This window comes from Saccharothrix sp. NPDC042600, from assembly GCF_040647305.1.
Taxonomy (GTDB): Bacteria; Actinomycetota; Actinomycetes; order Mycobacteriales; family Pseudonocardiaceae; genus Actinosynnema; species Actinosynnema mutabilis.
The window spans coordinates 1-54273 of sequence record NZ_JBEZBW010000011.1 but is presented as its reverse complement, the minus strand read 5'-3'; the positions used below and the strand labels follow the sequence as shown (position 1 = coordinate 54273).

Here is a 54273-nt window from a genome sequence, read left to right as displayed (position 1 = left end):
CGCCCACCGGCCGAGCCGCCCGAACCCGAGCCGCTGCCGGAACCGCCGCGAGCCGCGCCGCCCGAACCCGAGCCGCTCCCGGAACCGCCGCGAGCCGCGCCGCCGGAAGCCGAGCGCCCGCCGGCACCAGCCGAGCCGCCGCGAGCCGCGCCGCCGCCGCCCGAAGTGCCGCCGGGCGTCGGGTCACCGCCGGTCGAGCCGCCGCGAGAGGGGCCTTGTTCGTCGCCCGCGCGCCGGTCGTCCACGCGCCCGGCCCGTCGTCAGGCGAGGCCGAGGGCGGCCGGGGCGGCCGGGTCGCTGTCGGTCAGGAACTTCTTGCAGCGCTCGTACTCCTCCGTCTCGCCGATCTCGTCGGCGGCCCGGGCCAGCGCCGCGAGCGCCCGCAGGAAGCCCTGGTTCGCGCGGTGCGACCACGGCACCGGGCCGAAGCCCTTCCAGCCGGCGCGGCGGAGTTGGTCGAGGCCGCGGTGGTAGCCGGTGCGGGCGAAGGCGTAGCCGGCGATCGGGTCGCCGGTCTGCAGCGCACGTTCGGCGAGCAGCGCCCACGCCTCGCTGAAGTCCGGGTACGCCCGGACGATCTTGGCCGGGTCGGTGCCCGCCTCGGCGGCGGCCTGCGCCTCGGGCCGGTCGGGGAGCAGCGTCGGGTCGGGACCGAGCAGGTTGTCCATGCGCTCAGGATAGGAATACGCGGGCCACGGCAGCGACCAGTGCCAGCACGAGCGCCGACACGACGACCCCGGCGACGACCTTCTTGCCCATCCACGACTCCTCGGGCTCTCAGCGAACTCTCAGGCCCGCACTGTTCCGTGCTACACCGAAAAGAGCAACGAAGCTCACCCGATAGCGGTAACGAAACCGCGAACGTGCTGGTCGCCACCACCCTTAGGGGACAAATCGGTAAAGACCAGGGTGGTCCCGGCTTCCCGACCGTCCTACCGAGACGCATCATGTTCGGGTGAAAACGGGGGTTGTCGAACGCGTCGCGCGGTTCCGCGACCAGTACTGGGAGCGGGGCGAGCCGGGACGCCGGACCCCGCCGGCGCTGGCCGCCGGCCTCTACAAGCTCTGGCTGTGGGGCCTGCTCTTCAAGCTCATCGGGTCGTCGTGGGACGTCGCCTGGCACTTCAAGTGGCTGCGCGACGAGCTCGCCCCACCGCACATGATCAACACCGTCGGCACGGTGATCGTGGTCGGCCTGACGATCTTCCACACCTACACCGGCTACGGCGCGGACAAGACCGCCCTGCGCCTGATGCAGTGGGGCACCGGCGTCTTCCTCGTCGCGCTGCCGATCGACCTGATCAACCACCGCGTCAACGGCCTGGACATCACGTCCTGGAGCGGTTCGCACGCCCTGCTCTACCTGGGCACGGCGATCATGCTCGCGGGCGCGCTGCGCGGGTTCGCCCAGCACACCGAACCGTCCCGGTGGCGGCTGTTCGGACTCGCCGCGCTGTGGTTCTTCTTCCTGGAGAACATGTGGTTCCCCAACCAGCACCAGGAGTACGGGGTGCTGGAGATCGCGTCGTGGGACCGCGGCGACCCGTACGCGGAGCCGATCCTGCTCCAGTTCGCCGCCGACCAGATCGGCCGGCCGGTGGACCGCGAGTCGATCGTGCGGTTCTCGCTGCCCATCCCGGACTGGGTGTACCCGGTGTGGGGCCTGGTCGCCGCCGCGCTGGTGCTGGTCGTGGCGCGGCGCGGCATCGGTCGCCGGTGGGCCGCGACGGCCGTGGCCGGCGGGTACGTCGCGTACCGGTGCCTGATCTGGCCGTTGCTGGCGGGCGCGGACTTCCCGCTCTCGACGGTGCCGCTGTTCCTGGTGCTGGTCGGCCTCGCGGTGGACGCGGCGCACCTGGGCCGCGTGCCCGAACCGGTCGCGGCGGTGCTCGGCGCGGCGGCGGTGACCGGCCTGGGCTACGGCGGGATCTGGGCGTTGCAGCAGGTGGACGCGGCCCCGCCGATCCTGTTCCCGTCCGCGGCGGTGACGTTCGTGCTGCTCGCGGCGCTGTGGACGGCCGCGGGTCCGGCGGCCCGCAGGATCGGGGTGGGGCTGCCCCCACTGCGGTCCCGGGTGGCCGCCTGATTCTGACCGCCCCGGAATCCCCCGAGGATCGTCCGTGTCACGACGACCGATCCTTGGGGGATTGTTTTCATGAGTGGACGTTTCCGCCGCCCGCTGCGGGCCGTGGTGGCCGCGGCCGTGGTGCTCGGCCTCGTCACCGCCACCGCCACCGCCGCCACCGCCGAGACCACGTCCACCGGCGACACCACGACCACCGGCGACCTGCACCGGGCCGCCCAGCGGTGGATCGACGCCGGCGTGCCGGGCGTGGCCGTGCGGGTGGACGACGGCCGGCGGACCACCGAGCTGGTCCGCCAGAACTCCTGGTCCCGCCGCGACCACCGGCTGCGCCTGGGCGACGAGTACAAGATGGCCTCGAACACCAAGGTCGTCACCGGCACCCTGGTCCTCCAACAGGTCCACGAGGGCAGGCTGAGCCTGGACGACCCGGCCAACCGGTGGCTGCCGCGGATCCCCGACGGCATCACCGTGCGGATGCTGCTCAACCAGACCAGCGGCCTGTTCGACTTCCTCAACGACCCGCGCCTGACGCCCATGCTGCTGGGCCGCGACAGCAAGCACTGGACGCCGCGGGAACTCCTGGCCCTCGCGTTCGACCACCCGCCGCTGTTCCCGCCCGGTGAGCGCTGGAACTACAGCAACACCAACTACATCTCGGTCGGCTTGATCCTGGAGGCCGTGTCCGGCAAGCGTTACGCGGACCTGGTGCGGGAGCGGATCATCGACCGCCTCGGCATGCAGCACACCTACCTCAGCGACCCCGCCGGGTTCCGGGGCCGGCACGCCCACGGCTACGAGCCCGACGCCGAGCACCTCGGCCCGTACCTGCCGCCGGGCACGCCGGTCGGGGAGGGCTTCGCGGGTCCGCGGCTGCACGACCACGTGCAGACCGAGGGCGTCGACGTGTCCGCGTCGTGGGCCGCGGGCGGCCTGATCTCCACCGCCGAGGAGTGGCCGAAGTTCCTGCGCGCCCTGTTCGACGGGCGCTTGCTGCCCGCGCACCTGCTGGCGGAGATGAAGCAGGCCGTGCCGCAGGGCAACGGCGACGGCTACGGCCTGGGCCTGATGGAGATCAACACGCCGTGCGGCACGGTGTGGGGCCACTCGGGCGGCTTCCCCGGTTACCGCAGCCACAACTACGTCGACGCGACCGGCACCCGCACGGTCACCGTGCTGGGGACGACCACGTTCAAGCTGCACGCGCCGGACGCCGCCGCCGGGCAGGAGGCGATGGTGGACGCCGCGGTCTGCGAGCTGTACGGCCGCTGAGACGCCGAACGGCCCCTCCCGAACCACGGGAGGGGCCGTTCGCGGGTCCGAAGACTCAGCCGGCGATCATCCGGCCGGAGGACTTCAGGTGCTCGCACGCCTGCGCGATGCGGGCGGCCATGCCCTGCTCGGCGGCCTTGAGGTAGGACCGCGGGTCGTAGGCCTTCTTGTTGCCCACCTCGCCGTCCACCTTCAGCACGCCGTCGTAGTTGCCGAACATGTGCGCCGCGATCGGACGGGTGAACGCGTACTGCGTGTCCGTGTCGATGTTCATCTTGATCACGCCGTACGAGACCGCCTCGTGGATCTCCTCCAGCAGCGAGCCCGAGCCGCCGTGGAAGACCAGGTCGAACGGCTTGGAGCCGGCCGGCAGGCCCAGCTTCTCGGCCACGACCTCCTGGCCCTGCTTGAGGATCTCGGGGCGCAGCTTCACGTTGCCCGGCTTGTAGACGCCGTGCACGTTGCCGAAGGTCGCCGCGACCAGGTAGCGGCCCTTCTCGCCGGCGCCGAGGGCGTCCACCGTCTTCAGGTAGTCCTCGGGCGTGGTGTAGAGCTTCTCGTTGATCTCGGCGACGACGCCGTCCTCCTCGCCGCCGACGACGCCCACCTCGATCTCAAGGATGATCTTCGCCTTGGCCGCGAGGTCGAGCAGCTCGGTCGCGATCTTGAGGTTCTCGTCCAGCGGCACCGCCGAGCCGTCCCACATGTGGGACTGGAACAGCGGGTTCAGGCCGCGGTCGACGCGCTCCTGGCTGATCGCCACCAGGGGCCGGACGTAGCCGTCCAGCTTGTCCTTGGGGCAGTGGTCGGTGTGCAGCGCGATGTTCACCGGGTACTTCTCGGCGACGACGTGCGCGAACTCCGCGAGCGCCACCGCACCGGTGACCATGTCCTTGACCTTGGTGCCCGAGGCGAACTCGGCGCCGCCGGTCGAGATCTGGATGATCCCGTCGCTCTCGGCCTCCGCGAAGCCGCGCAGCGCCGCGTTGAGCGTCTCGGACGAGGTGACGTTGATCGCGGGGTAGGCGAACTCGTTCGCCTTGGCGCGGTCAAGCATCTCGGCGTAGACCTCAGGGGTTGCGATGGGCATCGGTGGTCCTCCTCGGGTGCCCGGAACGCGGTGTCGTGGGCATCCTACGGCCACCGCCCGGCGGGAGAAGTTGATCACCGGCATAGTGGGTGCATGGCGATCGCACGGTGGAACGGCGAGATCATCGCCGAGAGTGACGACACGGAGATGGTCGAGGGGAACCACTACTTCCCCCTGGAGTCGGTGCACGCCCACTACCTGAGGCCGTCGGACACCACGTCGGTGTGTCCGTGGAAGGGCACCGCGAACTACTACAACCTGCACGTGAACGGCAAGGACAACCCGGACGCGGTCTGGTTCTACGCCGAGCCCAAGGAGGCGGCGGCGAACATCAGGGGCCGCGTGGCCTTCTGGCGCGGCGTCGAGGTCACGGACTAGCCGGCGGTCGCCGCCCCCTCGGGAGTTCCCGAGGGGGCGGCGGCGCGTCACCCGTTCAGGGCGGCGGCCAGGTCGCGGAAGGCCGGGGAGGTGTCCTGGTTGGCGCCGAGCAGCTGGACGGACACGTGGTCCGCGCCGGCGTCCAGGTGGGCGCGCAGGCGGGCGGCCACGCGGTCGGTCGGGCCCCAGGCCACCAGGGCGTCCACCAGGCGGTCGCTGCCGCCGTCGCGGAAGTCGTCCTCGGTGAAGCCGTTGCGCAGCCAGTTGTTGGTGTAGTTCTCCAGCTGCAGGTAGAGGGCGAGGTTGCGGCGGCCCTCCTCGCGGGCCTTCGCCGGGTCCTCCTCCAGCACCACGTGCTGCTCGGGCGCGAGCACGGTGCCCGCGCCGATCACCTCGCGGGCCCGCGCGGTGTACTCCGGGGTGACCAGGTACGGGTGCGCGACGGTGGTCCGGGCGGCGGCCAGGCGCAGGACGCGCGGGCCGAGGGCGGCCAGGGCCAGGCGGTCGCGCGGGACGTCCAGCTCGTCGAGGTAGCGGACCAGCTTCTGGTACGGGCTGTGGTACACCTCACCCGCCAGCTCGCGGTGCCCCGCGCCAACGCCGACCAGGAAGCGGTCGGTCCAGGCCAGGTCGCGGTACCCGCCGTTGACCACGGCGGCCGGGGTCGTCCAGACGTTGAGGATGCCGGTGGCGACGACCAGCCGCTCGGTCGCCTGGAGCAGCTCGCCGACGAGCCCGAGCACACCGCCGTCCGGGGCGGCGCCCAGCCACAACGCGCCGAACCCCAGCTCCTCCAGCCGGGCGGCGGCCTCCGCGCGCCCCTCCCAGCCCGTGTAGTGGCTCCAGACCCCGAAGCGCCCCAGCTCCACCGTCATTTCGACTCCTTTCGAAGACAACTCCGACTGTGGCCAACCCGTGGGACGCACGATTTAGTCCTGGCTGCGGGATTCGGTGGACCGCGGGGTGGTCGGGTTAGGTTCGCGGCATGACGAACTTGGGAACCAGCGACCTGGACGTGTCCCGCCTGGCGCTCGGCGGGAACGTGTTCGGGTGGACCGCGGACGAGGAGTCGTCCTTCGCGGTGCTCGACGCGTACACGGCGGCCGGCGGCAACTTCGTGGACACCGCGGACGTGTACTCGGCCTGGGCGCCGGGCCACTCGGGCGGCGAGTCGGAGTCGGTCGTCGGCCGGTGGCTGGCGTCGCGCGGGAACCGGGACTCCGTGGTGGTGGCGACGAAGGTCGGCATGCTGGACGGCCTGGACAACCTGAAGGCGGCCACCATCCAGACCGCCGCCGAGAACTCCCTGCGCCGGCTGGGCGTGGACCACATCGACCTCTACTACGCCCACCAGGACGACCTGGAGACGCCGCAGGAGGAGACGCTGGCGGCGTTCGACGCGCTGGTGCGGTCGGGCAAGGTCCGGCACATCGCGGCGTCGAACTTCACGGCGGAGCGCCTGGCGTCGGCGCTGGCGGTGTCCGAGCGCGAAGGCCTCGCCCGGTACGTGGCGCTCCAGCAGCACTACAACCTTGTTGAACGATCCTACGAAGGTGAGCTGAGGGCGGCCGTCGAGGCGGGCGGGCTGGCCAGCGCGCCGTACTGGGGCCTGGCGAAGGGCTTCCTGACCGGCAAGTACCGGCCGGGCGTCGAGGTCGAGAGCGTCCGGGCCGCCGCCGCGTCGAAGTACCTGGACGACCGGGGCCTGCGCGTCCTGGCGGCGCTGGACGAGGTCGCCGCCGCCCACGACACGACCGTGGCGGCCGTGGCCCTGGCATGGCTGGCGACCCAGCCGACGGTGGCCGCGCCGATCGCCAGCGCGCGGAACGTCGACCAGTTGAACGACCTCCTGCCGGCCCTCGACCTGGAGTTGAAGGCCGACGAGGTCGAGCGGCTGAGTGCGGCGAGCGCCTGAGCGAAAGCGAGTTAACTCTTCAGTAGCTTACTGGCGGTAAGTTGCGTTACGGTGACCTCCGGAGAACCCGTTCGAGGAGGTCACCGTGGACGTTGCGGGCAAGGTTGTCCTGATCACCGGCGCGGCTCGGGGGATCGGTGCCGAGGTGGCGCGGCGGCTGGCCGCCAAGGGCGCGAAGGTCGCGCTGGTCGGGCTGGAGGGCGACCAGCTCCGCCAGGTCGCCGAGCAGTGCGGCGGGCGGGCGTGGGAGGCCGACGTCACCGACTGGCAGGCGCTGGAGACGGCGGTCGACGGCGTGGTCGAGCACTTCGGCGGCATCGACGTCGTGGTGGCCAACGCCGGCATCGCGGCGACCGGTTTCATCCGGTCGATGGACCCGGCCGCCTTCGAACGGGTCATCGAGGTCAACCTGCTGGGCGTCTGGCGCACGGTCCGCACCGCCCTGCCGCACCTGATCGCGAGCCGCGGCTACTGCCTGGTCGTGTCGTCGCTGGCCGCGATCGTCCACATCCCCGGCAACGCCGCGTACTCGGCCGCCAAGGCGGGGTGCGAGGCCTTCGCCGACAGCCTGCGCGCCGAGGTCCGCCACCTGGGCGTGGACGTGGGCGTCGCGTACTTCTCGTGGATCTCGACCGACATGGTCAACAGCGCCGACCAGCACCCGGTCTTCGGGCCGCTGCGCAGCGGCATGCCGGGGCTGGCGGGCAAGAAGTACCCGGTGTCCGACGTGGGCAAGGCCGTGGTCCGGGGCATCGAGAAGCGCGCCAAGGCGGTGCACGTGCCGGGCTGGGTCGGCGGCCTGAAGATCTTCCGGGCCTTCACGCCGAAGGTCGTGGACCAGCAGGCCGCGCGCCAGGTGCCCGCCGCCGACCGCGAGATGGCCGCGAAGGACCTCTCCGGCCTGGTCGGACCGGGCGGCGAGGCGGCGGGCACCCGCAAGTCCGCGCAGAAGAAGCGCTAGCCACCCGACGGCGTCCCGCCGCCCACACCGACACGGCCGGCGGGACGCCGGGGCCGGTCTCCCGCGCGCCCGGCCGGCGGGACGCCGGGCACCGGTCTCCCGGGCGTCCGGCCGGCGGCGGCTAGTCGGCCAACCAGGTGCCCAGGACCGGCAGCCACTCGTGCACGCGCGTCTCGGCGACCACGCCGGCGGGCGTGTACGGGTCGGCCGCCAGCACCGACTCCAACTCGGCCTCGTCGGCCACCTCGTAGACCAGGATCGCGCCGGACTGGTCGGCGTACGGCCCGGAGACCAGCAGCTTGCCCCGCTCGACCAGGGTGGCCAGGTACTCCCGGTGCGCCGGTCGCACGGCCAGCCGCGCCTCCTGGTCGTCCCCGAACACCAACTCGACCGCGTACCGGGCCACCGCGCACCTCCACGAAGAACGTCAACGCCGGCACCGAAGCTACCCCCGAACCGGGTACCGTCTTTTCCGTGGTCGGTTCGGAACAACACAGCGGCGGCATCGCGCGTGTGCAGGACACGCTGACGAACCTGCGCATCCAGGACGGCGTCGCGCCCGCGCCGACCGGTCCCCTCACGCTGGAGGACCTGTACCGGCAGCATCGGATGCGGCTGGTCCGCCTGGCGCTGTTGCTGGTCGACGAGCCCTCGACCGCCGAGGACGTGGTGCAGGAGGCGTTCACCGGCCTGTACCGGAACTGGTCGCGCCTGCGGGACGCCCAGGCGGCGGTCGGCTACCTGCGCACCGCCGTGGTCAACGGCTCGCGCAGCGTCCTTCGTCGCCGCAAGACCGCCCGCGACTACACCCCGCCGCACGTGGCCAACGCCCGGTCGGCGGAGAGCCTCGCGATGCTCACCGCCGAGCACCAGGCCGTGGTGAAAGCGCTGTCCCAGCTACCGCCGCGCCAGCGCGAGGTGCTCGTGCTGCGCTACTACGGCGACCTGTCGGAGGCCGAGATCGCCGAGGCCACCGGCATCTCGAAGGGCACCGTGAAGAGCACGGCCAGCCGCGCGCTGGACGCCCTCCAGAAGATCATGGGCACCGCCTGACGGCACTCCCCGGCACCCCCGCCGGTCGTGCCCGCATGCCCGGAAAGCGCTTACCACCTCGCGTCCCGAAGGGTGGGAGAACCCGGGTGCGGAGGGTGGGCGGATGTGTACCGGGTGGGGGAATCGGGCACTTGGTATAGACCAATGGCGGCTCGATGCCGCACTATCGGTCCTCGTGGCACGCACAAGACACGTGATAGCCGTCGACGTCGGCGGCACCGAGACCAAAGCCGCCCTGGTGGCGGGCACCGCATCCGACGTGCGCGCGGTGCGGCAGCGGCGCCGGGCGACCACCCGCGACGCCGACGCCGTGGTCGACGACGTGGCCGCCCTGGTCGACGAACTGCGTGCCGGCGCCGACGACGTCGAGGCCGTCGGTCTCGTCGTGCCCGGCGTCGTGGACGAGGCGCAAGGCGTCGGGGTGTACTCCGCGAACCTCGGCTGGCAGGACTACCCGTTCGTCAAGCAGGTCGAGGCCCGCACCGGCCTGCGCACCGCGTTCGGGCACGACGTGCGCGCGGGAGGGCTCGCCGAACTCCGCACCGGCAACGCCCGCGGCCTGCGCGACGCCGTGATCATGCCCATCGGCACCGGCATCGCCGCCGCGCTCGTCCTGGACGGGCGGATCTACCGGGGCGACGGCAGCGTCGGCGAGGTCGGCCACGTGGACGTCGGTCACGGCGACCCGTGCGGCTGCGGCCAGACCGGCTGCGTCGAGGCCCGCGCGTCCTCCGCCGCGATCGCCCGCCGGTACGCCGAGCGCTCCGGCAACCCGGTCACCGGGGCGGCGGACGTGGCGCGGCTGGTCCGAGCGGGCGAGAACGACGCGGTGGTCGTGTGGCACGAGGCCGTGGACGCGCTCGCACGGGGCATCCTGCTCGTGGCGGCCCTGCTGGGTCCGGAGGCGGTGGTCCTGGGCGGCGGTCTCGCGCTGGCGGGCCCGCTGCTGGTGGACCCGCTGCGGGACCGGCTGGACGGCTTGATCACCTTCCAGCGGCGTCCGGAACTGCGGCTGGCCGCGCTGGGTGACGAGGCGGGCTGCCTCGGCGCCGCGCTGCTGGCCATCGACATGCTGGAGGAGAGATGAGCACGTGGGGTGGACCGGTGGACGTGACCCTGACCGGTGGTCGGGTCGTCACGCCCGACGGGGTGCTCGACCGGGGCTGGGTCGCGGTGCGCGACGGCCGGATCGCCGCCGTCGGTGACGGCGCCGCGCCGGACGGGCCGACCACGGACGTGGGTGGCGGCTGGCTGGTGCCGGGCTTCGTGGACATCCACTGCCACGGCGGTGGCGGCGAGGCGTTCACCAGCGCCGACCCGGACCGGGTGCGCAGGGCCGCCGCCGCGCACCGCCGGCACGGGACGACGACCATGCTGGCCAGCCTGGTGTCCCGGCCGATCCCGGAACTGGCCGACCAGGTCAAGGCGCTGGCCGAGCTGGTGGACGACGGCGTGGTGGCCGGCATCCACCTGGAGGGCCCGTTCCTGTCCGCCGCGCGCTGCGGCGCGCACGACCCCGCCATCCTGTGCCCGCCGGACGCCGCCGCCGTCGACGCGCTGCTCAAGGCCGGTCGCGGGACCGTGCGCATGGTGACCGTGGCCCCCGAGCTGGAGCACGGTGTCGACGCGGTCCGCCGCCTCGTCGACAACGGTGTCCTGGCCGCCATCGGGCACACGGACGCGACCGAGGCCCAGATCCGGCCCGCCGTGGAGGCCGGAGCGAGCGTCGCGACCCACCTGTTCAACGGCATGCGCCCGCTGCACCACCGCGAGCCCGGCCCGATCGGCGCGCTGCTGGACGACGAGCGGGTCACCGTCGAGCTGATCTGCGACCTGGTCCACCTGCACCCGACGGCGGTCCGCCTCGCCGCGCGGCACGCGGGGACCGGCCGGACCGTGCTGGTCACCGACGCCATCGCGGCGGCGGGCGTGGGCGACGGCGTGTACGACGTGGGCGGCCTGGAGGTGCGGGTCGTGGACGGCGTGCCGACGCTGGCCGGCGGCGCGTCGCTGGCGGGCAGCACGCTGACGATGGACGCGGCGTTCCGCAACGCCGTGCAGTCGTGCGGGCTGACCGTCGAGGAGGCCGTGCTGGCGACCGCCACGCGGCCCGCGCGGCTGCTCGGCGTCGAGGCGGGCGAGGTCCGCGCCGGCCTCGCGGCCGACCTGGTCGTGCTGGACGACGAGTTCCGCCCGCGCGAGGTCATGGCGCGCGGCGAGTGGGTCAAGGAGTAGCGCTTGCGCCGCGCCGCCCCCGACGACGTGGGCGGCGCGCGATACTGGACGGCATGTCCGACGAGCACGAGCGCCTGGTGGTCGACGCGCTGCGCGCGCAGGTCGCCGGCACCGGCGGGAGCCTGCCCGCCCCGACGCCCGACCCGGGGCGCCCGGCGCTGGGCGCGGGCTGGGTGCTGCTGCTCGCCGTCCTGCTCGGCCTGGCCGCCGGCACGGTCGTGGCGGTAATCACGCTCCGTTGAGCCTGTACCGTGGTCCGCGTGACGGTCGCGCTCACCACCACCACCCACGCCCTCGGCCCGGACTGGCTGGACCCGCAGGTCCTGCTCCAGGGGCTCGGGCCGTACATGCTGGTCGGCCTGTGCTTCATCATCTTCGCCGAGTGCGGGCTGCTGGTCGGGTTCTTCCTGCCCGGCGACTCGCTGCTGTTCACGGCGGGCCTGTTCGTGGCGAGCGGCCTGATGGACTACCCGCTGTGGCTGGTGTGCGTGCTGCTGACGGCGTGCGCGATGCTCGGCAACGTCGTGGGCTACTGGATCGGCTACCGCGCGGGACCGGCGCTGTTCACCAAGCCGGACTCCAAGATCTTCAAGAAGGAGTACGTCGACAAGACGCACGAGTTCTTCGAGAAGTACGGGGCGCGCGCGATCGTCCTGGCGCGGTTCGTGCCGATCGTCCGGACGTTCATCACGGCGATGGCCGGCGTGGGCCGCATGGACGCCCGCAAGTACTTCACGTACTCGTTCATCGGCGGTGTCGCGTGGGCGGCCGGCCTGACCGTCCTGGGCTACTTCCTGGGGCAGATCGAGTTCGTGCGCGACAACCTGGAGATGATCCTGCTCCTGATCGTCTTCCTGTCGATCGTGCCGATCATCATCGAGGTCATCAAGGCGCGGCGGGAGAAGAAGGCGCTCCTCACGCAGGAGGCGGACGACATCACCCAGCAGTTCGACCGCGCCGACGACGCCACGCAGCAGTTCAAGCGCATCGACTGACCGCGTAACGCGTTTCGATCACCCCTCGATAGGTCGTGGGGCGCCACCAGGCGCCCCTTTTGACCTTTTGGGGGGCTTTCATGAGCCGCTTGAGGCGTGCCCTCGGCACGCTCCTGGTGGTGGGTGCGGCATTGACCACGACCACCGTCCCGGCGTCGGCGAACCAGCAGCCGACGTATACCAGGGCACTGCGGACGTCCGCCGTCCACACCGACCTGCGGGCGCCGCACGACACGATCCCGACGAACGGCGACTACCCGGTCGGCACGTGGCGCGACGCCGACGGGAAGCTGCACAACTCCAAGGCGTACTTCACCTTCGACCTGTCGTGGTACCGGGGTGCGCGGCTCATCTCCGCCAAGGCCCACGTGTGGGAGCGGGACGCCGCGGACTGCTCCCGTCCGCGCGCGGTCGAACTGTGGCGCACCGACGTCTCCGAGCAGCCGACGTACGCCCACGCCCCGCGCGAGATCGAGCTGATCCCCGGCCGCACCTCGCCCGAGTGCCGCGGCTACTCGACCTGGGACCTCGCGAAGGTCTTCGCCGACACCCTCGCGGCCGGCCGCACCAAGGTGACGGTCGCCCTGCGCCTGTCGGGGGCGCGGCAGTGGGACGTCCGCGACAGCCGTCGGTTCGCCGACCTGTTCGCCGAGGTGGCGAGCAACTTCGCGCCCGGCACGCCGACCGACCTGCGCACGCACGGGACGGCGTGCGGCGACACCGTCCTGCGGCGGTGGGACCCGGCGATGCTCACGGCGACGTACACCGACGCCGACCCCTACCACCGCGGCACGCCCCGGTTCGTGGTGCAGAACGTGGACCGGCCCGAGGACCGGCGCGAGTTCACCGGCGACAGCGCGTTCGGCGGGGACATCCGGGGCCGGCTGCACCCGCTGACCGACGCCCAGACCTACGAGTGGACCGTCCAGGTGGACGACGGCCTCGACCTGTCCCCGGTCAGCGCGCCCTGCCGGTTCACCACCGACTACACCGCGCCGCTGGCGCCGGTCGTGTCGTCCACCGACTACCCGGAGAACACCCCGTACCCCGGGGTCGGCGGCGGGCACGTCCCCGGCACGTTCACCTTCGAGCCCGACGGCGCGACCGACGTCGTGGCGTACACCTGGGAGATCCAGGGCGCGGGCCGCGGCGAGGTCGCGGCCGACGAGCAGGGCCGGGCCACCGCGCGGATCGAGCCCGGGAACGACGGCTGGACCGCCGAGCTGAAGGTGCGCGCGGTGGACCGGGCGGGCAACCCCGGACCCGAACGCGCCTACAAGTTCACCGTGGCGAACACCAAGCCGTGGGGCGAGGTCACGCCGCACTACGCGGTCATCGGGACGCCGCGCGAGGTCGTCCTGAAGGAGAGCCCGCACCTGCCCGGCATCGTCGGCTACACCTACCGGGACGGCAACCGCCCGCCGGTGACCGTGGTCCCGGACGCGGACGGCACGGCGAGGTTCACCGTGCCGGGCGACCAGCCGGGGCCGGTGCTGATCATGGTCTCCGGCGTCACGGCGGCCGGCGTCCGGACGGCCGAGGTCGGCGTGCACTACTACGTGGACCCGGGTCAGGTCTCGGTGGCCGGCGTCGAATACCCCGAGTGGGGCGTCGGCGGCGACGTCGGCGTGCCGGGGACCTTCGAGTTCTCCTCGACCACGCCGCAGGTCGTCGCGTACGAGTACGCCCTGGGTTCCGACGAGTGGGTGTCCGTGCCGGCCGTGGACGGCCGGGCGTCCATCACCTACACGCCGACCGCGACGGGCTTCCACAACCTCCAGGTACGAGCGCGGACGTCCTGGGGCTTCGTGACCGACCACTACTCGTACGTGTTCTTCGTGGCGCACGAGTGAGGCCCGCCTGATCGGCGGTTGACCGCACCCCTCATTGGTCTGTACCAGTGAGGGGTGCTTCGTCTCGGGCTCGCGGTGCTGCTGGCGCTCGCCTCCGGCGTCTCGGTGCCCACGACCGCCGTCGCTTCGCCGAAGGCGGTCGTGGGCGCGTACTACGGCAACTGGTTCAGCGGGTCGAAGCCGATCTCCTCGATCCCCTCGGACACGCCGATCACGCACCTGTTCTACGCGTTTTCCACGATCGAGGACGGCCGGTGCGCGCTCAACGCCCCCACGGCGGCGAAGGACTTCGCCGACATCCTCGACCTCAAGCGCCGCAAGCCGTCGTTGCGGGCGTTGATCTCGATCGGCGGTTGGGGCGCGGGCGGGTTCTCCGACGCCGCGCTCACCGACGCGTCGCGGCGGGCGTTCGTGCGGTCGTGCGTGGACCGGTTCTTCCGGGACGGCGTGTTCGACGGGGTGGACGTCGACTGGGAGTTCCCCGTCTACGGCGGCCCGGTGGAGATCACCGACCGGCCCGAGGACCGCCGCAACATGACGCTGCTGGTCCGCGAGTTCCGCCGCCAACTGCCCCGCGGCGCGCTGGTCACCGCCGCGCTGCCGACCGGGCGCCTCCAGACCGACGGGCCCTACGACCCGGCGCGCAGCTTCGAGCTCGGCGCGCTCGGCCGCGACCTCGACTTCATCACCCTCATGACCTACGACATGGGCACCGGCTTCTCCCCGGTGGCGACGTTCAACGCGCCGCTGCGCGAGGTGCCGCGGGACCCGATGCCCGCCGCCGACCGCCGCTGGAACAACGTCGTCGGCGCGGTCGAGTACTACGTCCGCCACGGGGTCCGGCCGGACCGGCTCGTGCTCGGGACGCCGTTCTACGGCCGGGGTTTCCAGGTCCGCGAGGCCGGGCCGGACCACGGGCTGTACCAGCCGTACGAGAGCGCGTTCTGGGTGGACGGCTACGACGAGGTGCAGCGGCTGCGGGCGACCCCCGGCTGGACCGAGCACTGGCACCCGGTGGCGCGGTCGCCGTGGCTCTACAACGCGGCCGAGCGCAAGTTCGTCAGCTACGAGAACCCGCGTTCGATCGGCATCCGCGCCCAGTACGCCAAGAACCGCGGCCTGCGCGGCACGTTCATGTGGGAACTCGGCCACGACGACGCGCGGCACAGCCTGCTGACCGCGATGGCCGCGCCATTCCGGTAGCCACACCGCGCCCGGTCCCGCCATACTCGGTGACGGGCACCAGGGGGGTGTCCGAAAACCGTTGGGGGGCAAGGAAAGTGAGTCGTATTCGGCGTGCCCTGGGCACGCTCGTCGCCATCGGCGCGGCACTGACCGCGGTGACGGCGCCCGCGTCGGCCTCGGCCGAACCCGCGGCACCGCTGGTGTCCTCGGCCGTCTACACCGAGAACGCGCCGTACCCGGGTGTCGGCGGTGAGCACGTGCCGGGCGTCTTCTCGTTCGACGCCAACGGTGTCGCGGACGTCGTGGAGTTCCGGTACGCGAACCGGCGGCTCAGCGGCTCGGTGCCGGCCGACGCGGACGGCAAGGCGACGGCGGTCATCACGCCCGGCGCGCCCGGGTCGTTGGAACTCAAGGTCTACAGCGTGAACCGGGACGGCGTCGCGTCCGCCGTGCGCACCTACGACACGCAGGTCGCCTACACCGGCCCCGACACGACGGTCACCCCGTGGTCCGCGCTGGTCGGCACGCCGCGCACGGCCACGTTCGCGCCGCGGTGGAGCCACCTCGGGCCGATCGTCCGCTACACGTACCGCGTCAACGAAGGCGAGCCGGTGACCGTGGACGCCGACGCGGCCGGCCGGGCGAGCATGACGATCGGGTCGGACCGGCCGGGCCTCAACGAGGTCCGGGTCTTCGGGGTCACGGCGGACGGCACCCGGACCGCCGAGCACCTCCGCAGCTACGAGGCCGTGCTGGGGTACGCGTGGGCGCACAGCCCCGACTACCCGTACGAGACGGAAGCGGGCGGCGTGGGCGTGACGGGCGCGTTCGAGCTTCACAGCACCGTGCCCGAGACGGTGGCCTTCGAGTACCTGTTCGAGGACGGCGAGGTGCGGACGGTCGCCGCCGAGGCCCCGGGCACGGCGGTCATCAGCCTGACCCCGACCCGCGCCGGCCGCACGGAGGTGCTGGTGCGCAGCGTGCGGGCGGACGGGCTGGGCTCGAACTGGTACGCCTACCGCTTCGGCGTCGCTAGCTAAACATCGATCCGGGGTTGAAGAGGTGGTCCGGGTCCAGTGCGCGTTTGATCTCGCGGTGGACCCGGAGGCCGACCGGGCCGATCTCGGTCGCCAGCCACTCGCGCTTGATCTTGCCGATGCCGTGCTCGCCGGTCACCGTGCCGCCCAGCGCGAGCCCGACCGCCAGGATGTCGTCGAACGCCTTCCGCGCCCGCGCGAACTCGTCCGCCGACGTGGGGTCGTAGACGATCGTGGGGTGCATGTTGCCGTCGCCGGCGTGCCCGACGACCGCGATCCGCAGCCCCACCTCCGCGCTGATCCGCTCGCACCCGGCGATCAGCTCGGCGATCCTGGTCCGCGGCACGCACACGTCGTCGGTCAGCCACGCCCCGTAGACCTCCAGGGCGGTGAGCACGGCGCGACGGGCGGTGAGCAGGTCGCGGCCCTCGTTGAGGTCGTCGGTGGCGTAGGTGAGGTCCGCGCCGGCGTCCTTGCAGACCTGCTCGATGACCTCCAGGTCGCGCCGCGCCGCCTCGCCGCCGGCGTCGGACTGGCAGATGAGCAGGGCTTCGTCGGCGTTCAGGTCGGTCTTGAGGTACTGCTCGACGGCCCGGATGGACGTCCGGTCCATGATCTCCATCAGCGACGGGACCACGCCCTCGCGCACCACGCGCGCCACGGCGGCGCCCGCGTCGGCGGTGTTGGAGAACGTCGCGACCAGCGTGGACGGGGCCTGCGGGAGCGGGCGCAGGGCCAGGGTGGCGCGGGTGATGACGCCCAGCGTGCCCTCGCTGCCGATGAACAGCTTGGTGAGGTCGTACCCGGCGACGCCCTTGACCGTGCGGCGGCCGGTCCGCAGCAGCTCGCCGTCGGCCAGGACCACCTCAAGGCCGAGGACGGAGTCCGTGGTCACGCCGTACTTCACGCAGCACAGCCCGCCCGCGTTGGTGGACAGGTTGCCGCCGATCGTGCACCAGTCGTAGCTGGACGGGTCCGGCGGGTAGAACAGCCCGTGCTTCTCCACCGCGCCGCGCAGGTCGAGGTTGACCACGCCCGGCTCGACGACGGCCAGCCGGTTGTCGGGGTCGATCTCGACGATCCGGTTCATCTTGGTTGTGACGAGCACCACACACCCGTCCACGGCGTTGGCCGCGCCGGACAGCCCGCTGCCCGCCCCTCGGGGCACGATCGGCGTCCGGTGGGCCGCGCACGCCCGGACCACCTCCTGCACCTGGCCCGCGTCGGTCGGCAGCACCACGGCCAGCGGCTGCCCGTGGGGCGCAAGCGGCATCATGTCGCGCCGGTACGCGGCGGTGACGTCCGGATCGGTCAGCACCGCATCCGGTCCGACAGCGGCGCGCAACCGCGTGAGCAGGGCGTCCATCACCTCAAACTAGCGCTCTCGGGCACGTCCCGAACCGAAGCTTTCAGCACCAGTTCGCCCGGAGTCGCCCAAACCGGTCCGAAGCGCCACGTAGGCTGGCCCCGTGGTTCTGTCCGCAACGTCCGAAGCACTGGCGTTCGCCCCGCTGGAGACCGCAGGCCCGTTGGCCGTGTGGCTCATCACGCTGAGCTTCGTCTTCTTCGAGTGCGCGTTCATCTTCGGCCTGTTCCTGCCCGGCGACTCGCTGCTGTTCGCCGCCGGTGTCGTGCTCGCGCAGCACGACGGCGAGCTCAGCGCGTGGTTGCTGTCGGTCGCCGCGATGATCGTGGCCGTGGTCGGCAACCAGATCGGCTACTACATCGGCCGGCACACGGGCACCCGGCTCCTGGCCCGCCGCGGCGGCAAGGTCCTCAACAAGGAGAACCTCGCCAAGGCCCGCGACTTCCTCGACCGCCGCGGCTTCTGGGCGATCGTGCTGGCCCGCTGGATCCCGTGGGTGCGCACGCTGGCCCCGATGGTCGCCGGCGCGGCCCGCATGGACCCGAAGCGGTTCATGCTCGCGACGACGATCGGCGCGCTGGCGTGGGTGCCGACGCTGGTCCTGGCCGGCTACTACGGGGCGGGGCTGCTCACGTCCATCCCGTGGCTGCAGACGGCGGCGGTCATCGCGAGCGTGGCGTTCTTCGTGGTCGGCACCGCGTACGGCCTGATCCGCTACCGCCAGGAGATGCGCAAGCCGGTCGAGGAAGAGGTCGGCGCGCAGCAGTAGGCCCGGCTCAGAGGACCTCGCCGATCACCAGGTCGGCGGCGGACTTCGAGGCGTTCACCATCAGGGCGTTCACGTGGTCCGTGCCGTTGAGCACGCGTTCGCGGGCGTCCTCGACCGAGCGGCCGTAGCGGACGTGGCGGTCGATCAGGCGGGACACCCTCAGGTCCTCGTCGATCATCAGGAACCACGCCTCGTCCAGCACCACCCGCACGCGCTTCCACTTGTCGTACTGCATGAGCAGGTAATTGCCCTCGGTCACCACCAGGGGCACGTCCGGCGACACCGGCACCGCGCACGCCACCGGCTCCTCGATCTCCCGCCGGAACTCCGGCGCGTAGACGACGTCCGGCCCGCACGCCTTGAGCCGGCCGAGCAGGTCCACGTAACCGGGGATGTCGAACGTGTCCGGCGCGCCCTTCCGGTCGGCGATGCCCAGCCGGTCCAACTCCTTCTGCGCGAGGTGGAACCCGTCCATCTCGACCAGCGCCGCCGACGAGCCCAGGGCGTCGACGAGCCGGCGGGCCAGGGTGGACTTGCCGGAGCCCGGTGCGCCGCCGATGCCGAGCAGCCTGCGCTCGCCCGGTTCCGCCAGCCGTCGCGCCCGGTCGACCAGGTCGTCGAACCTCACCCGCTGTCCCGCCACCGCTCCAGCTCCTCAACCCAGTCCCACGCGGTGTTGCGCACGCGCACCGCCGCGACCGCGTTCGCCCACCGCACGGCGTCCTCCACCGCGCGGTCCTCCGCCGGGACGCCCCGGGCGACCGCGACCGCCAACGCACCGTGCCACACGTCGCCGGCGCCGTTGGTGTCGCGCACGGGCACCGCGGGCACCGGCACCGCGCCGGTCCGGCCGGCGCGCGACCAGGTGACCGGCTCGGGACCGCCGGTGCGCAGCACCAGCGGCACGCCGTACGCGTGCACCTCGGCCGCCGACCGCGGGAACGCGGCCGAGCAGGCGGCGACGTCGACGAGGGGCAGCAGGTCGTCGAGCACAGGTTTCCAGCTCCCCGCGTCCAACACCACCGGCACACCCCCGCGTTTCGCCAGGCGGGCGGCCTCGACGGCGACCGGGCCGAGGTGACCGTCCACGAGCACCACGTCGCAGCCGGCCAGGTCCACCCCGGACTCCGGCGCGAACCCGGAGGCGTTGCGGGACACGACGGTCCGCTCGCCGTCCCGCTCGCGCACGACGACCATGCTCAGCGCCGGGCCGCCCGGCCCCAGCGACCGCACCTCGACCCCGCCCAGCATCGAGCGCACCACCGGCCCCAGCTCGCCGCCCAACGACGTCGCCAGCACGGCCCGGTGCCCCAGCGCCGCCACGGTCCGCGCCGCGTTCGCCGCCGGACCGCCGGGCGCGAGGTGCACGCCGAGCGACTGGACCTTGTCGCCCGGTCGGGGGAACTCCGCGACCAGCTGAGACACGTCCAGGGTCGTCAGCCCGACACACAGGACGGCTGCCACGACGTGCACCTCCGAGCCGGTATCGTCCCCCGCAATCGCTTGCGCACGGCCGAACGGGGACGGGTACATGGTCACCATGAAGGAGGTCGCCGCGCTGGCCGGCGTCTCCATCACCACGGTCTCACACGTGATCAACGAGACCAGGCCGGTGGCCGCGAGCACGCGCGAACGGGTCCTCAAGGCGATCGAGGAGACCGGGTACACCGGGGACGCGATCGCCCGGTCCCTGGTCACCGGCGGCACCAAGTCGCTGGGCCTCGCGGTGTCGCTGGTGTCGCACCCGTACTTCGCGGAGCTGATCGCGGCCATCGAGAACGAGGCCACGCACGCCGGGTACTCGCTGGTCCTGATCGACACCCGCGAGTCGGCCGAGTCGGAGCAGGCGGCGGTGCGGATGCTGCGGTCGCGCCGGGTGGACGGGGTGCTGCTCACGCCCACGTCGGGCTCGGCGGCGCTGCCGGAGCTGCGCCGGCTGGGCGTGCCGACGGTGCTGGTGGACCGGTTGACGCTGGCCCAGGACACCGACCAAGTGGGCCCGGAGAACGTCCAGGCCACGTCCACGCTCGTGCGGCACCTCGCCGACCTCGGGCACCGGCGGATCGGCCTGGTCACCGGCGCGCCGGGCGTGCCGACGACGGACGAGCGGGTCCTGGGGTACCGGCTGGGCCTGGGCCGGGCGGGGCTCAAGTGGGACGAAGAGCTGGTCACCCAGTCGCTCGAACCGCTGCTCGGGCAGGTGTCCGGCCTGGTGGTGAGCGACCACCAGGTGCTGATGGGCGTGCTCGGCGCGGCCCGGGCGCACGGGGTGCGGATCGGCACCGACCTGGCGCTGGTCACCTACGGCGAGGTGGAGTGGGCGGAGCTGGTCGACCCGCCGCTGACCACGATGGCGCAGCCGGTCGAGGAGATCGGGCGGACGGCGGTGCGGCTGCTGCTGTCGCGCATCGCCGACCCGGACCGCGCGCCGGAGACGATCCGGCTGGCGCCCGCGCTGAAACACCGCCAATCCTGCGGCTGTCACCAGTAGCGTGGGGCGCGTGCTGGTACCCGGCCTGGTTTCGGTGACCTTCCGCGCGCTCCCCGTTCCCGAGGTGGTGGACCTGGCGCGGTCGTGCGGTCTGTGGGCCGTCGAGTGGGGCGGCGACGTGCACGTGCGGCCGCACGACCTGCCCGCCGCGCGGGACGCCCGCGACCGGTGCGCCGACGCCGGGTTGAGCGTGTCCGCATACGGGTCGTACTACCGGGCGGGCGTGACCGACTCCGGGGAGTGGCCGCGGGTGCTCGCGACGGCGGCGGAGCTGGGCGCGCCGCGGATCCGGGTGTGGGCGGGGGACACGGGCTCGGCGCGGACGCCTCCCGACCGGCGGGCGCGGGTCGTGGCGGCGATCCGGGACGCGGCGGTGCGGGCGGAGGACTACGGCATCCGGATCGCCGTGGAGCACCACCGCGACACGTTGACCGACACGCTGGAGTCGGCGACCCGCCTGTACGCGGAGGTCGGGCACGGGTCGGTGGTGCCGTACTGGCAGCCGCGCGGCGGGCAGGACGCGGCGAGCGCGGTGGAGGAGGTGCGGACGTTGCTGCCGCGCCTGACGACCGCGCACGTGTTCTCGTGGGGACCCGGTGGCGGCGCGGACCGGTTGCCGTTGGCGGCGCGGGAGGACCTGTGGCGGCCGGTGCTGGCGGAGCTGGCGCGCGACGGCGTGGACCGGCACGTGCTGCTGGAGTTCGTGGCCGACGACTCGCCGGCGCGGTTCCGGGAGGACGCGGCCGTGCTGCTGGGGTGGATCAGCGCCGTGGCGGCGTGAGGTCGTTGCGCTCCAACAGGGCCGCGGCTTCCAGCGTCATCCAGCCGCCGAGTTGGACGGACAGGTCGCGCTCGGCGCTCGCGCGGTCCGGGTCGCCCGCCGGTTCAGTCCACTGTGGACCGAAGAGCGGTCCGCTGACGGCCGCGCTCCGGTTGCCCCACAGGGCGTCCGCGGACGTGAACACGAGGTCGGCCGCCTTCGCCGCCTCGGGCCGGTCGAGCCGCAGCGCCGCCTGGGCGAGGTAGCGGGCGAGGATGCCGGTGAACAGGCCGGCGTCACCGCCGCCGTGGCCGCGCAGGACGCCGTCGTCGGCGAGGTGCTTGTCCACGGCCGTGATGATGCGCGCGGCGCGGTCCTTGTACTGCGTGGAGCCGAGTTCGACGCACGCGCCGAGGACCACGCCCTGGCAGTAGGTGTAGAGGTTGCGCTCGACCTCGCGGACCGTGCCGTCGGGGTTGACGTGCAGGCCGTCGAAGAACAGGCCGGTCTCCTCGTCCCGCAACGACTCCTCGATCCAGTCCACAATGGACCGAGCGCGGCCGCCCTTCTCGCCGAGGCGGGCGAAGAAGATGGCGGCGGGACCGTTGGCGGGGACGTTCTTGAAGTCGTCGTCGCGCTTCCACCAGATCCCACCGCCGCCGTGGTCGGTCCAGCCGTCGCGGAGCCGTTGGGCGATGGCCTCGATGGCGTGGGGCTTGTGGACGCCGGCGTGGGCGGCGCGTTGGAGGGCGAGGCCGAGCCAGGCGATGTCGTCGTAGTAGTCGTTGGTCCAGCCGAGCAGGTTGCGGACGCGGATGCCGCGGACGAGCCGGCGGATGAGCTTGAGGCGCGCTTCGCGCGGGGAGCGGAGCTGGGCGTCGAGGACGCAGTCGAGCAGGTGCGCCTGCCACCAGTAGCCGAAGCGGACGTGCAGGCGCGCGGACCAGGTGGCCGGCCAGGCGACCGCGCCGAGCGCGGTGCCCGGGAGCCCCCACACGCGCCGCAGGTGCCGCGACTCGACGGCCCGTTCGGCCACGCCCGCGCGGGCGGCGAGGAGCTTCGGCGTCGTCACGGATCAAGCTTCGCGACTGGATCGGTCAAGAAGCTCGTCGGAAGAGTTCCCAGTGGTAGAGGGCCATGGCGACGCTGGTGGTCAGGTTGTAGCTGGACACCTTCGGGCGCATCGGCAACGACACGACCCGGTCGGCCCGCGCCCGAACCGCCTCGGACAACCCGTGCCGCTCGGACCCGAAGGCGAGGACGGCGTCGTCCGGTATCCGCGCGTGCCGGAGATCCTCCCCGTCGGCATCGAACGCGATCACCTCGCCCTCCACCTCCTCCACGCCGCCCAACCGCACCACGGGCAGGGCGAAGTGCAACCCGGCACTGCCGCGCAGGACGTTGGGGTGCCACGGATCCACGTCCCCGATCGACACCACGCCCCCGGCCCCCAACCCGGCCGCCACCCGGATCACCGCGCCGAAGTTCCCGAGGTTTCGAGGGTTGTCCAGCAACACCAGCGGCGAGGATCGTTCAACAATCCCCCACTCCGGTCGTTCAACGATCCCGCCGACCCCGGTGGGGTGCGCCTTGCCGATCACACGAACGAACTCGTCACTCCCCACCTCGACGGCAAGATCGTTGAACAACTCAACAAGATCAGGCGCATGCGACCGAGCAAACGCAACGGCCCGACCCCGATCCACCACCACCACGGTCCCCACGACAGCCCCAAACCGAACCGCATGCTTGACCGCGTGGAACCCCTCCAACACAACCTTCACCGCACCATCATGACGAGCCCTGCCCCCCGACTGGCAGGGCCGCGCTCACTTGTCGGTATCGCCGCCACTGCCTGTCTCACCACCGCCCAAGGAGGTGGTGGCGGGGGTGTTGACGTGGACGCCGTAGCGCCTGCATGAGGTCGTGTTGATCACCGCGAGAGGTTAGCGCAGCGTCACCGCAAGCCGACAATCAGGTGACGGAGCGCTACTCTGACTGTGCAGCGAGTCAGGCGAGGTCGATCTTCAGCCCCACTTTGCGGTAGGCCTCGATGCCCTCGAACGAGAGGGCGACCTCCGGCCTGCCCGTGGGGCCCCAAACGTGGGTCAGGACGTACCGGTCATCCGGCCCGAGACCCAGCTTGTCGACCCGCACCCGGCAGCCCGCCGGGAAGGTGATGACGTACTGCGCCGAAGTGATGCGCTCACCGAAGGAGACCAATACCTCATCAGGCGTTCTTCCGAGCAATAATGGCGCGAATTTGGCCGGCCACAGAAGATCCACCACGAAGCTCACCTCAGCGTCCCGCAGCACCGGCTGATCCAGGTGAATGAAGGTTTTGAGCCGTTTGTCGTCCAACCACACCCAGGTGGCCCTGAACCGGGTGCCGCCTTCGCCGCCGACTTCGACACTGCGCACGTGCACCTGCACCCGCCGCTTGAACCGGGCCGGCCAGTCCCAGTTCACGCGGTCGGTGAAACTGCAGAAGTCCAACTCCGCACAACGCGCCACGATGGTGAAGGCGATCCGCTGCCGCGCGTCCCCGTTGGGCAGGATGTCGACGTCCTGGCGCCACGCCTTCACCGCCCATTTCCGGCCGTGCTTCTTTTCGAGGTCGTCGCAGTGGCGCATCACCAGCTGTCGCGCCCGCTCGTCCCGCGCGCCCCACTCGGACCGCGTCACGGCGAGCAGCGCGCGCAGCCCCGCGACACCAGCGGCGACCAGCGCGAACCCCACCAGCCTCGCCCCGCCGAGCGCCACCCCGGACCCCGAAACGGCGAGCGTCATCGCGGCCGTTTCCAGCCAACGGGCGCCCGCCGGGTCCACCGCGCGTTCGCGCAGCCACGACCCCGACACCGACAACGGCGACCGACGCCTTCCCCGATGCGCGTGCTCACCGACCTCAAGACGTGTCCGCGCCACCCCCATCGCCGCCCACCCTTCCCCGACCCATAACCGAAGGGTAAGGCAAGCGACAGCCGGTGAAATGAAATTGGTACGGTCGGGTAGACCGATTGGGCCGGTCCGGTGATCGGGGTGGGACCGCTTTATCGCTGATTGGTGAACTGCACCGAATTACACGTTTGTCCAGCGCGCCGCTTGACGTAGTACCCGACCCAGGACGCCACCACGCACAGGGCCACCACGAGTTGCACCGTCCGCGCCGCCGACTCCGGGTACAGCACCCCGTCGATGTAGGTGTCGATGAACCCCGTCGCCAACGGCTCCTGCCCCGCCGCCGAGCGGAAAGCGTTTTCCAGCCAGGTCAGCGGGCAGTCCAAGGGAAAGGTGACGATCAAGGTGCCCCACACCGCCATCGCCACGTGGAGCCACACCAGCCGCGGCCAGCGCCACGCCAGGAAACCGCCGACCACCAGGAAGACCAGCACGCCGAAGTGGAGCACCATGACCAGTTCGGCGAGCGCCCGCGCGACCATCACGACCTCCCTGTACCCAGGGTAGGCCGCACCCCCACCGGACGCCCGCGAAATATCAGCCGCGGGGCAGCGCCTGCCAGGGGACCCGGCCCGCGATGTCCAGGAGCAGGTCCGCCAGGTGGGCCAGCGGGGCCTGCAACAGGGGTGCGGGGACGGCTGCCGCCAGGTTGTGCTCGTCGAACGCGATGGCCACGCCCGCCGCACGCGGGTCGGTCAGCAACGCCTGCGGCAGGCCCGAGCCGAGCAGGGCGCCGGCGAAGGCCGGGTTCTTGCGGCGGACCTCGTAGCGGGCGTCGAAGGCCGGGTCGCCGGTGGCCGTGAACTGCTCGAAGATGCCCCACACGCTGTCCTCGCGCGGGCTGATCAGCACCCACGGGCCGGGCATCGGGCGCGGCACGACGACCACCGAGTACGTGCGGTACTCGGCGGTCACCACGTTGTCCGTGCGCAGCAACACCTCGACGGCCAGCACCGGCACGCCCCGCCACGCGCCGACGAGCTGGAAGCGGACCCGGCTGCGGTCCGCCTCCAGCATCCGGCCGATCTGCGGCACGCGCTCCTGGAAGCCCTGGTCCTCGGCGACGAACCGCCAGCCCAGGGCCGCCTCCAGGGCGCGCATCTGCTGCTCCCACTGGTTCACGAACTGCGGGTTCGTGAACGGGTTGCGCTTGCGCCGCGCCACCCCCACGGCGACGCCCACTCCGAGGATCGCCACGACGACCAGCAACAACACCACTGCGGAGACCATGTCAGGCCAGGCCGAGGTCCGCCAGGTCGAGCAGGTAGCGGTAGGACAGGCCCTGCGCCTCGATGACCTCGCGGGCCACCGTGCCGCGGTCCACGACCGTCGCGACGCCCACCACGGTCGCGCCGGCCTCGCGCAGCGCCTCCACCGCGGTCAGCACGCTGCCGCCGGTGGTCGAGGTGTCCTCGACGGCGAGCACCCGCTGGCCCGCGACCTCGATGCCCTCGATGCGCCGCTGCATGCCGTGCTTCTTGGTCTCCTTGCGCACGACGAACGCGTCGAGCACCTCGCCGGCCGCCGCCGCGGCGTGCATCATCGCGCACGCCACCGGGTCCGCGCCGAGCGTCAGGCCGCCCGCCGCGACGTAGTCCCAGTCGGCGGTGAGCTGCCGCAGGAGCTTGCCGATCAGCGGCGCGGCGGCGTGGTGCAGCGTCGCGCGGCGCAGGTCGATGTAGTAGTCGGCCTCCGCGCCGGAGGACAACGTCACCTTGCCGTGCACCACGGCCAGCTCGCTCACCAACCGGGCCAGCTCGGCCTTGGCACCGGCGTCCAGAACCACTTCAGTTCGCACGGGGTCCAAGACTGTCATACGCGTCCGTACGCTGGCACACCGTGAACCTGTTCGGCACCGACACGCTCGTCATCGAGCAGCCCTGGGGCGCAGGCCGGCACCTGTTCGGGACGCGCTACCGGACCACCGCCCTGACCGAGCACGGCGTGCCGCTGGCGACCGCGGCCGACCGGAAGTTCCTCGGTCCGCTGCGCAAGCTGCTGCGCGCCACCGGGTTCTCCGGGCGCACCGTCTACGACCTGGCCGTCACCTCGCCGCAGGGCCAGGTGCTGCTGCTGGTGCACAAGGGGGCCGGCAAGCCGCCCACGCGCGTGTCGCGGCCGGACGGGACGCCCGTCGGCTCGGTGCGGCGCGAGGGGCGGGGGTCCTACGCCCTGCTCGACCCGAACGGGCAGCGGCTGTGCGGGCTGACCGACGTGGCGACGTTCACGCCGGGAGCCCTGGCGAAGGGCGCGAACGGCCGGGTGCGGCGGGACGTGCTGCGGCTGCGGCCGGGCACGCCGGAGCCGGTGCGGTCGCTGGCGCTGGCCGCGGCGCTCGCGTTCGACGTGGTGCGCGGCATCGGGACGAACCACACGAGCGGCGGCGGCTTCGACTTCCCGACCAGCGCCTGAGCCCGGCGCGCGGCAGCGGGGGCCGGCCTCCGGCCCCCGCTGCCATGGTCGCACGCGCCACCGACGATTCGGCTCGACGCGCGGCGTCAGCGGATCGGGTGAAGTGGCTTACCAGGCGTCCTCGGTGAAGCTGCTGGGCTCGTCGTCGTCCCCGCCGCCGCGGCGGGGGCGGCCCGACTCCACGACGTCCTCCGGGTCGTTGCCCTCCTGGAGCTGCGTGTACGCCCGCTGGAGGTCCGGCACGCCGGTCGCCAGGGCCGCCTGCACGCCCGGGTCGTCGACCGCCCGGCCCGAGGCGATGTCCTGCCACGACATCTCGCCGGCGTCCACCCGGCGGGCCAGTTCGCGCAGCTCGCGCGGCGCGTTGGGGCCGTGGGCGGCGCGGTTGATCTCGGCCAGGTCCGCCTGGGACAGGCCCGACGAGCGCAGTTGGACCTTGCTCGCCTCGCGGGAGACCTTGTCCACGTTCTCCAGCCGCGCGTCCACCTCGGCGACCAGCGCGTTCAGGCGCTCGCGGTCGTAGGGGAAGGTCACTGGCCACCTCCGGACGGCGCGGGCGCGGGTTCGGGCGCGGGCGGCGGGGCCTGGTTGTAGCGGGTGCCCGCCGAGTGGCCCGCCTTGCCCAGCTTGTAGCCGTTCCAGGCGACGCCGAACGCGCCGGACTTGGCCGCGGCCATGCCGTTGTCGAACTTCTCCTTGCCGTCCTGGTAGCCGTCGACCACGTCGAGCAGGTCGTTGACGTCGCGCACGTCCTTGAGCTTGGCCAGCGCGGTGCCCATCGCGACGATGCCGTCGATCATGCCCTGGACGCCCTCGATCAGCGTCTGGATGGAGATGATGATCTTGCGGATGGCGTCCACGATCTGGATGGCGTCGTAGACCATCCACACCGCGCGACCCCAGCCGACCACCGGGATCCACGCCGTCATCGCCGCTTCGAGCAGCTTGCTGATCAGCATGTCCAGCAGGGTCAGCGCCAGGCCGCACGCCTTGCGGCAGGTGTTGGCGGTGGACCGGAACTTGTTGCCGATGATCCGCGCGATCTGCGAGTCGGCCTCGATGGCGAGGGCCCACATGGTCTTCATGCGGGCCTCGAACGCCTGCGCGGCGTCGCCGTTCCAGTGCGGGTTGAGCTGGTCGACGCCCGCGTCGACGTTGTGCCGCACGGAGTCCAGGGCCTTGGCGGTCCGGTCCCACGCGTTGGCGTTCTCGTCGATCTTCTCGAAGTCGCCGAGCAGCGGCTTGATCAGCGCGTCGAGCAGGTTCTCGCCGGTGACCTGCTCGTAGATCCAGTTGACGCCCTGGATCTTCCACCCGGCCTTCTCGATCAGCTCCTTGGTGGACTGCCGGCCCGGCCGGTCCTCGGCGGCGGCGTTGAGGGCGACGGAGGGGTCTTCGACGTCGGCGTACGCGGTCACTTGCCACCACCCAGGGTCGGCGCCTCGGCGACGTTGGCCAGCTCGGCGAGCACCCGGTCGAGGACGCTCATCGCCATCTCCTCGCCCTTCTGGTACATGTCGGCGGCCTTGGCCAGGCCCTCGGCTTCCTTGGTCATCATCTGGTTCGCGAAGTCCAGCGTCTCCCCGTACAGGTTGGCGACGCCGGTCACGATCGGCTGGAGCAGCGAGAGCAACCCGGTGAAGCCCGAGGTGTCGCCGCCCTTCGTGACCGCGTGGTCCTTGATGGTCGTGAAGTGCTGCGCGTTGCGGGTCAGCAGCTCGCTGTAGCCCCTCAACTCGGCCGGCTCGACGTGGAAGCCTTCACCCATGGACGGTTCCCTCCTCCTCCAGTTCGGGGAGTGGGACGAGCCGGACGGGTGCCCGGTTCCCGGTGATCTTGGCCGGTTTTCACCGGCTCTGATCAGGAGCTTCGCTCACGTTCGACCGCGGGCGTTCCCGGCCCGGGAGGCGATGCGGCGCAGCAGCGGGCGCGGGATGAGCCGGCTGATCGTCGCGATGGCCTTGTACTGGAAGCCCGGGATGGACAACTGCTTGCCGGCGCGCAGGTCGGCCAGGCAGTCGTGCACCACGCGGTCCGCGTCCAGGTACAGGAACGCGGGCGTACCGGACATGTCAATCTTCGCCCGCTGGTGGAACTCGGTGCGCACGAACCCCGGGCACAGGGCGAGCACGCGCACGCCGGTGCCGGCCGTCGCCTGCGCCATGCCCTCGGAGAACGCCGTCACCCACGCCTTGTCGGCGCTGTAGGTCGAACCCCGGCCGGGCAGGAAGCCCGCGATGCTGGACACGTTCACCACGTCGCCGCGGCGGCGCTCCACCATGCCGGGCAGCACGGCCCGGGTCAGCCGCAGCACGGTCTTCACGTTGACCGAGAGCTGGCTCTCCAGCCGGTCGGCGTCGGAGGTGAAGAACTCGCCGGACAGCGCGAACCCGGCGTTGTTGACCAGCAGGTCGAACGGGCGCTCGGCGAGCACCTGCTCGACCTTGGTCCGGCTGGTGTCGTCGGCGAGGTCGGCGGGCAGCACCTCGACCGCCACGCCGTGGCGTTCCCGCAGCTCGGCGGCGGTCTTCTCCAGCCGCGCCACGTCCCGCGCGACCAGGACCAGGTCGTGCCCCTCGGCGGCCAGCCGGCGCGCGAAGGCGGCGCCGATGCCCGCGGTCGCGCCCGTGACCAGGGCCAGCGGCGGGGTCACGGCTTGCGCCCGAACTGCGGGCGGTGGACCTCGCCACCGGTGTCGGTGTCCGGATCGGCGTCGAACGGGTCGACCACGTCAGCCAGCTCCCCCAGGTCGCGCAGCAGTCGTTCCAGGCGGGCGGGTGAGGAGTTCGGCGGGGCCGCCGCCATCACCCAGTCGTTCTCCAGCCAGACGACGGTGACGTCCGCGCCGATCTCCTCGGCGGCGTCGACCAGGTCCGGCGTGATGAGCTTGCGGGCGGCGGGCAGCTCGCCGACGAACGCGTACCGCGAGCCGACCGGTCCCAGCAGGTCGGGCATCTGGTCGCGCTGGAACGGCACGCTGGGCAGCCACAGCTCGACCACCACGTTCACCGGGCGGCGGCAGCGCACGCCGACCAGCACGGAGTTGACCTTGCCGCCGGTCTCGTGGTCGAGCACGTAGACCTGGCGGCGGCCGTCCGCGGTGAACGTCGAGCCGGCCACCACGTCCTTCGCGACGCCCGTGCCGTAGTAGGCGATCGCCCCGCTCTCCCACCGTGTGGGCAGCACGTGGTCGGTCTCCTCGAACTGCCAGCCACGCAGAGCGGCCCACCTGCGCCGCTCCCGGTTACGCGCGGTTCGCTGCGCCCGGTCGGTGGCGAGCAGGGCGAACCCCGCCACCCCCGCGACCGCGGCGACGGTGAACCAGACCCACGCCGGTATGCCCACGGGTGCGAGGGTAGCGGGAGACACCGACCAAAACGAAGATCATGTGTCCGGTGGCGCGCCTCCGTCGAGGATCACGCCCGTCCGACGATGAGCCCCGACTGGTCGTCCACCACGTCCACCTTCACCGTGTCGCCGTCGCGGACCTCACCCGACAGCAGCTCCTTGGCCAGCTGGTCCCCGATCGAGGACTGCACGAGCCGCCGCAACGGGCGCGCGCCGTACACCGGGTCGAAGCCGTTCAGGGCCAGCCAGTCGCGGGCCGCGGGCGTGACCTCCAGGGACAGCCGCCGCTGGCCCAGGCGCTTGCCCAGCCGCCCGATCTGGATGTCCACGATCGAGGTCAGCTCCTCGGTGGCCAGCGAGTGGAACACGACCACGTCGTCCAGGCGGTTGAGGAACTCGGGCTTGAAGTGGCGGCGGACGACGTTCATGACCGCGTCGTTGCGCTGCCGCTCGTCCAGGGCCGGGTCGGCGATGGACTGCGAGCCCAGGTTCGAGGTCAGCACCAGGATCGTGTTGCGGAAGTCCACCGTGCGGCCCTGGCCGTCGGTCAGCCGGCCGTCGTCCAGGACCTGCAGCAGCACGTCGAACACGTCCGGGTGAGCCTTCTCGACCTCGTCGAGCAGCACGACGCTGTACGGCCGCCGCCGCACCGACTCGGTGAGCTGACCGCCCTGGTCGTAGCCGACGTAGCCGGGGGGCGCGCCGACGAGCCGGGCCACCGAGTGCTTCTCGGAGTACTCGCTCATGTCGATGCGGACCATCGCCCGCTCGTCGTCGAACAGGAACTCCGCCAGCGCCTTGGCCAGCTCGGTCTTGCCCACGCCGGTCGGGCCGAGGAACAGGAAGCTGCCGGTCGGGCGGTCCGGGTCGGCGACGCCGGCGCGGGTGCGCCGCACCGCGTCGGACACCACGCGCACGGCCTCGGCCTGGCCGACGACGCGCCGGGCCAGCTCCTCCTCCATGCGCAGCAGCTTGGCGGTCTCGCCCTCCAGCAGCCGCCCGGCCGGGATGCCGGTCCACGCCGACACCACGTCCGCCACGTCGTCCGGGCCGACCTCCTCCTTGAGCATCACGGCCGCGTCCTGCGTGGTGCGGGTCGCCGCCTCCAGCTCCTTCTCCAGCGCCGGGATGCGCCCGTACCGCAGCTCCGCGGCCCGGCCCAGGTCCCCGTCGCGCTCGGCCCGCTCGGACTCGCCGCGCAGCTGCTCCAACTGCTCCTTGAGGTCGCGGACCTTCTCGATCGACGTCTTCTCGTTCTGCCAGCGCGCGGTCAGCGCGGCCAGCGCCTCGCGCTTCTCGGCCAGCTCGGCGCGCAGCGCGGCCAGCCGCTCGACCGAGGCGGCGTCGGACTCCTTGGCCAGCGCCATCTCCTCGATCTCCAGCCGGCGCACGGCCCGCTCGACCTCGTCGATCTCGACCGGCCGGGAGTCGATCTCCATGCGCAGCCGGGACGCGGCCTCGTCCACCAGGTCGATCGCCTTGTCCGGCAGGAACCGGGCGGTGATGTACCGGTCGGACAGGGTCGCCGCCGCCACCAGCGCCGAGTCGGTGATGCGCACGCCGTGGTGCACCTCGTACCGGTCCTTCAGGCCGCGCAGGATGCCGACGGTGTCCTCCACCGACGGCTCGCCCACCAGGACCTGCTGGAACCGCCGCTCCAGCGCCGGGTCCTTCTCCACGTGCTCGCGGTACTCGTCCAGGGTGGTCGCGCCGACCATGCGCAGCTCGCCGCGCGCCAGCATCGGCTTGATCATGTTGCCGGCGTCCATCGCGGACTCGCCGGTCGCGCCGGCGCCCACGATGGTGTGCAGCTCGTCGATGAACGTGATGACCTGGCCGGCGGAGTCGGTGATCTCCTTCAGGACGGCCTTCAGCCGCTCCTCGAACTCGCCGCGGTACTTCGCGCCCGCCACCATCGCGCCCAGGTCCAGCGCCACCACGCGCTTGCCGCGCAGCGATTCGGGCACGTCACCGGCCACGATCCGCTGGGCCAGGCCCTCCACGATCGCGGTCTTGCCGACGCCGGGCTCGCCGATCAGCACGGGGTTGTTCTTGGTGCGCCGGGACAGCACCTGCACGACCCGGCGGATCTCGGTGTCCCGCCCGATCACGGGGTCGAGTTCACCCTTGCGGGCCCGCTCGGTCAGGTCCACGCCGTACTTCGCCAGCGCCTGGTAGGTGCCCTCCGGGTCCGGGCTGGTCACCCGCGCCGACCCGCGCACCCTGCCGAACGCCTCCTTCAACGCCTCCGGGCTCGCGCCGTGCCGCCGCAGCAGGTCGGCGACCTGGCCGCCGTGCTGCGCCAAGCCCACCAGCAGGTGCTCGGTGGACACGTACTCGTCGCCCATCTCGGTGGCCAGCTCCTGCGCCCGCCCGAGCACGCGCACGGCGTCCCGGGAGAACTGCGGCGCGGACACGCTCGACCCGCTGGCCGCCGGCAGGGCGCGGCTGAGCTGCTCCAACTCCTTGTGCACCTGCTTGGGGTCGGCCCCCACGGCGGACAGCAGCGGCGCGGTCAGCCCGTCGCCCTGCGCGAGGAGGGAGCCGAGCAGGTGGACCGAGGTGACGTCGGGGTTGCCCGCGATCGTCGCCGCCTGCACCGCCGCGGACACGGCTTGCTGCGTCTTCGTGGTCGGGTTGAAAGCGTCCATTCCTCACCTCGGTCGCGTGTTCCGGCGCACCACCGGCTACCACTCACCTCAACGTCAGAAAAGTTGAGTCCGTTCCACTCAACCTAGCCCAAGTGGTGTGACGCCCGCCACGGCCACCCCCGGCCTCGACCTTTTGACCTCGACCGAACTCGAAGTCCTAGCGTCGGTGCCATGACCGTCAAGCTGAACCACACCATCGTGTCCGCCCGCGACGCCCGCGCCACCGCCGACTTCCTGGTCGAGGTCTTCGGCTTCGCCCCCGCCACCCCCTACGGCCCGTTCCTCGTCGTCGGCACCGACAACGAGGTCTCCCTCGACGTCATGACGGTCGAGGGGGACATCACGCCGCAGCACTACGCGTTCCTGGTGGGCGACGACGACTTCGATGCCATCTTCGGGCGCGTGAAGGAGCGCGGCCTGCCGTACTGGGCGGACCCGTTCCACCGGCAGCCCGGCGAGATCAACACCCACGACGGCGGCCGGGGCGTCTACTTCGACGACCCCAACGGGCACAGCCTGGAGATCATCACCGTCCCGTACGGCGGCTAAATCGGCGTGCGCCCGTCCGCACGCCCGCATCAAGATCTGCGCATGAGTTCACTGCTGCACCACATCACCGTCGACTGCAAAGACGCCTACGCCCTCGCCGCCTTCTGGAGCCAGGTCACCGGCCACCCGGTCTCGGAGGAGGACGAGCCCGGCGACGCGGAGTGCCTGGTCGAACTGCCGACCGGCCCGAGCCTGCTGTTCATCCAGGTCCCCGAGGGCAAGTCGATGAAGAACCGCCTCCACCTCGACCTCCAGCCCGACACCACCCGCGACGAGGAGGTGGAGCGGCTGCGCGGCCTCGGCGCCACCCTGGTGGACGACCAGCGCCGCCCTGACGGCACCGGCTGGGTCGTGCTCGCCGACCCCGAGGGCAACGAGTTCTGCGTCGAACGCAGTGCAGCCGAGCGCGCCGCGACCTCCTGACCTCGTCACCCACATGTCGCAACGCGTTGTCCACACGCGGACCCCTGTTATCCACAATCCCCAGGTGTGAATCCACAGGCCGGAGCGGATCACCGCACCGGTGCGGGGACAGTACGTCTAAGAGGGTGAGACCCCCGCCTCACGCGATCTCGGGGACCCGTTAAACGCGTGCTCGGGCGGGGTACTCGCCTCTCCGTTGGACGCAATCCGCAGACCCGGTACAGGTCATCACGAATGTTCGCTCGAAGGGGCGAACGGTCCGCGACCGACCGTGATCGCACTGCACTCGAAGGTGGCATCAAGGAGTCAGTCGGCCAGTTGACGGGTTAGCCTCGGTTCGTCGGGGATGGAAGCTTGACGAGGACGATGCGCCTTGCTGACGGCGCTGGAAACGTGGAGACTGCGCCCGGACCATGACTGCGAACGCTGTGTTGAGCCCCATCCCGAGCCCGCCCCACCGAGAACCCCCACCGGGTGTCACCGCAATGGTGCGCCTGATCAGGGAGAGCTGGGCGGTCGTCGAGCCGCGCGCCGAAGAGGTCGCCAAGTTCTTCTACGGAATGCTCTTCAGCCTCGCGCCGGCCACCCGTGAGATGTTCCCGGCGAACATGGAGGTGCAGCGCAGCCGCCTGCTGCGCGCACTGGTCCACGTCGTCCAGATGGTCGACCGACCGGACGACCTGATCCCCTTCCTGCGCCAGCTCGGCCGCGACCACCGCAAGTTCGGCGTGGTCAACGTGCACTACGAGTCGGTCGGGACCGCCCTGCTGGCCGCGGTGAAGAAGCACGCCGGCCCCGCCTGGACGCCCCAGGTCGAGCTGGCGTGGGCCGAGGCCTACACGATCATGGCCCGCGCCATGCAGGAGGCGGCGGCGGCCGACGAGGGCCCGGCGTACTGGCACGCCACCGTGCTGGAGCACCAGCGCGTGAGCTGGGACCTGGCCGTGGTGCGCCTGCAGCCCGACCACCCCGTCGGCTACCGCGCCGGCCAGTACGTGAGCGTGGAGACGCCCCAGCGCGCGCGGCTGTGGCGGTACTTCTCGCCGGCCAACGCCCCGCGCGAGGACGGCATCATCGAGTTCCACATCCGCTCGGTGGAGGGCGGCTGGGTCAGCCGCTCCATCGTCGGCCACACCCAGCCGGGCGACGTGTGGCGCATCGGCCCGCCGATGGGCCGCCTGCACGTGGACCGGAAGTCCGGCCGCGACGTCCTCATGGTCGCCGGCGGCACGGGCGTGGCCCCGATGCACGCGATCGTCGACGAGATGGCCCAGTGGGGCGAGAACCCGCGGACCCACCTGTTCGTGGGCGGCCGGACCCGCGAGGACCTGTACGACCTGGACAACCTCCAGCGCTTCGCGATGACCAACCCGTGGCTCACGGTCGTCCCGGTCCTGGAGTCCGACCCGGGCGCGCGGGGCGTCGAGCAGGGCACCCTGGCCGACGTGGTCACCCGCTACGGCGCGTGGGAGGACCGGGACGTCCTGGTGTGCGGCTCGCCGTCGATGATCAGGGCGACGGTGTCCCGCATGCTCGTGGCCGGCACCCCGCTGGACCGCATCAAGTACGACCCGTTCACCCTCGACTGACCGCGTCAGCGCTTCCGGTTCGGCTTCCAGACGACCAGGGCGGTCTCCTGGCGGACCGGGACCAGGTCACGGCGCAGCGACCGGTGCACCGAAGCCGCCGCGTGCTCCGCCGCCGCCAACGCCTGGGCCAGTTGCTCGGTCAGCTCGGACACCTTCGCCCGCAGCGCACCGACCTCGTTCTCCAGCTCGATGATCCGCTTGATCCCGGCCAGGTTCACGCCCTCCTCCTGGGAGAGCCGCTGGACCTCGCGCAACAGCACGATGTCCCGCATCGAGTACCGCCGACCACCGCCGGGGGTCCGCCCCGGCGACACCAGCCCCATCCGGTCGTAGGACCGGAGGGTCTGCGCGTGCAGGCCGGACAGCTGCGCCGCCACGGAGATCACGAAGAACGGCGTGTCCTCGTCTGTTCCCGGGGGGAACGGAAAAGTCATGTCGACCTCTTCTCCACCAAGGCGTTGAGGTCCGCCCTCGGGTCGTGCCGCGCGGTCGCCGAGGCGTAGGCCTCCAGCGCCTCGCGGGCCGCCGCGTCCATGTTGTTCGGGACCGCCACCTGCAGCGTGATGAGCAGGTCGCCGACCTGCCCGTCCCGCTTGGCGATGCCCTTGCCCTTGGCGCGCAGCACCCGGCCCGACGCCGTGCCGGCGGGCACCTTCAAGGTCACCTTGCCGTCGAGCGTGGGCACGGTCAACGTCGTGCCCAGCGCCAGTTCGGGGAACGTCACCGGGACGGTGACGGTGAGGTTGTCGCCGCTGCGGCCGAACACCGGGTCCGGGTTGACGTGCACGCGGACGTACAGGTCGCCGCTGGGACCGCCGTTGCGACCCGGCTCGCCCTGCCCGGCCAGGCGGATGCGCTGGCCGTCGTCCACGCCCGCCGGGATGCGGATGGTCAGCGTGCGCGTCTTGGTGGAGACGCCGTCGCCGCCGCACTCCGGGCACGGGTCGTCGACGATGCGGCCGGTGCCCCGGCAGTCGGTGCACGGCTCGGAGAACGCGAACGCGCCCTGGCTGCGGGTCACCAGGCCCGCGCCGCCGCAGTTGGTGCACGTCCGGGGCGAGGTGCCCGGCCGCGCGCCGGAGCCCGAGCACGTCGAGCACGTCGACGGGCTGGACAGCCGCATCGGCACGGTCGCGCCCTTGACCGCCTCGGTGAAGTCGATCCGCACGTCGGTCTCGACGTCCTCGCCCCGCCGGGGCCGGGTCGCCGAGGCGGACGTGCCGCCGCCGCGCCGGTTGAACAGGCCGCCGAGCAGGTCGCCCAGGCCGCCCATGCCGCCGGTCTGCTGCCCGGCGCGGCCGAACAGGTCGCCGACGTCGAAGCCGCCGCCCTGCCCGAACCCGCCCGGGAAGCCGCCGCCGCCCGCGAACAGGCGGCGGGCCTCGTCGTACTGCTTGCGCTTGGCGGCGTCCGACAGCACGCCGTACGCCTCGGAGACCGCCTTGAAGCGCGCCTCCGCCTTGGCGTCACCGGGGTTGGCGTCGGGGTGCAGCTCCCGCGCCAACTTCCGGTACGCCTTCTTGATCTCGTCGGCCGAGGCGTCGGAGGAGACGCCCAGCTCCCGGTAGAAGTCCTTCTCGATCCAATCCCGAGCACTCATCCGGACGCCGCCCCCTCTCGCTCAGTCCTGCTGTTGTCCGGTCGATTCCTCCGCCGCGGCCGGCTCGTGGTCGGTGACCCCGACCAGCGCGGGCCGCAGCACCCGGTCGCCGAACCGGTAGCCGCGCCGCAGCACGGCCGTCACGGTCGGCCCGCTCACGTCCGGGGACGTGGCGTGCTGCACGGCCTCGTGCACGGAGGGGTCGAACTCCTCGCCCTCGTGCCCGAACGGCTCCAGGCCGGCCTTGGTCAGCGCGCCGACCAGCTTGTCCGCGACCGCCTTGAACGCGCCGGTCAGGTCGCCGTGCGCGTCGGCCCGCTCGACGTCGTCGAGCACGGCCAGCAGGTCGGCGGCCACCTGCGCCTTGGCCGTGGTGACCACCAGCTCCCGGTCGCGCTCGACGCGCTTGCGGTAGTTGGCGTACTCGGCGGTGAGGCGCTGGAGGTCCGCGGTCCGCTCGTCGAGCTGGGCCTTCAGCTCCGCGGCCGGGTCCACCTCCGCGGGCTCGGCGTCGGGGGTGGCGTCGGGGGCGACGTGGCGGCCACCCCCGTCCCCGGGCTCTTCCTCGCCGGCGGCGTGCCGACCGCCCTCCACGGGGGGCTCGTCCACGGGCCCGTCGGCGTCCGCGGCCGGCGGGCGCACCTGGCCCGTCTCCGGGTCGATGCGTCGGCGGTCGCGCACCACCACGTGCGGCTGCTCCTCGGGCCGGGTCACTTCTTCTCGTCCTCGTCCACGATCTCGGCGTCCACGACGTCGTCGGCCTTGGCGTCACCGGCGCCCGGCGCGGAGGCGCCGTCGCCGGCCGTCGCGCCCGGGGTGGGGGCGGCGTTGGCGTACATGGCCTGGCCGATCGCCTGCGACTCGGTGGCCAGCTTCTCCACCGCGGTGCGGACCTTGGCGATGTCGGTGCCCTTGAGGGCCTCGTTGGTCTCGTCGATCGCGGCCTTGACCTTGTCCTTGACCTCGGCCGGGATCTTGTCGTCGTTCTCCTTGACGACCTTCTCGGTCTGGTAAACCAGCGTCTCGGCCTGGTTGCGGACCTCGGCCTCCTCGCGGCGGCGCTTGTCCTCCTCGGCGTGCGCCTCGGCGTCCTTGATCATGCGGTCGATGTCGTCCTTCGGCAGCGCCGAGCCGCCGGTGATCGTCATCCGCTGTTCCTTGCCGGTGCCCATGTCCTTGGCGGACACGTGCACGATGCCGTTGGCGTCGATGTCGAAGGTGACCTCGATCTGCGGGACGCCGCGCGGCGCCGGCGGCAGGCCGGTCAGCTCGAACATGCCGAGCTTCTTGTTGTCCGCGGCGAAGTCGCGCTCGCCCTGGAAGACCTGGATCTGCACGGACGGCTGGTTGTCGTCGGCCGTGGTGAAGATCTCGGACCGCTTGGTCGGGATGGTCGTGTTGCGCTCGATGAGCTTGGTCATCACGCCGCCCTTGGTCTCGATGCCCAGGGACAGCGGGGTGACGTCGAGCAGCAGGACGTCCTTGACCTCGCCCTTGAGCACACCGGCCTGCAGGGCCGCGCCGACCGCGACGACCTCGTCCGGGTTCACGCCCTTGTTCGGCTCACGGCCGCCGGTCAGCTCCTTGACCAGCTCGGCCACGGCCGGCATGCGGGTGGAACCGCCGACCAGCACCACGTGGTCGATGTCGCCGACGGAGATGCCGGCGTCCTTGATCACGTTGTTGAACGGGGCGCGGGTGCGCTCCAGCAGGTCGTTGGTGATGCGCTGGAACTCGGCGCGGGACAGCGTCTCGTCCAGGAACAGCGGGTTCTTGTCCGCGTCGACCGTGATGTAGGGCAGGTTGATGGTGGCCTGCGACGAGCTGGACAGCTCGATCTTGGCCTTCTCGGCGGCCTCGCGGATCCGCTGGAGGGCCATCTTGTCCTTGGTCAGGTCGATGCCGTTGGACTGCTTGAAGCGCTCGACCAGCCAGTCCACGACGCGCTGGTCCCAGTCGTCGCCGCCGAGGTGGTTGTCACCGGAGGTCGCGCGGACCTCGACGACGCCGTCGCCCAGCTCCAGCAGCGAGACGTCGAACGTGCCGCCACCGAGGTCGAAGACCAGGATGGTCTGCTCCTTCTCGCCCTTGTCCAGGCCGTAGGCCAGGGCGGCGGAGGTGGGCTCGTTGACGATGCGCAGCACGTTGAGGCCCGCGATCTGACCGGCCTCCTTGGTGGCCTGGCGCTGCGCGTCCTCGAAGTAGGCGGGCACGGTGATCACGGCGTCGGTGATCTCCTCGCCCAGGTACGCCTCGGCGTCGCGCTTGAGCTTCATCAGCACGCGCGCGCTGATCTCCTGCGGCGTGTACTTCTTGCCGTCGATCTCGGTCGTCCAGTTCGTGCCGATGTGCCGCTTGACCGACCGGATGGTCCGGTCGACGTTGGTCACCGCCTGGTTCTTGGCGGGCTGACCGGTGAGCACCTCGCCGTTCTTGGCGAACGCGACGATGGACGGGGTCGTCCGCGAACCCTCGGAGTTGGCGATCACCGTCGGCTCGCCACCTTCGAGAACCGCGACGACGGAGTTGGTCGTCCCCAGGTCGATGCCGACCGCTCGCGCCATTTGGATTCCTCCTGGTAGTGCGTCTGTGAGAGCCCCGCGTTGAGCGGCGTGCGCTCAAGTTTGCCAGGATCTGCGGACTTGAGTCCACTGGGCTCAATTTCTCTGCCTGTCCAACGGACGGGGCCCTTCGGGTGTTCCCGCCGGGGCGTGATCCGGGACACTCACACCAGGCCAGAAGGCCGTGCGGGCGTGGCTGCGCGACGAACACGGCGTGAAGCAGAACTCGCGGTGGACCATCGCCGACGCCGCCGCTCGCCGCGCCGGCTGGGTCGAGCCGACCGTGGCGGAGCACGTCGACTCCCAGTACACGGGAGCAAGGCCGCCCTGCGACCCGTCTACGACCGCGTCGCGGTCCTGGCGCTGGGCCTGGGCGAGGACGTGCGCCTGGAGGGCCGGTCCACCTAATGTCCCGTTCGTGCGGGGCCGCCGTCCGGGCCCTGGCCGCCCGGGTGGACCTCGGCCTGCGCTTCACCGACGCCCCGGTCAGCGGCCGGCTCACGCCCGGCGGCCCCGGCCAGTCCACCCACCGGGTGGCGCTGACCGGGGCCGACGACGTGGACGGCGAGGTGGAGGCCCTGCTGCGGGCGGCGTACGAGCAGAGCGCCTAGAGCGCCGGCTGCACGCTCACGTCCCCGCTCCCGGACTTCGCCACCACGGAGATGGTCGCGGCCGGGTCGCTGGCCACCCCCAAGGTCCGCTCGCCGCTGCCGGTCTCGACCTCGACGCGGTAGGTCGCCTTCGGCAGCCGGACGTGCACGTCACCGGACCCGGACTCGGCGTGCACGGCCTGCACGGCCGCCATGCCGACCTCGACGTCCCCGGAGTCGTTGACCACCGACACCTCACCCCGCATGTCGGTCAGCTTGGCCCGGCCGGAGCCGACGTCCCCCCGGAACGCGCCGGCGACGTTGGAGGCGGTCACGTCCCCCGAGCCGTTCTCGACCTTGGCCGACCCGGTCACGTCCCGCACGGTCACGTCCCCGGAGCCGAGCCTGATGTCGACGCTCGCGACCCCCTCGAACGTCAGGTCGCCCGACCCGTTCTCGCCGAGGACCTTCACGTCCTTGCCGGGCACGGTGACCTCGTAGTCCACGGAGCAGTTGCGCCCGCAGTCGTCGAGCACGAGCGTGTCGCCCTCGACGCGGTAGGTCTGCCCGGACGGCTTGTCGTCGTTGCGGGAGTACTGGACGGTCCGCTTCACCTCGACCGCGGCGACCCCGTCCCGCCCGCGCACGGTGACGCGGCCGGAGTCGTTCTGCACCCGGACGGCCACCACCTTCTCGGTGACGCTGCCCTGGTCGGAGAACGTCTCCTGGACCAGCCGCACGCACCCGGCCACCGCCCCGACACCGACGACCACCCCGAGAACCGCCACCGCGACCCGCTTGCCCACCACTGCCCCCTAGCTCCAGCCCTTGAACGCCACCAAACCTATGCGTCCGCGCACGCGCCGGAACACCGGGAAGACCCCCGACCCGTACTGGGGCTGGCCCTACCCTCAGGCCAGGGACTCCACGACGGCCCGCAGGGCGGGAGCGCACCGGGCCGGGTCGCCGAGGAACCGCTCGGAGGCGATGACGTGCGACTCGGTCATCCGCTCCCACACCAACCCCTGCACCGACACCACCGTGATCACCAGCCGGAACGGCTTCACGTACCGCCCGATCCGGTTCTCCACCCCGCGCACGACCTCACCGATCGGCAACGCCCCGGGCGTCCGGTTCGCGTGCACCCGGTCGTACTCGGCGGCGGCGTCCTGCAGGGCGAGCACGGCGGCCCGCAGCGCGGGCCGCACCGCCAGCGAAGGCCCGGCGGGGTCGATCGGGGCCGCCGCCGAGGGCACCTCCGTCCGGGCGTGGTCGAGCACGTCGGCCCACCAGCCGAGCCACTCCTCGGCCGCGCCCGCCCGGTCCACCCCGGGCGGCACGAACACCGGGACCGACGGGTCCAGGCCGGGCAGCTCCGGCACGGTGTCGACCGACAGCGCCAGCGTGTCCCGCAGGAACAGAGCGGTGTTGACCGTCTGGTTCGTGCCGTGGGACACCTGCCACGACTCACGCCCGGCGAACCTCATGCCACCCAGTGTCCCGCGTGAAGGTCATCGGGGAGGCATCAGAAGGGACACGACCGGCTCCAACTGTTCCGCCGTTGGGGGGAAATCCGCGATCAGGCCCTGGATCAGCAGCCCGTCCAGCGCCGCGACGAACCCGAGGAAGGCCGCCGGCTGCATGGTGCCGAACACCGACGACAGCAGCGTGATCCACCGCCGCGCCGCCGGACGCAGCTCCGGCCGCCGGGCCGCGAACAGGTACAGCTCGTACTCCGCGAGCGTCCGCCCGCGGTGCGGCCCGACCGCGTCCGCCAGGAACCGGGCCACCGACGACGGCGTGGGGCTCACCGACCCGAACGCCACCGCCATCTCGCTCGCCGACCACTTCAGGCACGCGATCAGCAGGTCGTCCAGCGTGCTGTAGTAGTAGACCGTCGAGGACACCGGCACCCCGGCCTCCCGCGCCACCGCCCGGTGCGACACCCCGGACACGCCCTCCCGCTCGATCACCCGCAACGTCGCCGAGAGGATCACCCGCCGCCGCCGCTCGCCGCGGGCCCGGCGCCCGTCGGCGGGCACGCCCCGGCTGCGGCCGACGACAGCGGGCACGGCCCGGGCCCGGCTCGCGGGAGCCGGCGCGGCCCGGTCCCGGCCGTCGTCTCCCGGCGCGTCCCGGCCCGGCGCACCCTGGCCGGGGCGGCCGTCAGCCGGCGGCACTGCCCACCTCGATGGCGACCACACCGGCGACCACCAGCACCAACCCGACCACCATCGTCGGGTTCAGCGGCTCCCCGAACACCACCACCCCGATCCCCGCCACGGCCGCGATGCCGAACGCGCACCAGATCGCGTAGGCGACCCCGATCGGCATCCCGAGCTTGAGCACGAACCCCAGCGACGCGAACGCCACGACGTACCCGACGACGACCGCCACCACCGGCAACGGACGGGTGAACCCGTCGCTGAGCTTGAGCGAGACCGTCGCGGTCACCTCGCCCACGATCGCCAGCGCGAGCAGCAGATACACCACAGCGGGCCTCCAACTAGTGGAACGAACGTTCAACTAGTTTATGTGATCGGCCACGCTCAAGTGGTTACCGACCAGTAATCCGGCGTAGTCTGCCCAGCCAGGAGACTGACGAGAAAGGCCGCCACCACATGGGAGCCCTCCAGCTCACCCTCGGCGCCATCGGCGTCGCCGTCAGCGTGTACGCCTGGGGTCTGTTCGTGGCCGGTGTGGTCCGGATGATCAAGATCATCCGCCTGGGCCAGCCGGACTCGACGCGCAACGGGCCGTTCCTGCCCCGCCTGCGCACCCTGATCGTCGAGTTCGTCGCGCACACCCGGATGGCCAAGTTCCGCAAGGTCGCCCCCTGGCACTGGATGGTGATGTGGGGCTTCCTCATCGGCTCCGCCGTGCTGTTCGAGGCCTACGGCGAGGTGTTCTACCCCGGTTTCCACTGGCCGGTCATCGGCACGTGGTCGGTGTGGGCGCTGCTGATCGAACTGCTCGGCCTCGGCACCGTCGTCGGTGGCGTCGCGCTGGCGGTCATCCGCCAGCTCAACCACCCGCGCCGCGCCGACCGCGTGTCCCGGTTCGCGGGCTCGAACTTCCGCGCGGCCTACTTCGTCGAGGCCGTCGTCATCATCGAGGGCCTGGGCATCCTCGGCGTGAAGGCGTTCAAGCAGGCCTCCGGCCTGGAGGACCCGCCGCTGTGGTCGTCCTTCGTCACCGCGCCGCTGAGCAACGTGCTGCCCGCGAGCCCCGACTGGGTCTCGATCATGGCGTTCATCAAGCTGGCGTCGGCGATCGTCTGGCTCATCGTCGTGGCGAAGAACCTGACCATGGGTGTCGCGTGGCACCGGTTCAGCGCGTTCTTCAACATCTACTTCAAGCGCGAGGACGACGGCGGCGTCGCCCTGGGCGCGCTCAAGCCCATGATGAGCGGCGGCAAGGTCCTCGACCTGGAGGAGGCCGACCCCGACAAGGACACCTTCGGCGTCGGCAAGGTCGAGGACTTCACCTGGAAGGGCTGGCTGGACTTCAGCACCTGCACCGAGTGCGGTCGCTGCCAGTCGCAGTGCCCCGCGTGGAACACCGGCAAGCCGCTGTCGCCGAAGCTCGTCATCACCCAGCTGCGCGACCACGCCTTCGCCAAGGCCCCCTACCTGCTGGCCGGCGGCCGGCGGGACATGGCCGGCGACGAGGTCGGCATCACCGAGGACAAGTACGAGGACTACAAGAAGCGCCTGGAGTCCATCGACGTCCTGGCCCTGGCCGAGGCGGACCGGCCGCTGGTCGGCGGCGCGGACGAGCTGGGCGTCATCGACCCCGAGGTGCTGTGGTCCTGCACCACGTGCGGCGCGTGCGTCGAGCAGTGCCCGGTGGACATCGAGCACGTCGACCACATCGTCGACATGCGCCGCTACCAGGTGCTGATCGAGTCGAACTTCCCGTCCGAGCTGGGCGGCATGTTCAAGAACCTGGAGAACAAGGGCAACCCGTGGGGCCAGAACGCCAAGGACCGCCTGGCGTGGACCGAGGGCCTGGACTTCGAGGTGCCCGTGTTCGAGGGCGAGCTGGGCGACACCGAGTACCTGTTCTGGGTCGGCTGCGCGGGCGCGTTCGAGGACCGGGCCAAGAAGACCACCCGGGCGGTGGCCGAACTCCTGCACACCGCGGGCGTCAAGTACACGGTGCTCGGGCCGGAGGAGACCTGCACCGGCGACCCGGCGCGGCGCGCGGGCAACGAGTTCCTGTTCCAGATGCTGGCGCAGCAGAACGTCGAGGTCCTGAACACGGTGTTCGAGGGCCGTGAGCCGGGCAAGCGCAAGATCGTCGTGACCTGCGCGCACTGCTTCAACACGTTGGCCAACGAGTACCCGCAGGTCGGCGGCCAGTACGAGGTCGTGCACCACACCCAGCTGCTCAACCGCCTGGTGCGCGAGCGGCGGCTGGTGCCGGTGGCCGAGGTGGCGGAGGACGTCACCTACCACGACCCGTGCTACCTGGGCCGGCACAACAAGGTCTACGAGGCCCCGCGCGAGCTGGTCGGGGCGTCCGGCGCGACCCTGCGCGAGATGCCGCGGCACGCGGACCGCTCGATGTGCTGCGGCGCCGGTGGCGCGCGGATGTGGATGGAAGAGCGCATCGGCAAGCGGATCAACATCGACCGCGTGGACGAGGCGCTCGGCACGGCCCCGTCGAAGATCGCGACCGGCTGCCCGTTCTGCCGCGTGATGCTGACCGACGGCGTGACGGCCCGGCAGAACGAGGGCGTGGCCGGCGGTCACGTCGAGGTGGTGGACGTGGCGCAGTTGCTGCTCACCGCCGTGCGGCGGGGCCAGGAGCAGGAGCGGGCGGACGTCCCGACCGACGAGGTCGGCTCCGGCACCCCGCTGACCGAGGAGGACAAGGCCGGCTCGCAGAGCTGACCTCCCCCGCGCGCGAAGGCCCCGGTCCACTGTGGACCGGGGCCTTCTCCCGTCTCAGTCCTCCGAGCGGACCCGGTCCCAGACGATGTTGAGCGCCCAGCTCGTGAGGGCGACGATGATCGCGCCCCAGAACGCGGGCCAGAAGCCGGTCACCGTGAACGGCAGGCCCAGCTCGCCCGCCAGCCAGCCGGTCAGCCAGAACAGCAGGCCGTTGACGACCAGGCCGATCAGGCCGAGCGTGACGAGGTAGAACACGCAGCCGAAGAACTTGACCAGCGGCTTCACCACGGCGTTCACCAGGCCGATCAGCAGCGCGACGCCGATCAGCGTGCCGATCTTCGCGGCGGTCGAGCCCTCGCCCAGGTCGATGCCCGGGATGACCGTGGAGACCCAGACCGCGATCGCGGTCACCAGCACCTGCACCAGAATGCCCATGCCGCGCAAGGCTAGCCCCCGGTGTGCTCCGAACGGGTCAGGCGCGGCCTGCGGATGTCCCGGCGCCGCCCTACCGTCGAGCCATGACGACCACGCCCGAGCCGGTGAAGAGCGAGAGCACGCTGACCGTGCTGCTCGCCCTCGCGGTCAACCTCGCCATCGCGGTGATGAAGGCGGTCGCCGGCGTGATCACCGGGTCGGCGGCGCTGCTCGCCGAGGCCGGGCACTCGGTGGCGGACACGTTCACCGAGGGCCTCCTGCTCACCGCGCTGCGCCGGTCCGCGCGGCCGGCGGACCGGCGGCACCCGTTCGGCTACGGCAAGGACCGGTACTTCTGGTCTTTGCTGGCGGCGGTGTCGATCTTCGTGTCGGGCGCGGTGTTCGCGTTCTACGAGGGGTTCAGCACGGTGTTCGGCGAGCCGACCGAGCAGACCAGCGTCGGCGTCGGGTACGCGGTGCTGGCGATCGCGTTCGCGCTGGAGTCCGTGTCGTGGGCGCAGGCCGTGCGGCAGGTGCGGCGGGAGGCGCGGGCCGAGGGGCGGTCGATGCTCGCCTTCCTGCGGATGAGCGACGACCCGACGGTGAAGACCGTGTTCATGGAGGACTCGGCCGCGCTGGTCGGGCTGCTGCTGGCGTTCGCGGGGCTCGGGCTGCACCACCTGACCGGGTCGTCGGTGTGGGACGGCGTGGCGTCGCTGCTGATCGGCCTGCTGCTCGCGGTCGCCGCGTTCGTGCTGGCGGCGACCAACCGGGGGTTGCTGATCGGTCGCCAGGCCGACCCGAAGCTGGTGCGGGCGGTGTGGGCGTACCTGCGGGACGTGCCGGAGGTCGAGCAGGTGGTGGACCTGCTGACCATGGCCGTCGGCACGGACCGCGTCCTGCTGTGCGCGCGGCTGGACTTCGACGACGCCCTGGGCGCGGCCGAGCTGGAACGCGCGTGCGTGCGCATCGACGCCGAACTGCGCAGCCGGTGGCCGGACCTGGACGAGGTCTTCCTGGAGCCGGTGCCGCGCACCGACCCGGACCTGAGGTCCCGCGTCCTGGCCCGGTACGGGAACCTGCTCTAGCGGCGCGTCTCGGTCCGGTGGAAGTTCAGGTAGGCCCGCGAGGGGGTCGGCCCGCGCTGCCCCTGGTACCGGCTGCCCGCCTGCCGCGACCCGTACGGGTGCTCGGCGGAGCTGGTGAGCCGGAACAGGCAGAGCTGCCCGATCTTCATCCCCGGCCAGAGGGTGATGGGCAGGTTCGCGACGTTCGACAGCTCCAGCGTGATGTGCCCGGAGAAGCCGGGGTCGATGAACCCGGCCGTCGAGTGCGTGAGCAGACCCAGCCGCCCGAGCGAGGACTTGCCCTCCAACCGACCCGCGAGGTCGTCGGGGAGGGTGACCAGCTCGAACGTGGACCCGAGCACGAACTCACCGGGGTGCAGCACGAACGGCTCGTCGTCGGGGGTCTCGACGAGCGAGGTCAGGTCGTCCTGCTGGAGGGACGGGTCGATGTGGGTGTACCGGGTGTTGTTGAACACCCGGAAGAACCGGTCGAGACGGACGTCGATGCTGGATGGCTGCACCATGACGTCGTCGAACGGCTCCAGCACCAGGCGGCCCGAGTCGACCTCTTTGCGCAGATCTCGGTCACTCAACAACACGGGGCACAGCCTATGTGTATGATCGGTGCCGCAGCACGCGGGTGTAGTTCATTGGTAGAACGACAGCTTCCCAAGCTGTAGAGGCGGGTTCGATTCCCGTCACCCGCTCGGAACGCCGAAGCCCCAGGTCGCGAGCAACCGACCTGGGGCTTCGGCGTGATCGGGCCCGAGCGGCGGCAGGCCGCGGCGACGGTGGCCGGGGTCACGGTCGCGACGCCTTGTCTTCGGACAGATGCGACACGTCCACCACGAACGCCCCGCCGGGCGGAGTCGCGTGTTATTCGGCCGAACGCCACGCCGCGTCGTACCGGAGCTGGCGCTCGCGGTCGGTTTCCGTGGCGCGTTCCTTGCGGTAGGTGCTGGCCGCCGCGCGTGGGTAGCCGTACTTGGTCATGCGGTGGTCCGTGCTTTCGATCGCGTACGACACCGCGAAGTACACGCCGACGACCAGGCCCAGGGAGCCGCAGGCGACGGCCAGTGGCAACGGGGAGTCCAGGCCCCAGACCAGTCCCAGGGTGATCAGCACGGTGAGCGGCAGGACCTGGAGGAACGCGCGAACGACGAACCACGCCAGCCAGCTCGGCTTCGTGGCCTGGTGGAAGACCCACTCGCGGTGGCGGATCGGCAGTCGGCCGCCGACCAGGTACCAGGCACGCAGCGGGAGCGGCGGCCTCCGGCCCCCGGCTCCATCGTCCCACCGGGGACCGACAGTTCCCGTCTTGTCCGGGGGCGTGGTCATGGGGATGCCTCCGTCGCTGCGATGACGCGGGTGAGGGCCTTGTGGAGAGTTTCCAGCTCGTCCAGGGTCATGCCGAGGCGTTCGACGACCGCCGGCGGGATGCGCAGGGCCTGTTCGCGCAGGGCCGCGCCCGCCTCGGTCAGGGTCACGGCCAACTGGCGCTCGTCGGCCGCGGCGCGGGTGCGGTTGACGTAGCCGATGGCCTCCAGGCGCTTGAGCAGCGGCGACAGGGTGGCGGGCTCCAGCGACAGCATCCTGGCCAGCGCCTTCACCGACAGGGGCGCCTTGCCCCACAGCGCCAGCATGACCAGGTACTGCGGGTGCGTCAGGTTCATCGGCTCCAGCAGCGGCCGGTAGAGGGCCACCACGTTCCGGGACGCGATGGACAGGGCGAAGCAGACCTGCCGCTCCAGCGCCAGCGGGTCGCCCTCGAAAGTTTGTGCACTAATCATTAGTACCCACACTACACGAGCTCGGCCCAGCCCCCGCCCTCCGCGAGCACCGCCCGCACGCCGGCGAAGTGCTCGACCACGCCCGCCAGGTCGCTGTGCAGCAACGCCGCCCGCTCCGCGTCCACCGGCACGTGGTCGTCCCGCCACAGGTCCAGCGGCAGGCTCAGCACGAACACCACGGAGTCGACCAACCTCGACACCGGCGCGTCACCCGGGCAACTCGACCGGAGCGATGCGCACTCCCACGCGATCTCGTGCAGCCCGGCCACCGCCGCCGCGGGCGTGCCGTCCCACGACTCGTCCGGCCACACCCGCGCGCTCAGCGCCAGCCACAGGCGCCACCCGGCGCCCGACTCGACCTCGTCCCGCGGCTGCCACGCACCCATGCCTCCACTGTGGGTGCGACAAGCCGGACGAACCGCATGAGACTGCCCACAAGTGTGGTCCCGCCCCCACGATCGAGGGGCGGGACCACGAACCGTCACGCGCGCGCCGGCTCCGGTTCGGCGTCGCTCCGCAACGAGTCGACCAGCGCCGCCCGGTCCTCCGACGGCTCCGGCCGGACCACCAACCCGACCACCAGGTAGAGCACGAGCGACACCAACAGCGGCCAGGACACGATCACCGCCTGCGTCACGAACTCCACCTTGTTCTGCTGCAACACGTACAGCACGGCCCACGTCCCGAGCCCGCCCACCACGGACGAGATCGCCGCCGACGGCCCGACCCGCTTGAACCACGGCAACAGCCCCAGCATCAACGGGATCGCGATCGGCCCCATCGTCGCCGCCACCAGGGCGATCACGACCTTGAGCACGAACCCCTTGGTGTCGGCCGTCAACGCGATCGTCATCGACAACCCGATGAACGCGAACGTCGTGATCCGCGCCAGCCGCAACTGCGCCGCCTCGGTCAGCCGGGTCACGCCCCTCCACAGCCGCGGCAGCATGTCCCGGGTGATCACGGCCGAGATCACGTTCGCGTCCGACGACACCATCGCCATCGTGTGCGAGAAGAACCCGGCCAGCACCAGGCCCACCATGCCCGCGGGCAGCATGGCCTTGCCCATCTCCACGTACGCCTGCTCCGCGTTGGCCTCCATGCCCGGCACGATCAGCGGCGCCGCCCACATCGGGAAGAACAGCACGAGCGGCCACACCAGCCACAGCACCGAGGACAGCAACGCGGACCGCTTCGCCGCCGCACCGGTGGGCGCGGCCATGTAGCGCTGCGCCAGGTTCCACATGCCGCCGTTGTACTCAAGCGTCTTGATCAGGAACAACGCCATGAAGAACACCAGCGTGTACTGACCGGCCAACGGCTCGGAGTGCGACGCCGGCAGCTTGTCCCAGATCTCCCACATGAACGAGATGCCGCCGAAGTGCGCCGCGACCGCGACGAACATCGCGATGCCCGCCAACCCCTGGATGATGAACTGCCCGAAGTCGGTCAGCGCGTCGGCCCACAGGCCGCCGAGCACCGAGTAGACCATCGTGACCAGGCCGACGAGCGTGATGCCCAGCCACACCTCCACGCCCGCGAAGCCCTTGAGCAGCAACGCGACCGCGACCCACTTGGCGGCGATGTCCACGACCTTCAACGCCGCGCCGGCCCACGCCATGATCTGCTGCGTCGGCACGTTGTACCGGCGGGCGAGGTACTCCAGCGGCGACTTCACGCCGTGCTTGGAGCGCAGGCGGTTCCACGCGCCCGCCCACAGGAACGCGCCGATGCCCACGCCGACGCCGATGGTCAGCGCCCACCAGATGTAGACGGTGAGCCCGAGCCGGTAGGCCTCGGCGGCGAAGGCCACGAACATGACCGCGCTGTAGCCGGACATGTGGTGCGAGATGCCGGACAGCCACCACGGCATCTTCCCGCCGGCGGTGAAGAAGTCGGCGATGTTCTTGATCCGCCCACGTGACCAGTAGCCGATGGCCACCATCACGAAGAAGTACCCACCTACGACCAGCCAGTCGAGGGTGCCCATCGAACCTCCCTGAACGTCCTCGGCGGGCGGCAGCGCGAAAGAACGGGCGGCGGTGCGCGGCGTCCCACGTGCGGGTGTGTGACGTAGGTCTTACGGACGCGTTGCGCTGTGCGGAAGACCACACCGGCCAACTGACTCACACTTGTGACTCTTGTTCACGTACGTGACCGGCTCATACGGACAGTTTTGTTTTCCGAAATCCCGTCATGTCCCTCGTGCGAACAACTCCCATGGACATGCGAACCGGTGTCAACGGCCGCCCGCTGCCCGCGGGCGCGGCCCGGCCTGCCTCGGGGCCGGGGATCGCGCTGGTCGATCCCATCCCGCTGTTCCGCGAGGGCCTCTCCGCCGTCGTGCGTCGAACGCCGGGGCTGAACTGGCTCGGCTCGACCGGGCACCTGCACACCGCCGTGCGGCTGCAGGAGCGGTTGCGGCCGGACGTGCTGCTGGTGGACTCGGTGCTCGACCCGCAGGGTCACCTGGCCACCCTGCTGGTCGGCAACGACCCGCAGCTGCTGGTCATCTCCCTGGTCCGCGAGCCGCACCGGACGGCGAAGTACGTGCGCGGCGCGCTGGCGGCGGGCGTGCGCGGGCTCGTGCCGCGCGGCGGCGAGGTGGGCGAGGTGCTCCAGGCGATCGTGCGCGGGCACCAGGAGCGGATGTACGTGGACCCGACGCTCGCGCCGCTGGCCGCGGGGTTCACGCCGACCGCCGAGGCCGGGTCGCGGCGGGCGCTGTCGCGGCGGGAGTACGAAGTGCTGCAGCTGATCGCCGACGGGCTGGAGAACCAGGCCGTGGCCAACGAGCTGTACGTGTCGGTGGAGACCGTCCGCACGCACGTGAAGAACATCCTGCGCAAGCTGCGGGCCCGGGACCGGACGCACGCCGTGTCGCTGGCCTACCAGGCCGGACTGCTCAGCTCGAACATGAAGTGATCTCGTCTGCTCCGCCACAACCGGGTGGGTGCCCTTGCCGGGGTTACTGACAGGTAATAAACTGTTGTTACCGGTCAGTAGGGGACCGCCCCGACCTGTTTGGAGAGAGCGACGAGATGGGTCACTACAAGAGCAACGTCCGAGACCTTGAGTTCAACCTCTTCGAGGTCTTCAACGTGCAGGACCACCTCGGCACGGGGCCGTTCGAGCAGTCCGACGAGGACACGGCGCGCGGCGTGCTGGCCGAGCTGAACAACCTCGCGGTGGGCCCGCTGGCGGAGTCCTTCGCCGACGCCGACCGCAACCCGCCCGTGTTCGACCCGAAGACGCACTCGGCCACGCTGCCCGAGTCCTTCAAGAAGTCGTACCAGGCGATCTGGGACGGCGAGTGGTACCGCCTGTCGCTGCCCAACGAGCTGGGCGGCTTCGGCATCCCGCCGTCGGTGCAGTGGGCGGCCTCCGAGCTGATCCTGGGCGCCAACCCGGCGATCTACATGTACCTGGCCGGTCCGAACTTCGCGACCGTCGTGCACAAGAACGGCACCGAAGAGCAGAAGCGCTGGGCCGAGATCATGATCGAGCGCGGCTGGGGCGCCACCATGGTGCTCACCGAGCCCGACGCCGGCTCCGACGTGGGCGCGGGCCGCACGAAGGCCGTGCTCCAGGAGGACGGCTCGTGGCACCTCGACGGTGTGAAGCGGTTCATCACCTCGGGTGACCAGGACCTGACCGAGAACATCATGCACCTGGTGCTGGCCCGCCCCGAGGGCCCCGGCATCGAGGCGAAGCCCGGCACGAAGGGCCTGTCGCTGTTCCTGGTGCCGAAGTGGCACTTCGACCCGCAGACCGGCGAGTCGACCGGCGAGCGCAACGGCGCCTTCGTCACCAACGTCGAGCACAAGATGGGCCTCAAGGTCTCCACGACCTGCGAGCTGACCTTCGGCCAGCACGGCGTGCCCGCCAAGGGCTGGCTGCTCGGCGAGGTGCACGACGGCATCGCGCAGATGTTCCAGGTCATCGAGTACGCCCGCATGATGGTCGGCACCAAGGCCATCGGCACGCTGTCCACCGGTTACCTGAACGCCTTGGCCTACGCCAAGGAGCGGGTGCAGAGCGCCGACCTGACCCGCATGACCGACAAGACCGCGCCCCGCGTGACCATCACGCACCACCCGGACGTGCGCCGCTCGCTCATGCTGCAGAAGGCCTACGCCGAGGGCCTGCGCGCCGTGTACCTCTACACGGCCACGTTCCAGGACAAGGTCGCGCTGGGCGGCGAGGCCAAGGAGCTGGCGGAGAAGGTCAACGACCTGCTGCTGCCGATCGTCAAGGGCGTCGGCTCCGAGCGGGCCTACGAGCAGCTCGCGCAGTCGCTGCAGACCCTGGGCGGCTCCGGCTTCCTCCAGGAGTACCCGATCGAGCAGTACATCCGGGACTCCAAGATCGACTCCCTGTACGAGGGCACCACGGCCATCCAGTCGCTGGACTTCTTCTTCCGGAAGATCATCCGCGACAAGGGCCAGGCGCTGGGCTTCCTCAACGGCGAGATCCAGTCGTTCATCGACAACGAGGGCGGCAACGGCCGGCTCAAGGAGGAGCGGGCGCTGCTCAAGCGGGGCCTGGAGGACCTCCAGGGCATCCTGGGCGCGATGATCGGCTTCCTGACCAGCTCGCAGGAGGACGTCCGCAACCTCTACAAGGTCGGCCAGAACACCGTCCGCCTGCTGATGACCGCCGGTGACGTGCTCGTCGGCTGGCTGCTGCTGCGCCAGGCCGAGGTGGCCCTGGCCAAGCTCGACGGCCAGGTGTCGGCCAAGGACAAGGCGTTCTACGAGGGCAAGGTCGCGGTCGCGTCCTTCTTCGCGAAGACCGTCCTGCCGGAGCTGACCGCCCGCCGCAAGATCACCGAGAACACCGACAACTCGCTGATGGACATCGACGAGTCCGCGTTCTGATCTGTCGGAAAGACCAGGGCGGCTCCCCCAGGGCGTTGGGGGAGCCGCCCTTTTTTCAGCCCTTGTGCGCCCGGGCGGCCGCGAAGCAGTAGACGCCGAAGCCGAGGAAACCGAGCGCGATCAACGCCAGGAGGAACACGCCGTAAGGCTGAGCCACGAGCGTGTGGAGCGCCTTGTCCAGCCCGCCGGACTCGGACGGGTCCGCCTCGATCGCCGCGAACCCGACCAGGATGCCGATCAACGCGTAGGCGATCCCCTTGCCGATCCACCCGACCCGCCCGAGCCGCTCGACCCACTTCTGCGTGCCGGCCGGCAACTCGGACATGTCGAGGTCGTCCTCGAAGGACTTCTTGACCCCCTTGCGCGCGACCGCCACCCCGAGCCCGATCACGAACAACGCCACCGCGCCCACCAGCACCTGCCCGAACGGCAGCGCCAACACCTTCGCGGTCCACGTCTGCGACTGCTCGGTGGAACTCTTCTGCCCCGACCCGACGGCGTAGGAGATGGCCGCGATCGCGATCACCACCCCGGTGATCGCCCGCCCGATCGAGCCGAACCGCCGGTACCAGCGCTTGCGCTCGGGCGACACCCACTGGTACCCGGACACCGCCATGGCCACCTGCCACAGCGCGAAGGCGAACAACCCGACCGCCAACACCCACAGCAACACCGGCCCGAGGGACGTCTCGGCCAACGTGGCCACGGCACCCTTCTGGTCGGTGCGCTCCCCGGTGTCGCCCAGCACCACCTGCGCGGTCAACACGGCCAACAGCACGTGGACCACCCCGTAGCACACCATCCCCGCCCGACCGAGGACTTGCACGGCCGGGTGACGTCTCACCTCATGCACGCTCACGATCGGGTGAATACCCGATCCCAACCACCCCTAAGCCGCCCACCACAGGTCGCGCACACAGCACCCCGTCCCGCCCACGCAACAGGATGCTTGAGAGCCGCGCGCAGCGCGTTCGCCCTTCGGCGCGCGCAGCGCGCCCCGCTTTTGGCTTTTCCGTCCTCCCCGTACGGCCTGCCCGAAGGGCTACCACACTTTCCCGGGGTTGGGCCAAAAAGTTTTGCGAGGAACGAGCAAAAGTTTT

61 protein-coding genes and 1 tRNA gene (1 of these 62 only partly in view) are annotated in these 54273 nt (G+C 71.4%); 27 read left to right on the top strand and 35 right to left on the bottom strand.

Translation table 11 applies throughout. The features are described 5' to 3' along the window. Together AB0A74_RS10680 and AB0A74_RS10675 are read right to left on the bottom strand one after the other, a co-directional pair. Positions 1-245, bottom strand: partial view of an FUSC family protein gene (locus tag AB0A74_RS10680; RefSeq protein ID WP_358248592.1) — the 5' end (the start) only. It extends 1084 nt beyond the left edge of the window; only the first 245 of its 1329 coding nucleotides appear in the window; its start codon is at positions 243-245; its stop codon lies off the left edge, out of view. 15 nt (positions 246-260) lie between these two features. Further along, positions 261-668 (bottom strand): DUF3151 domain-containing protein, encoded by a 408-nt coding sequence (locus AB0A74_RS10675; RefSeq protein WP_358248591.1) that lies wholly within the window; start codon positions 666-668, stop codon positions 261-263. Between the two features lie 287 nt (positions 669-955). On the opposite strand from AB0A74_RS10675, the gene AB0A74_RS10670 reads away from it, so the two are divergent. Next, a complete protein-coding gene (locus tag AB0A74_RS10670) occupies positions 956-2086 on the top strand; it encodes a hypothetical protein (protein ID WP_358248590.1) in 1131 nt (376 codons plus the stop codon). A gap of 69 nt (positions 2087-2155) precedes the next feature. Continuing rightward, positions 2156-3355, top strand: a complete 1200-nt coding sequence (locus AB0A74_RS10665) for a serine hydrolase domain-containing protein (protein ID WP_358248589.1) — start codon at positions 2156-2158, stop codon at positions 3353-3355. Positions 3356-3410: 55 nt separating this feature from the next. Here the strand turns inward: AB0A74_RS10665 and fbaA are convergent, their stop codons facing one another. Further along, entirely contained in the window at positions 3411-4445 is a 1035-nt protein-coding gene (gene fbaA / locus AB0A74_RS10660; RefSeq protein WP_358248588.1) for a class II fructose-bisphosphate aldolase, read from the bottom strand. Between the two features lie 93 nt (positions 4446-4538). Here fbaA and AB0A74_RS10655 point away from each other — a divergent pair, with 93 nt between their 5' ends. Beyond that, a complete protein-coding gene (locus AB0A74_RS10655) occupies positions 4539-4823 on the top strand; it encodes a DUF427 domain-containing protein (protein WP_358248587.1) in 285 nt (94 codons plus the stop codon). Between the two features lie 47 nt (positions 4824-4870). Here the strand turns inward: AB0A74_RS10655 and AB0A74_RS10650 are convergent, their stop codons facing one another. Next, positions 4871-5698: an LLM class F420-dependent oxidoreductase gene (locus AB0A74_RS10650; protein ID WP_358248586.1), complete on the bottom strand. Its 828-nt coding sequence runs from the start codon at positions 5696-5698 to the stop codon at positions 4871-4873. Positions 5699-5808: 110 nt separating this feature from the next. Between AB0A74_RS10650 and AB0A74_RS10645 the strand changes: the two genes are divergently transcribed. Next, a complete protein-coding gene (locus tag AB0A74_RS10645) occupies positions 5809-6738 on the top strand; it encodes an aldo/keto reductase (protein WP_358248585.1) in 930 nt (309 codons plus the stop codon). An 85-nt stretch (positions 6739-6823) separates the two neighbouring features. Next, positions 6824-7699, top strand: a complete 876-nt coding sequence (locus AB0A74_RS10640; RefSeq protein ID WP_358248584.1) for an SDR family oxidoreductase — start codon at positions 6824-6826, stop codon at positions 7697-7699. 121 nt (positions 7700-7820) lie between these two features. Here the strand turns inward: AB0A74_RS10640 and AB0A74_RS10635 are convergent, their stop codons facing one another. Continuing rightward, positions 7821-8105 (bottom strand): YciI family protein, encoded by a 285-nt coding sequence (locus AB0A74_RS10635; protein WP_358248583.1) that lies wholly within the window; start codon positions 8103-8105, stop codon positions 7821-7823. Between the two features lie 68 nt (positions 8106-8173). Here AB0A74_RS10635 and AB0A74_RS10630 point away from each other — a divergent pair, with 68 nt between their 5' ends. The 8 genes from AB0A74_RS10630 to AB0A74_RS10595 all read left to right on the top strand — a co-directional run bounded on the left by AB0A74_RS10630 (position 8174) and on the right by AB0A74_RS10595 (position 16060). Next, the gene (locus AB0A74_RS10630; protein ID WP_309109831.1) at positions 8174-8752 is read left to right on the top strand and encodes a SigE family RNA polymerase sigma factor; all 579 of its coding nucleotides are present in this window, start codon (positions 8174-8176) and stop codon (positions 8750-8752) included. Positions 8753-8945: 193 nt separating this feature from the next. Beyond that, positions 8946-9839, top strand: a complete 894-nt coding sequence (locus tag AB0A74_RS10625) for an ROK family protein (RefSeq protein ID WP_358248669.1) — start codon at positions 8946-8948, stop codon at positions 9837-9839. Next, positions 9836-10987: an N-acetylglucosamine-6-phosphate deacetylase gene (gene nagA / locus AB0A74_RS10620; RefSeq protein WP_358248582.1), complete on the top strand. Its 1152-nt coding sequence runs from the start codon at positions 9836-9838 to the stop codon at positions 10985-10987. Before AB0A74_RS10625 ends, nagA begins: the two co-directional genes overlap by 4 nt. Before the next feature lie 53 nt (positions 10988-11040). Then, positions 11041-11229, top strand: a complete 189-nt coding sequence (locus AB0A74_RS10615; protein WP_358248581.1) for a hypothetical protein — start codon at positions 11041-11043, stop codon at positions 11227-11229. Between the two features lie 9 nt (positions 11230-11238). Then, on the top strand, positions 11239-11982 hold the full coding sequence (locus tag AB0A74_RS10610) for a VTT domain-containing protein (protein ID WP_358248580.1): 744 nt from the start codon (positions 11239-11241) through the stop codon (positions 11980-11982). Positions 11983-12062: 80 nt separating this feature from the next. Next, complete coding sequence (locus AB0A74_RS10605; RefSeq protein WP_358248579.1) at positions 12063-13835, top strand: hypothetical protein; 1773 nt, start codon at positions 12063-12065, stop codon at positions 13833-13835. 54 nt (positions 13836-13889) lie between these two features. Continuing rightward, complete coding sequence (locus AB0A74_RS10600; RefSeq protein WP_358248578.1) at positions 13890-15038, top strand: glycosyl hydrolase family 18 protein; 1149 nt, start codon at positions 13890-13892, stop codon at positions 15036-15038. 77 nt (positions 15039-15115) lie between these two features. Next, positions 15116-16060 (top strand): hypothetical protein, encoded by a 945-nt coding sequence (locus AB0A74_RS10595; RefSeq protein WP_358248577.1) that lies wholly within the window; start codon positions 15116-15118, stop codon positions 16058-16060. On the opposite strand, the gene AB0A74_RS10590 is transcribed toward AB0A74_RS10595, so the two are convergent. Then, positions 16053-17423, bottom strand: a complete 1371-nt coding sequence (locus AB0A74_RS10590) for an FAD-linked oxidase C-terminal domain-containing protein (RefSeq protein ID WP_358248576.1) — start codon at positions 17421-17423, stop codon at positions 16053-16055. The genes AB0A74_RS10595 and AB0A74_RS10590 overlap by 8 nt on opposite strands. A gap of 103 nt (positions 17424-17526) precedes the next feature. On the opposite strand from AB0A74_RS10590, the gene AB0A74_RS10585 reads away from it, so the two are divergent. Further along, positions 17527-18192 (top strand): DedA family protein, encoded by a 666-nt coding sequence (locus AB0A74_RS10585; RefSeq protein ID WP_343933976.1) that lies wholly within the window; start codon positions 17527-17529, stop codon positions 18190-18192. A gap of 7 nt (positions 18193-18199) precedes the next feature. Here AB0A74_RS10585 and AB0A74_RS10580 read toward each other — a convergent pair whose 3' ends face one another. Then, entirely contained in the window at positions 18200-18820 is a 621-nt protein-coding gene (locus tag AB0A74_RS10580) for a nucleoside/nucleotide kinase family protein (protein ID WP_358248575.1), read from the bottom strand. Beyond that, positions 18817-19656, bottom strand: a complete 840-nt coding sequence (locus tag AB0A74_RS10575; RefSeq protein ID WP_358248574.1) for a PfkB family carbohydrate kinase — start codon at positions 19654-19656, stop codon at positions 18817-18819. Before AB0A74_RS10575 ends, AB0A74_RS10580 begins: the two co-directional genes overlap by 4 nt. 67 nt (positions 19657-19723) lie before the next feature. On the opposite strand from AB0A74_RS10575, the gene AB0A74_RS10570 reads away from it, so the two are divergent. Both AB0A74_RS10570 and AB0A74_RS10565 read left to right on the top strand, forming a co-directional pair. After that, positions 19724-20683, top strand: coding sequence for a LacI family DNA-binding transcriptional regulator (locus tag AB0A74_RS10570; RefSeq protein ID WP_358248573.1), 960 nt, complete (start codon positions 19724-19726; stop codon positions 20681-20683). Between the two features lie 10 nt (positions 20684-20693). Beyond that, positions 20694-21464 (top strand): TIM barrel protein, encoded by a 771-nt coding sequence (locus tag AB0A74_RS10565; protein ID WP_358248572.1) that lies wholly within the window; start codon positions 20694-20696, stop codon positions 21462-21464. Here AB0A74_RS10565 and AB0A74_RS10560 read toward each other — a convergent pair. The 6 genes from AB0A74_RS10560 to pyrE form a co-directional block, all read right to left on the bottom strand. Then, positions 21445-22515, bottom strand: a complete 1071-nt coding sequence (locus tag AB0A74_RS10560) for a glycoside hydrolase family 76 protein (RefSeq protein ID WP_358248571.1) — start codon at positions 22513-22515, stop codon at positions 21445-21447. The genes AB0A74_RS10565 and AB0A74_RS10560 overlap by 20 nt on opposite strands. Positions 22516-22540: 25 nt before the next feature. Continuing rightward, positions 22541-22960 carry a TrmH family RNA methyltransferase gene (locus AB0A74_RS10555; RefSeq protein WP_358248570.1) on the bottom strand — a complete coding sequence of 140 codons (420 nt, stop codon included), beginning with the start codon at positions 22958-22960 and terminating at the stop codon, positions 22541-22543. Positions 22961-23453: 493 nt separating this feature from the next. Further along, entirely contained in the window at positions 23454-24374 is a 921-nt protein-coding gene (locus tag AB0A74_RS10550; RefSeq protein ID WP_358248569.1) for a hypothetical protein, read from the bottom strand. A gap of 119 nt (positions 24375-24493) precedes the next feature. Next, a complete protein-coding gene (locus AB0A74_RS10545) occupies positions 24494-24883 on the bottom strand; it encodes a DUF2784 domain-containing protein (RefSeq protein ID WP_358248568.1) in 390 nt (129 codons plus the stop codon). A 55-nt stretch (positions 24884-24938) separates the two neighbouring features. Next, on the bottom strand, positions 24939-25631 hold the full coding sequence (locus AB0A74_RS10540; RefSeq protein ID WP_358248567.1) for a hypothetical protein: 693 nt from the start codon (positions 25629-25631) through the stop codon (positions 24939-24941). 1 nt (position 25632) lies between these two features. After that, positions 25633-26217 carry an orotate phosphoribosyltransferase gene (gene pyrE / locus AB0A74_RS10535; protein ID WP_309109846.1) on the bottom strand — a complete coding sequence of 195 codons (585 nt, stop codon included), beginning with the start codon at positions 26215-26217 and terminating at the stop codon, positions 25633-25635. A gap of 23 nt (positions 26218-26240) precedes the next feature. Here pyrE and AB0A74_RS10530 point away from each other — a divergent pair, with 23 nt between their 5' ends. Next, positions 26241-26813: a hypothetical protein gene (locus tag AB0A74_RS10530; protein WP_358248566.1), complete on the top strand. Its 573-nt coding sequence runs from the start codon at positions 26241-26243 to the stop codon at positions 26811-26813. A gap of 108 nt (positions 26814-26921) precedes the next feature. Here the strand turns inward: AB0A74_RS10530 and AB0A74_RS10525 are convergent, their stop codons facing one another. The 6 genes from AB0A74_RS10525 to clpB all read right to left on the bottom strand — a co-directional run bounded on the left by AB0A74_RS10525 (position 26922) and on the right by clpB (position 32812). Beyond that, positions 26922-27347 (bottom strand): hypothetical protein, encoded by a 426-nt coding sequence (locus tag AB0A74_RS10525; RefSeq protein WP_343933964.1) that lies wholly within the window; start codon positions 27345-27347, stop codon positions 26922-26924. Then, a complete protein-coding gene (locus tag AB0A74_RS10520) occupies positions 27344-28231 on the bottom strand; it encodes a WXG100 family type VII secretion target (RefSeq protein WP_358248565.1) in 888 nt (295 codons plus the stop codon). Before AB0A74_RS10520 ends, AB0A74_RS10525 begins: the two co-directional genes overlap by 4 nt. Beyond that, complete coding sequence (locus AB0A74_RS10515) at positions 28228-28581, bottom strand: hypothetical protein (protein WP_358248564.1); 354 nt, start codon at positions 28579-28581, stop codon at positions 28228-28230. The genes AB0A74_RS10520 and AB0A74_RS10515 overlap by 4 nt, the downstream gene beginning before the upstream one ends. 105 nt (positions 28582-28686) lie before the next feature. Then, positions 28687-29466, bottom strand: a complete 780-nt coding sequence (locus AB0A74_RS10510; protein WP_358248563.1) for an SDR family oxidoreductase — start codon at positions 29464-29466, stop codon at positions 28687-28689. After that, positions 29463-30158, bottom strand: coding sequence for a hypothetical protein (locus AB0A74_RS10505; RefSeq protein WP_358248562.1), 696 nt, complete (start codon positions 30156-30158; stop codon positions 29463-29465). Before AB0A74_RS10505 ends, AB0A74_RS10510 begins: the two co-directional genes overlap by 4 nt. Before the next feature lie 71 nt (positions 30159-30229). Next, the gene (clpB, locus tag AB0A74_RS10500) at positions 30230-32812 is read right to left on the bottom strand and encodes an ATP-dependent chaperone ClpB (RefSeq protein WP_358248561.1); all 2583 of its coding nucleotides are present in this window, start codon (positions 32810-32812) and stop codon (positions 30230-30232) included. A 171-nt stretch (positions 32813-32983) separates the two neighbouring features. On the opposite strand from clpB, the gene AB0A74_RS10495 reads away from it, so the two are divergent. The 3 genes from AB0A74_RS10495 (at position 32984) to AB0A74_RS10485 (ending at position 35373) form a co-directional block, all read left to right on the top strand. Then, complete coding sequence (locus AB0A74_RS10495; protein WP_358248560.1) at positions 32984-33361, top strand: VOC family protein; 378 nt, start codon at positions 32984-32986, stop codon at positions 33359-33361. Positions 33362-33403: 42 nt separating this feature from the next. Next, a complete protein-coding gene (locus tag AB0A74_RS10490; protein WP_358248559.1) occupies positions 33404-33784 on the top strand; it encodes a VOC family protein in 381 nt (126 codons plus the stop codon). 485 nt (positions 33785-34269) lie between these two features. After that, entirely contained in the window at positions 34270-35373 is a 1104-nt protein-coding gene (locus AB0A74_RS10485; protein ID WP_358248558.1) for an FAD-binding oxidoreductase, read from the top strand. A gap of 5 nt (positions 35374-35378) precedes the next feature. Here AB0A74_RS10485 and AB0A74_RS10480 read toward each other — a convergent pair whose 3' ends face one another. Genes AB0A74_RS10480 through dnaK form a run of 4 tightly spaced genes read right to left on the bottom strand, consistent with a single transcriptional unit; the run spans position 35379 to position 39537 of the window. Further along, positions 35379-35807, bottom strand: coding sequence for a helix-turn-helix transcriptional regulator (locus AB0A74_RS10480; RefSeq protein WP_343933956.1), 429 nt, complete (start codon positions 35805-35807; stop codon positions 35379-35381). Beyond that, positions 35804-36973, bottom strand: coding sequence for a molecular chaperone DnaJ (gene dnaJ / locus AB0A74_RS10475; protein WP_358248557.1), 1170 nt, complete (start codon positions 36971-36973; stop codon positions 35804-35806). Before dnaJ ends, AB0A74_RS10480 begins: the two co-directional genes overlap by 4 nt. A gap of 21 nt (positions 36974-36994) precedes the next feature. Further along, a complete protein-coding gene (gene grpE, locus AB0A74_RS10470; protein WP_358248556.1) occupies positions 36995-37687 on the bottom strand; it encodes a nucleotide exchange factor GrpE in 693 nt (230 codons plus the stop codon). Then, the gene (gene dnaK / locus AB0A74_RS10465) at positions 37684-39537 is read right to left on the bottom strand and encodes a molecular chaperone DnaK (RefSeq protein ID WP_358248555.1); all 1854 of its coding nucleotides are present in this window, start codon (positions 39535-39537) and stop codon (positions 37684-37686) included. Before dnaK ends, grpE begins: the two co-directional genes overlap by 4 nt. Before the next feature lie 228 nt (positions 39538-39765). On the opposite strand from dnaK, the gene AB0A74_RS10460 reads away from it, so the two are divergent. Together AB0A74_RS10460 and AB0A74_RS10455 are read left to right on the top strand one after the other, a co-directional pair. After that, the gene (locus tag AB0A74_RS10460; protein ID WP_358248554.1) at positions 39766-39942 is read left to right on the top strand and encodes a hypothetical protein; all 177 of its coding nucleotides are present in this window, start codon (positions 39766-39768) and stop codon (positions 39940-39942) included. Beyond that, positions 39942-40145 (top strand): hypothetical protein, encoded by a 204-nt coding sequence (locus AB0A74_RS10455; protein WP_358248553.1) that lies wholly within the window; start codon positions 39942-39944, stop codon positions 40143-40145. Before AB0A74_RS10460 ends, AB0A74_RS10455 begins: the two co-directional genes overlap by 1 nt. Here AB0A74_RS10455 and AB0A74_RS10450 read toward each other — a convergent pair. From AB0A74_RS10450 to AB0A74_RS10435, 4 genes are all read right to left on the bottom strand, one after another. After that, entirely contained in the window at positions 40142-40930 is a 789-nt protein-coding gene (locus AB0A74_RS10450; RefSeq protein ID WP_358248552.1) for a DUF4097 family beta strand repeat-containing protein, read from the bottom strand. The two genes, AB0A74_RS10455 and AB0A74_RS10450, sit on opposite strands and share 4 nt — an antisense overlap. A 105-nt stretch (positions 40931-41035) precedes the next feature. Beyond that, complete coding sequence (locus tag AB0A74_RS10445; protein ID WP_358248551.1) at positions 41036-41611, bottom strand: hypothetical protein; 576 nt, start codon at positions 41609-41611, stop codon at positions 41036-41038. Between the two features lie 24 nt (positions 41612-41635). Continuing rightward, the gene (locus AB0A74_RS10440; RefSeq protein WP_358248668.1) at positions 41636-42166 is read right to left on the bottom strand and encodes a TetR family transcriptional regulator; all 531 of its coding nucleotides are present in this window, start codon (positions 42164-42166) and stop codon (positions 41636-41638) included. Positions 42167-42290: 124 nt separating this feature from the next. Then, positions 42291-42617 (bottom strand): SMR family transporter, encoded by a 327-nt coding sequence (locus tag AB0A74_RS10435; protein ID WP_358248550.1) that lies wholly within the window; start codon positions 42615-42617, stop codon positions 42291-42293. Positions 42618-42745: 128 nt separating this feature from the next. On the opposite strand from AB0A74_RS10435, the gene AB0A74_RS10430 reads away from it, so the two are divergent. Then, a complete protein-coding gene (locus AB0A74_RS10430) occupies positions 42746-45022 on the top strand; it encodes a (Fe-S)-binding protein (RefSeq protein WP_358248549.1) in 2277 nt (758 codons plus the stop codon). A gap of 54 nt (positions 45023-45076) precedes the next feature. Here the strand turns inward: AB0A74_RS10430 and AB0A74_RS10425 are convergent, their stop codons facing one another. Further along, the gene (locus AB0A74_RS10425; protein WP_358248548.1) at positions 45077-45457 is read right to left on the bottom strand and encodes a phage holin family protein; all 381 of its coding nucleotides are present in this window, start codon (positions 45455-45457) and stop codon (positions 45077-45079) included. An 83-nt stretch (positions 45458-45540) separates the two neighbouring features. On the opposite strand from AB0A74_RS10425, the gene AB0A74_RS10420 reads away from it, so the two are divergent. Continuing rightward, positions 45541-46524, top strand: a complete 984-nt coding sequence (locus AB0A74_RS10420) for a cation diffusion facilitator family transporter (RefSeq protein ID WP_358248547.1) — start codon at positions 45541-45543, stop codon at positions 46522-46524. Here AB0A74_RS10420 and dcd read toward each other — a convergent pair. Next, complete coding sequence (gene dcd, locus AB0A74_RS10415; protein ID WP_358248546.1) at positions 46521-47102, bottom strand: dCTP deaminase; 582 nt, start codon at positions 47100-47102, stop codon at positions 46521-46523. The genes AB0A74_RS10420 and dcd overlap by 4 nt on opposite strands. Positions 47103-47139: 37 nt before the next feature. On the opposite strand from dcd, the gene AB0A74_RS10410 reads away from it, so the two are divergent. After that, positions 47140-47210 (top strand) — tRNA-Gly (locus AB0A74_RS10410). Between the two features lie 169 nt (positions 47211-47379). On the opposite strand, the gene AB0A74_RS10405 is transcribed toward AB0A74_RS10410, so the two are convergent. The 4 genes from AB0A74_RS10405 to AB0A74_RS10390 form a co-directional block, all read right to left on the bottom strand. Next, positions 47380-47841 (bottom strand): DUF5313 family protein, encoded by a 462-nt coding sequence (locus AB0A74_RS10405; protein ID WP_358248545.1) that lies wholly within the window; start codon positions 47839-47841, stop codon positions 47380-47382. After that, positions 47838-48293, bottom strand: coding sequence for a MarR family transcriptional regulator (locus tag AB0A74_RS10400; RefSeq protein ID WP_358248544.1), 456 nt, complete (start codon positions 48291-48293; stop codon positions 47838-47840). The genes AB0A74_RS10405 and AB0A74_RS10400 overlap by 4 nt, the downstream gene beginning before the upstream one ends. An 11-nt stretch (positions 48294-48304) precedes the next feature. Further along, a complete protein-coding gene (locus tag AB0A74_RS10395; protein ID WP_358248543.1) occupies positions 48305-48679 on the bottom strand; it encodes a hypothetical protein in 375 nt (124 codons plus the stop codon). Positions 48680-48774: 95 nt separating this feature from the next. Then, the gene (locus AB0A74_RS10390; RefSeq protein ID WP_358248542.1) at positions 48775-50283 is read right to left on the bottom strand and encodes a sodium:solute symporter family protein; all 1509 of its coding nucleotides are present in this window, start codon (positions 50281-50283) and stop codon (positions 48775-48777) included. A 236-nt stretch (positions 50284-50519) separates the two neighbouring features. Here AB0A74_RS10390 and AB0A74_RS10385 point away from each other — a divergent pair, with 236 nt between their 5' ends. After that, positions 50520-51218: a response regulator transcription factor gene (locus AB0A74_RS10385; RefSeq protein WP_358248541.1), complete on the top strand. Its 699-nt coding sequence runs from the start codon at positions 50520-50522 to the stop codon at positions 51216-51218. Positions 51219-51334: 116 nt separating this feature from the next. After that, positions 51335-53173: an acyl-CoA dehydrogenase gene (locus AB0A74_RS10380; protein WP_358248540.1), complete on the top strand. Its 1839-nt coding sequence runs from the start codon at positions 51335-51337 to the stop codon at positions 53171-53173. A gap of 55 nt (positions 53174-53228) precedes the next feature. Here AB0A74_RS10380 and AB0A74_RS10375 read toward each other — a convergent pair whose 3' ends face one another. Continuing rightward, a complete protein-coding gene (locus AB0A74_RS10375; protein WP_358248539.1) occupies positions 53229-54017 on the bottom strand; it encodes a DUF1206 domain-containing protein in 789 nt (262 codons plus the stop codon). Positions 54018-54273: the final 256 nt, after the last annotated feature.

What these genes read in the sequence shown, in the direction of transcription:
- AB0A74_RS10590 (WP_358248576.1), bottom strand. Translation starts at nt 17,423, where the DNA reads ATGGACGCCCTGCTCACGCGGTTGCGCGCCGCTGTCGGACCGGATGCG.
- AB0A74_RS10655 (WP_358248587.1), top strand. Translation starts at nt 4,539, where the DNA reads ATGGCGATCGCACGGTGGAACGGCGAGATCATCGCCGAGAGTGACGAC.
- AB0A74_RS10380 (WP_358248540.1), top strand. Translation starts at nt 51,335, where the DNA reads ATGGGTCACTACAAGAGCAACGTCCGAGACCTTGAGTTCAACCTCTTC.
- AB0A74_RS10675 (WP_358248591.1), bottom strand. Translation starts at nt 668, where the DNA reads ATGGACAACCTGCTCGGTCCCGACCCGACGCTGCTCCCCGACCGGCCC.
- AB0A74_RS10405 (WP_358248545.1), bottom strand. Translation starts at nt 47,841, where the DNA reads ATGACCACGCCCCCGGACAAGACGGGAACTGTCGGTCCCCGGTGGGAC.
- AB0A74_RS10385 (WP_358248541.1), top strand. Translation starts at nt 50,520, where the DNA reads ATGCGAACCGGTGTCAACGGCCGCCCGCTGCCCGCGGGCGCGGCCCGG.
- pyrE (WP_309109846.1), bottom strand. Translation starts at nt 26,217, where the DNA reads ATGACAGTCTTGGACCCCGTGCGAACTGAAGTGGTTCTGGACGCCGGT.
- AB0A74_RS10605 (WP_358248579.1), top strand. Translation starts at nt 12,063, where the DNA reads ATGAGCCGCTTGAGGCGTGCCCTCGGCACGCTCCTGGTGGTGGGTGCG.
- dnaJ (WP_358248557.1), bottom strand. Translation starts at nt 36,973, where the DNA reads ATGAGTGCTCGGGATTGGATCGAGAAGGACTTCTACCGGGAGCTGGGC.
- AB0A74_RS10650 (WP_358248586.1), bottom strand. Translation starts at nt 5,698, where the DNA reads ATGACGGTGGAGCTGGGGCGCTTCGGGGTCTGGAGCCACTACACGGGC.
- dnaK (WP_358248555.1), bottom strand. Translation starts at nt 39,537, where the DNA reads ATGGCGCGAGCGGTCGGCATCGACCTGGGGACGACCAACTCCGTCGTC.
- AB0A74_RS10390 (WP_358248542.1), bottom strand. Translation starts at nt 50,283, where the DNA reads ATGGGCACCCTCGACTGGCTGGTCGTAGGTGGGTACTTCTTCGTGATG.
- AB0A74_RS10550 (WP_358248569.1), bottom strand. Translation starts at nt 24,374, where the DNA reads ATGGGGGTGGCGCGGACACGTCTTGAGGTCGGTGAGCACGCGCATCGG.
- AB0A74_RS10540 (WP_358248567.1), bottom strand. Translation starts at nt 25,631, where the DNA reads ATGGTCTCCGCAGTGGTGTTGTTGCTGGTCGTCGTGGCGATCCTCGGA.
- AB0A74_RS10445 (WP_358248551.1), bottom strand. Translation starts at nt 41,611, where the DNA reads ATGAGGTTCGCCGGGCGTGAGTCGTGGCAGGTGTCCCACGGCACGAAC.
- AB0A74_RS10400 (WP_358248544.1), bottom strand. Translation starts at nt 48,293, where the DNA reads ATGATTAGTGCACAAACTTTCGAGGGCGACCCGCTGGCGCTGGAGCGG.
- AB0A74_RS10645 (WP_358248585.1), top strand. Translation starts at nt 5,809, where the DNA reads ATGACGAACTTGGGAACCAGCGACCTGGACGTGTCCCGCCTGGCGCTC.
- AB0A74_RS10480 (WP_343933956.1), bottom strand. Translation starts at nt 35,807, where the DNA reads ATGACTTTTCCGTTCCCCCCGGGAACAGACGAGGACACGCCGTTCTTC.
- AB0A74_RS10430 (WP_358248549.1), top strand. Translation starts at nt 42,746, where the DNA reads ATGGGAGCCCTCCAGCTCACCCTCGGCGCCATCGGCGTCGCCGTCAGC.
- AB0A74_RS10395 (WP_358248543.1), bottom strand. Translation starts at nt 48,679, where the DNA reads ATGGGTGCGTGGCAGCCGCGGGACGAGGTCGAGTCGGGCGCCGGGTGG.
- fbaA (WP_358248588.1), bottom strand. Translation starts at nt 4,445, where the DNA reads ATGCCCATCGCAACCCCTGAGGTCTACGCCGAGATGCTTGACCGCGCC.
- AB0A74_RS10495 (WP_358248560.1), top strand. Translation starts at nt 32,984, where the DNA reads ATGACCGTCAAGCTGAACCACACCATCGTGTCCGCCCGCGACGCCCGC.
- AB0A74_RS10485 (WP_358248558.1), top strand. Translation starts at nt 34,270, where the DNA reads ATGGTGCGCCTGATCAGGGAGAGCTGGGCGGTCGTCGAGCCGCGCGCC.
- AB0A74_RS10665 (WP_358248589.1), top strand. Translation starts at nt 2,156, where the DNA reads ATGAGTGGACGTTTCCGCCGCCCGCTGCGGGCCGTGGTGGCCGCGGCC.
- AB0A74_RS10420 (WP_358248547.1), top strand. Translation starts at nt 45,541, where the DNA reads ATGACGACCACGCCCGAGCCGGTGAAGAGCGAGAGCACGCTGACCGTG.
- AB0A74_RS10570 (WP_358248573.1), top strand. Translation starts at nt 19,724, where the DNA reads ATGGTCACCATGAAGGAGGTCGCCGCGCTGGCCGGCGTCTCCATCACC.
- AB0A74_RS10615 (WP_358248581.1), top strand. Translation starts at nt 11,041, where the DNA reads ATGTCCGACGAGCACGAGCGCCTGGTGGTCGACGCGCTGCGCGCGCAG.
- AB0A74_RS10425 (WP_358248548.1), bottom strand. Translation starts at nt 45,457, where the DNA reads ATGGGCATTCTGGTGCAGGTGCTGGTGACCGCGATCGCGGTCTGGGTC.
- AB0A74_RS10515 (WP_358248564.1), bottom strand. Translation starts at nt 28,581, where the DNA reads ATGGGTGAAGGCTTCCACGTCGAGCCGGCCGAGTTGAGGGGCTACAGC.
- clpB (WP_358248561.1), bottom strand. Translation starts at nt 32,812, where the DNA reads ATGGACGCTTTCAACCCGACCACGAAGACGCAGCAAGCCGTGTCCGCG.
- nagA (WP_358248582.1), top strand. Translation starts at nt 9,836, where the DNA reads ATGAGCACGTGGGGTGGACCGGTGGACGTGACCCTGACCGGTGGTCGG.
- AB0A74_RS10545 (WP_358248568.1), bottom strand. Translation starts at nt 24,883, where the DNA reads ATGGTCGCGCGGGCGCTCGCCGAACTGGTCATGGTGCTCCACTTCGGC.
- AB0A74_RS10455 (WP_358248553.1), top strand. Translation starts at nt 39,942, where the DNA reads ATGTCCCGTTCGTGCGGGGCCGCCGTCCGGGCCCTGGCCGCCCGGGTG.
- AB0A74_RS10490 (WP_358248559.1), top strand. Translation starts at nt 33,404, where the DNA reads ATGAGTTCACTGCTGCACCACATCACCGTCGACTGCAAAGACGCCTAC.